This is a genomic window from Gordonia alkanivorans NBRC 16433, assembly GCF_000225505.1.
In the GTDB taxonomy this organism is placed as follows: domain Bacteria; phylum Actinomycetota; class Actinomycetes; order Mycobacteriales; family Mycobacteriaceae; genus Gordonia; species Gordonia alkanivorans.
The window spans coordinates 1-57,671 of record NZ_BACI01000017.1; the positions used below are offsets into that span (position 1 = coordinate 1).

At 67.8% G+C, this 57,671-nt stretch carries 55 protein-coding genes and 1 riboswitch (1 of these 56 running past the window's edge); of the genes, 40 read left to right on the forward strand and 15 right to left on the reverse strand.

The features are described 5' to 3' along the window. Positions 1 to 32: 32 nt before the first annotated feature. Entirely contained in the window at positions 33 to 524 is a 492-nt protein-coding gene (locus GOALK_RS02385) for a B-4DMT family transporter (protein WP_006866341.1), read from the reverse strand. 109 nt (positions 525 to 633) lie between these two features. Here GOALK_RS02385 and GOALK_RS02390 point away from each other — a divergent pair, with 109 nt between their 5' ends. The 18 genes from GOALK_RS02390 (at position 634) to GOALK_RS02475 (ending at position 20,581) form a co-directional block, all read left to right on the forward strand. Beyond that, complete coding sequence (locus GOALK_RS02390; protein ID WP_006357193.1) at positions 634 to 1,749, forward strand: M24 family metallopeptidase; 1,116 nt, start codon at positions 634 to 636, stop codon at positions 1,747 to 1,749. Positions 1,750 to 1,770: 21 nt separating this feature from the next. Then, a complete protein-coding gene (gene efp / locus GOALK_RS02395) occupies positions 1,771 to 2,334 on the forward strand; it encodes an elongation factor P (RefSeq protein ID WP_006357194.1) in 564 nt (187 codons plus the stop codon). Between the two features lie 3 nt (positions 2,335 to 2,337). Continuing rightward, positions 2,338 to 2,811: a transcription antitermination factor NusB gene (gene nusB, locus GOALK_RS02400; protein WP_006357195.1), complete on the forward strand. Its 474-nt coding sequence runs from the start codon at positions 2,338 to 2,340 to the stop codon at positions 2,809 to 2,811. Between the two features lie 162 nt (positions 2,812 to 2,973). Beyond that, positions 2,974 to 3,558 (forward strand): bifunctional pyr operon transcriptional regulator/uracil phosphoribosyltransferase PyrR, encoded by a 585-nt coding sequence (gene pyrR, locus GOALK_RS02405; protein WP_006357196.1) that lies wholly within the window; start codon positions 2,974 to 2,976, stop codon positions 3,556 to 3,558. Continuing rightward, positions 3,558 to 4,508, forward strand: coding sequence for an aspartate carbamoyltransferase catalytic subunit (locus GOALK_RS02410; RefSeq protein ID WP_006357197.1), 951 nt, complete (start codon positions 3,558 to 3,560; stop codon positions 4,506 to 4,508). The genes pyrR and GOALK_RS02410 overlap by 1 nt, the downstream gene beginning before the upstream one ends. A gap of 40 nt (positions 4,509 to 4,548) precedes the next feature. Beyond that, entirely contained in the window at positions 4,549 to 5,859 is a 1,311-nt protein-coding gene (locus GOALK_RS02415; protein ID WP_006357198.1) for a dihydroorotase, read from the forward strand. Beyond that, on the forward strand, positions 5,856 to 6,476 hold the full coding sequence (locus tag GOALK_RS02420) for a PH-like domain-containing protein (protein WP_006357199.1): 621 nt from the start codon (positions 5,856 to 5,858) through the stop codon (positions 6,474 to 6,476). The genes GOALK_RS02415 and GOALK_RS02420 overlap by 4 nt, the downstream gene beginning before the upstream one ends. Then, positions 6,473 to 7,642, forward strand: coding sequence for a glutamine-hydrolyzing carbamoyl-phosphate synthase small subunit (gene carA / locus GOALK_RS02425; RefSeq protein ID WP_006357200.1), 1,170 nt, complete (start codon positions 6,473 to 6,475; stop codon positions 7,640 to 7,642). The genes GOALK_RS02420 and carA overlap by 4 nt, the downstream gene beginning before the upstream one ends. Next, a complete protein-coding gene (gene carB / locus GOALK_RS02430) occupies positions 7,642 to 10,977 on the forward strand; it encodes a carbamoyl-phosphate synthase large subunit (protein ID WP_006357201.1) in 3,336 nt (1,111 codons plus the stop codon). Before carA ends, carB begins: the two co-directional genes overlap by 1 nt. A 13-nt stretch (positions 10,978 to 10,990) precedes the next feature. After that, positions 10,991 to 11,821, forward strand: a complete 831-nt coding sequence (gene pyrF, locus GOALK_RS02435; protein WP_035751488.1) for an orotidine-5'-phosphate decarboxylase — start codon at positions 10,991 to 10,993, stop codon at positions 11,819 to 11,821. A 484-nt stretch (positions 11,822 to 12,305) separates the two neighbouring features. Continuing rightward, entirely contained in the window at positions 12,306 to 12,620 is a 315-nt protein-coding gene (gene mihF / locus GOALK_RS02440; protein ID WP_004021989.1) for an integration host factor, actinobacterial type, read from the forward strand. 40 nt (positions 12,621 to 12,660) lie between these two features. Continuing rightward, positions 12,661 to 13,290, forward strand: coding sequence for a guanylate kinase (gene gmk / locus GOALK_RS02445; RefSeq protein ID WP_006357203.1), 630 nt, complete (start codon positions 12,661 to 12,663; stop codon positions 13,288 to 13,290). A gap of 41 nt (positions 13,291 to 13,331) precedes the next feature. Beyond that, positions 13,332 to 13,631, forward strand: coding sequence for a DNA-directed RNA polymerase subunit omega (gene rpoZ, locus GOALK_RS02450; RefSeq protein WP_006357204.1), 300 nt, complete (start codon positions 13,332 to 13,334; stop codon positions 13,629 to 13,631). Positions 13,632 to 13,644: 13 nt separating this feature from the next. After that, entirely contained in the window at positions 13,645 to 14,904 is a 1,260-nt protein-coding gene (gene coaBC / locus GOALK_RS02455; RefSeq protein WP_006357205.1) for a bifunctional phosphopantothenoylcysteine decarboxylase/phosphopantothenate--cysteine ligase CoaBC, read from the forward strand. Between the two features lie 103 nt (positions 14,905 to 15,007). Continuing rightward, a complete protein-coding gene (metK, locus tag GOALK_RS02460; RefSeq protein ID WP_006357206.1) occupies positions 15,008 to 16,216 on the forward strand; it encodes a methionine adenosyltransferase in 1,209 nt (402 codons plus the stop codon). Positions 16,217 to 16,286: 70 nt separating this feature from the next. After that, complete coding sequence (locus tag GOALK_RS02465; RefSeq protein WP_006357207.1) at positions 16,287 to 18,245, forward strand: primosomal protein N'; 1,959 nt, start codon at positions 16,287 to 16,289, stop codon at positions 18,243 to 18,245. Continuing rightward, on the forward strand, positions 18,246 to 19,205 hold the full coding sequence (gene fmt, locus GOALK_RS02470) for a methionyl-tRNA formyltransferase (RefSeq protein ID WP_006357208.1): 960 nt from the start codon (positions 18,246 to 18,248) through the stop codon (positions 19,203 to 19,205). Then, positions 19,202 to 20,581 (forward strand): RsmB/NOP family class I SAM-dependent RNA methyltransferase, encoded by a 1,380-nt coding sequence (locus tag GOALK_RS02475; protein WP_006357209.1) that lies wholly within the window; start codon positions 19,202 to 19,204, stop codon positions 20,579 to 20,581. The genes fmt and GOALK_RS02475 overlap by 4 nt, the downstream gene beginning before the upstream one ends. 4 nt (positions 20,582 to 20,585) lie before the next feature. Here GOALK_RS02475 and GOALK_RS02480 read toward each other — a convergent pair whose 3' ends face one another. From GOALK_RS02480 to GOALK_RS02490, 3 genes are read right to left on the reverse strand one after another with little or no spacing between them, the layout of a single operon-like run. Then, positions 20,586 to 21,230 (reverse strand): dihydrofolate reductase family protein, encoded by a 645-nt coding sequence (locus tag GOALK_RS02480; protein ID WP_006357210.1) that lies wholly within the window; start codon positions 21,228 to 21,230, stop codon positions 20,586 to 20,588. Beyond that, positions 21,227 to 21,706 (reverse strand): SRPBCC domain-containing protein, encoded by a 480-nt coding sequence (locus GOALK_RS02485; protein ID WP_006357211.1) that lies wholly within the window; start codon positions 21,704 to 21,706, stop codon positions 21,227 to 21,229. The genes GOALK_RS02480 and GOALK_RS02485 overlap by 4 nt, the downstream gene beginning before the upstream one ends. Next, the gene (locus GOALK_RS02490) at positions 21,703 to 22,038 is read right to left on the reverse strand and encodes an ArsR/SmtB family transcription factor (RefSeq protein WP_006357212.1); all 336 of its coding nucleotides are present in this window, start codon (positions 22,036 to 22,038) and stop codon (positions 21,703 to 21,705) included. Before GOALK_RS02490 ends, GOALK_RS02485 begins: the two co-directional genes overlap by 4 nt. 111 nt (positions 22,039 to 22,149) lie before the next feature. On the opposite strand from GOALK_RS02490, the gene GOALK_RS02495 reads away from it, so the two are divergent. The 20 genes from GOALK_RS02495 to ppc all read left to right on the forward strand — a co-directional run bounded on the left by GOALK_RS02495 (position 22,150) and on the right by ppc (position 44,427). Beyond that, on the forward strand, positions 22,150 to 23,487 hold the full coding sequence (locus GOALK_RS02495) for a 13E12 repeat family protein (RefSeq protein WP_040003943.1): 1,338 nt from the start codon (positions 22,150 to 22,152) through the stop codon (positions 23,485 to 23,487). Between the two features lie 31 nt (positions 23,488 to 23,518). Further along, positions 23,519 to 24,109, forward strand: coding sequence for a GNAT family N-acetyltransferase (locus GOALK_RS02500; RefSeq protein ID WP_006357214.1), 591 nt, complete (start codon positions 23,519 to 23,521; stop codon positions 24,107 to 24,109). Between the two features lie 81 nt (positions 24,110 to 24,190). Continuing rightward, on the forward strand, positions 24,191 to 24,496 hold the full coding sequence (locus tag GOALK_RS02505; RefSeq protein WP_006357215.1) for a hypothetical protein: 306 nt from the start codon (positions 24,191 to 24,193) through the stop codon (positions 24,494 to 24,496). Continuing rightward, positions 24,496 to 27,015, forward strand: coding sequence for a TPR repeat domain-containing protein (locus GOALK_RS02510; protein WP_006357216.1), 2,520 nt, complete (start codon positions 24,496 to 24,498; stop codon positions 27,013 to 27,015). The genes GOALK_RS02505 and GOALK_RS02510 overlap by 1 nt, the downstream gene beginning before the upstream one ends. Beyond that, positions 26,996 to 27,790, forward strand: coding sequence for a hypothetical protein (locus tag GOALK_RS02515; protein WP_232283135.1), 795 nt, complete (start codon positions 26,996 to 26,998; stop codon positions 27,788 to 27,790). The genes GOALK_RS02510 and GOALK_RS02515 overlap by 20 nt, the downstream gene beginning before the upstream one ends. Before the next feature lie 53 nt (positions 27,791 to 27,843). Then, positions 27,844 to 28,548 carry a ribulose-phosphate 3-epimerase gene (gene rpe, locus GOALK_RS02520; protein ID WP_040003945.1) on the forward strand — a complete coding sequence of 235 codons (705 nt, stop codon included), beginning with the start codon at positions 27,844 to 27,846 and terminating at the stop codon, positions 28,546 to 28,548. Positions 28,549 to 28,556: 8 nt separating this feature from the next. After that, the gene (ribD, locus tag GOALK_RS02525) at positions 28,557 to 29,582 is read left to right on the forward strand and encodes a bifunctional diaminohydroxyphosphoribosylaminopyrimidine deaminase/5-amino-6-(5-phosphoribosylamino)uracil reductase RibD (protein WP_006357219.1); all 1,026 of its coding nucleotides are present in this window, start codon (positions 28,557 to 28,559) and stop codon (positions 29,580 to 29,582) included. Between the two features lie 94 nt (positions 29,583 to 29,676). Further along, a riboswitch (FMN riboswitch) is annotated at positions 29,677 to 29,833 on the forward strand. Positions 29,834 to 29,877: 44 nt separating this feature from the next. Continuing rightward, positions 29,878 to 30,519 (forward strand): riboflavin synthase, encoded by a 642-nt coding sequence (locus tag GOALK_RS02530; RefSeq protein WP_006357220.1) that lies wholly within the window; start codon positions 29,878 to 29,880, stop codon positions 30,517 to 30,519. Between the two features lie 38 nt (positions 30,520 to 30,557). Then, complete coding sequence (locus tag GOALK_RS02535) at positions 30,558 to 31,871, forward strand: bifunctional 3,4-dihydroxy-2-butanone-4-phosphate synthase/GTP cyclohydrolase II (RefSeq protein WP_006357221.1); 1,314 nt, start codon at positions 30,558 to 30,560, stop codon at positions 31,869 to 31,871. Next, complete coding sequence (gene ribH / locus GOALK_RS02540; protein WP_006357222.1) at positions 31,868 to 32,380, forward strand: 6,7-dimethyl-8-ribityllumazine synthase; 513 nt, start codon at positions 31,868 to 31,870, stop codon at positions 32,378 to 32,380. The genes GOALK_RS02535 and ribH overlap by 4 nt, the downstream gene beginning before the upstream one ends. Beyond that, on the forward strand, positions 32,377 to 32,841 hold the full coding sequence (locus GOALK_RS02545) for a PH domain-containing protein (protein ID WP_006357223.1): 465 nt from the start codon (positions 32,377 to 32,379) through the stop codon (positions 32,839 to 32,841). Before ribH ends, GOALK_RS02545 begins: the two co-directional genes overlap by 4 nt. 10 nt (positions 32,842 to 32,851) lie before the next feature. Next, a complete protein-coding gene (uvrC, locus tag GOALK_RS02550) occupies positions 32,852 to 34,903 on the forward strand; it encodes an excinuclease ABC subunit UvrC (RefSeq protein ID WP_006357224.1) in 2,052 nt (683 codons plus the stop codon). Continuing rightward, positions 34,875 to 35,846 carry an RNase adapter RapZ gene (gene rapZ, locus GOALK_RS02555; RefSeq protein WP_198136067.1) on the forward strand — a complete coding sequence of 324 codons (972 nt, stop codon included), beginning with the start codon at positions 34,875 to 34,877 and terminating at the stop codon, positions 35,844 to 35,846. The genes uvrC and rapZ overlap by 29 nt, the downstream gene beginning before the upstream one ends. Continuing rightward, positions 35,843 to 36,877: a gluconeogenesis factor YvcK family protein gene (locus GOALK_RS02560; protein WP_006357226.1), complete on the forward strand. Its 1,035-nt coding sequence runs from the start codon at positions 35,843 to 35,845 to the stop codon at positions 36,875 to 36,877. Before rapZ ends, GOALK_RS02560 begins: the two co-directional genes overlap by 4 nt. A 71-nt stretch (positions 36,878 to 36,948) precedes the next feature. Beyond that, positions 36,949 to 37,926 (forward strand): DNA-binding protein WhiA, encoded by a 978-nt coding sequence (gene whiA, locus GOALK_RS02565; RefSeq protein ID WP_006357227.1) that lies wholly within the window; start codon positions 36,949 to 36,951, stop codon positions 37,924 to 37,926. A 157-nt stretch (positions 37,927 to 38,083) separates the two neighbouring features. Next, positions 38,084 to 39,103 carry a type I glyceraldehyde-3-phosphate dehydrogenase gene (gene gap / locus GOALK_RS02570; RefSeq protein ID WP_006357228.1) on the forward strand — a complete coding sequence of 340 codons (1,020 nt, stop codon included), beginning with the start codon at positions 38,084 to 38,086 and terminating at the stop codon, positions 39,101 to 39,103. Between the two features lie 37 nt (positions 39,104 to 39,140). Continuing rightward, positions 39,141 to 40,352 carry a phosphoglycerate kinase gene (locus GOALK_RS02575; protein ID WP_006357229.1) on the forward strand — a complete coding sequence of 404 codons (1,212 nt, stop codon included), beginning with the start codon at positions 39,141 to 39,143 and terminating at the stop codon, positions 40,350 to 40,352. 3 nt (positions 40,353 to 40,355) lie between these two features. Continuing rightward, on the forward strand, positions 40,356 to 41,144 hold the full coding sequence (gene tpiA / locus GOALK_RS02580) for a triose-phosphate isomerase (protein ID WP_005194872.1): 789 nt from the start codon (positions 40,356 to 40,358) through the stop codon (positions 41,142 to 41,144). A gap of 110 nt (positions 41,145 to 41,254) precedes the next feature. Beyond that, a complete protein-coding gene (gene secG, locus GOALK_RS02585) occupies positions 41,255 to 41,488 on the forward strand; it encodes a preprotein translocase subunit SecG (RefSeq protein WP_006357231.1) in 234 nt (77 codons plus the stop codon). A gap of 98 nt (positions 41,489 to 41,586) precedes the next feature. Then, positions 41,587 to 44,427: a phosphoenolpyruvate carboxylase gene (gene ppc / locus GOALK_RS02590; RefSeq protein WP_040003946.1), complete on the forward strand. Its 2,841-nt coding sequence runs from the start codon at positions 41,587 to 41,589 to the stop codon at positions 44,425 to 44,427. A gap of 16 nt (positions 44,428 to 44,443) precedes the next feature. On the opposite strand, the gene ppnP is transcribed toward ppc, so the two are convergent. Genes ppnP through tkt form a run of 6 tightly spaced genes read right to left on the reverse strand, consistent with a single transcriptional unit; the run spans position 44,444 to position 51,330 of the window. Beyond that, positions 44,444 to 44,770, reverse strand: a complete 327-nt coding sequence (gene ppnP / locus GOALK_RS02595) for a pyrimidine/purine nucleoside phosphorylase (protein ID WP_006357233.1) — start codon at positions 44,768 to 44,770, stop codon at positions 44,444 to 44,446. A 22-nt stretch (positions 44,771 to 44,792) separates the two neighbouring features. Continuing rightward, positions 44,793 to 45,530: a 6-phosphogluconolactonase gene (gene pgl, locus GOALK_RS02600; protein ID WP_040003947.1), complete on the reverse strand. Its 738-nt coding sequence runs from the start codon at positions 45,528 to 45,530 to the stop codon at positions 44,793 to 44,795. A gap of 5 nt (positions 45,531 to 45,535) precedes the next feature. Further along, a complete protein-coding gene (locus GOALK_RS02605; protein WP_006357235.1) occupies positions 45,536 to 46,537 on the reverse strand; it encodes a glucose-6-phosphate dehydrogenase assembly protein OpcA in 1,002 nt (333 codons plus the stop codon). Continuing rightward, complete coding sequence (gene zwf / locus GOALK_RS02610) at positions 46,534 to 48,102, reverse strand: glucose-6-phosphate dehydrogenase (protein WP_006357236.1); 1,569 nt, start codon at positions 48,100 to 48,102, stop codon at positions 46,534 to 46,536. The genes GOALK_RS02605 and zwf overlap by 4 nt, the downstream gene beginning before the upstream one ends. A 7-nt stretch (positions 48,103 to 48,109) precedes the next feature. Next, complete coding sequence (gene tal / locus GOALK_RS02615; protein ID WP_006357237.1) at positions 48,110 to 49,231, reverse strand: transaldolase; 1,122 nt, start codon at positions 49,229 to 49,231, stop codon at positions 48,110 to 48,112. 20 nt (positions 49,232 to 49,251) lie between these two features. Continuing rightward, a complete protein-coding gene (tkt, locus tag GOALK_RS02620) occupies positions 49,252 to 51,330 on the reverse strand; it encodes a transketolase (protein ID WP_006357238.1) in 2,079 nt (692 codons plus the stop codon). 240 nt (positions 51,331 to 51,570) lie between these two features. Here tkt and GOALK_RS02625 point away from each other — a divergent pair, with 240 nt between their 5' ends. After that, the gene (locus GOALK_RS02625; protein ID WP_006357239.1) at positions 51,571 to 52,563 is read left to right on the forward strand and encodes a heme o synthase; all 993 of its coding nucleotides are present in this window, start codon (positions 51,571 to 51,573) and stop codon (positions 52,561 to 52,563) included. An 18-nt stretch (positions 52,564 to 52,581) separates the two neighbouring features. Here GOALK_RS02625 and GOALK_RS02630 read toward each other — a convergent pair whose 3' ends face one another. Further along, entirely contained in the window at positions 52,582 to 53,556 is a 975-nt protein-coding gene (locus GOALK_RS02630; RefSeq protein ID WP_006357240.1) for a quinone oxidoreductase family protein, read from the reverse strand. 75 nt (positions 53,557 to 53,631) lie between these two features. Here GOALK_RS02630 and GOALK_RS02635 point away from each other — a divergent pair, with 75 nt between their 5' ends. Next, positions 53,632 to 54,015: a hypothetical protein gene (locus tag GOALK_RS02635; protein ID WP_006357241.1), complete on the forward strand. Its 384-nt coding sequence runs from the start codon at positions 53,632 to 53,634 to the stop codon at positions 54,013 to 54,015. Positions 54,016 to 54,091: 76 nt separating this feature from the next. Here the strand turns inward: GOALK_RS02635 and GOALK_RS02640 are convergent, their stop codons facing one another. The 4 genes from GOALK_RS02640 to mptB all read right to left on the reverse strand — a co-directional run. Beyond that, positions 54,092 to 55,120 carry a COX15/CtaA family protein gene (locus tag GOALK_RS02640; RefSeq protein ID WP_035751522.1) on the reverse strand — a complete coding sequence of 343 codons (1,029 nt, stop codon included), beginning with the start codon at positions 55,118 to 55,120 and terminating at the stop codon, positions 54,092 to 54,094. Next, a complete protein-coding gene (locus GOALK_RS02645; RefSeq protein WP_006357243.1) occupies positions 55,117 to 55,920 on the reverse strand; it encodes an ABC transporter permease in 804 nt (267 codons plus the stop codon). The genes GOALK_RS02640 and GOALK_RS02645 overlap by 4 nt, the downstream gene beginning before the upstream one ends. Beyond that, the gene (locus tag GOALK_RS02650; protein ID WP_006357244.1) at positions 55,917 to 56,867 is read right to left on the reverse strand and encodes an ABC transporter ATP-binding protein; all 951 of its coding nucleotides are present in this window, start codon (positions 56,865 to 56,867) and stop codon (positions 55,917 to 55,919) included. Before GOALK_RS02650 ends, GOALK_RS02645 begins: the two co-directional genes overlap by 4 nt. Before the next feature lie 109 nt (positions 56,868 to 56,976). Next, on the reverse strand, positions 56,977 to 57,671 hold the end of the coding sequence (gene mptB, locus GOALK_RS02655; RefSeq protein ID WP_040003948.1) for a polyprenol phosphomannose-dependent alpha 1,6 mannosyltransferase MptB. 1,138 nt of this gene lie beyond the right edge of the window; only the last 695 of its 1,833 coding nucleotides appear in the window; the start codon falls outside the window, past its right edge; it ends in the stop codon at positions 56,977 to 56,979.

The window sequence follows — 57,671 nt, forward strand, 5'->3', positions numbered from 1 at the left end:
CCGCTACTCGGCCAGAAACGAGCGAACCGGCTCTACTGCGCGGTCGCGTCGGCGTGACGGTCCTCGTGGACCGACCAGTCGTCCTCGGGGGCGCCCTTGTTCTGGTCGCGGCGGATCAGCCAGCGGCCGATGGCCGCACCGACGAACGCCGGGACGAACACCAGCAGCGCGGTGAACGAGGCGCCGGCGATCAGCTCGACGAACAGGCCGGCCTGGCCGATGCCGGCGAGGACCGTGTTGCCGAGGATCCAGGAGATCAGTCCGGCGATCACACCGGCCATGACACCCGCCTTCAGCCAGCGGACGGTGAGGTCCTCGTAGTCGTCCGGATCGGGGTTGGCGCGGGCATCACGGATGCCGTCGAAACCGCCCCAGACCAAGGCGATGAGGACGACCGCCGCGATGGTGACGGTGCGCCACACGGTGGAGTTCAGCGGGGCCTCGACCACCGCGACACCGAGCAGGATCCGGGCGAGGACGTGAACGGCGGTCATCGTCAGACCGCGTACCAACCACGAAGACATGCGCGTCATACTACGCATCTGTGCCGTGATCGCCGACACACCCGGTCGATCCGGCCGGTCCAGCGTGCCGGGTTCGCACTGTGCGTCGTCCCGCCGTAGCGTTGCCCGGGTGCCGATCATCCACGACACAGCAGCCCGGCGAGACCGGCTGCGGAGCCAGTTACGTGAGCGTCCCGACGCCGAGCAGGTGTCGGCGTTCGTGGTCTCCGACCTCGTCAACGTCCGCTATCTGACCGGCTTCACGGGGTCCAACGCGGCGGTTCTCATCGACGTGTCCGATCCCGCGGGGGACCGGATCGCCACCGACGGCCGCTACCTCACCCAGGTCGCCGCGCAGGTGCCGGACGTCGAGTCCGTCATCGAACGGGCCTGCGTGCCGGCGCTGGTCGTCCACGCGCGAACCGCGGGTGCGTCGCGGATCGGCTTCGAGGCCGACGCCGAGACCGTCGCAGGCCACCGTGCCCTGACCGCATCGACCGAGGACTCCGGTGTCGAACTGGTCGGCCTCACCGGCGTCGTGCAGGCGCTGCGTTCGGTCAAGGACGCGGGGGAGATCGCGCTGCTGCGTGCCGCCTGCGCGATCGGAGACGCCGCACTCGCCCAGATCATCGCCGACGGCGTCCTGCGTGCCGGCACCACCGAACGTCAGGCCGCCCGTGCGCTGGAGTTCGAGATGTACCGCCTCGGCGCCGACGGCATCGCGTTCGAGACCATCGTGGCCGCCGGTGCGCATTCGGCGATCCCGCATCACCGGCCCACGCACACCGCACTGGCCGACGGCGATCTCGTGAAGATCGACTTCGGTGCAGTCGTCGGCGGGTACCACTCCGACATGACCCGCACCTTCGTGTTGCGTCGCGCTGCGGACTGGCAACGCGACATCTACGACCTCGTCGCCGCCGCGCAGGCCGCCGGACGGGCGGCTCTGCGCCCGGGTGCGGATCTACGGCAGGTGGACGCCGCCGCGCGCGACGTCATCGACGAGGCGGGGCACGGCGACCACTACGTGCACGGCCTCGGCCACGGCGTGGGCCTCGAGATCCACGAAGCGCCGGGAATCGGCAAACTCGCTGCGGGTACACTGCCATGCGGTGCTGCGGTCACCGTGGAGCCCGGTGTGTACCTACCCGGATGGGGTGGGGTCAGGATCGAGGACACCCTGGTCGTCACACAAGGCGACCCGGAACTGTTGACCACCACCGACAAGACATTCACCGTCATCTGACTGCAAGGGAAGAAACACCACATGGCGACCACCGCCGATTTCAAGAACGGCCTCGTGCTGCGCATGGACGACCAGCTCTGGCAGATCCAGGAGTTCCAGCACGTCAAGCCGGGCAAGGGCCCCGCGTTCGTGCGCACCAAGATCAAGAACGTGCTGAGCGGCAAGACCGTCGACAAGACCTTCAACGCCGGCGTCAAGGTCGAGACCGCCACCGTCGACCGTCGGGACATGACCTTCCTGTACAACGACGGCACCGACTACGTCTTCATGGACGCACAGGACTACGAGCAGTTCTCGCTGCCGCCGGCCGTCGTCGGCGACGGCGCACGCTTCCTGCTCGAGAACATGACCGTCCAGGTCTCGCTCAACGAGGGCAACCCGCTGTTCGTCGAACTCCCGGTCACCGTCGAGCTCGTCGTCGCCCAGACCGACCCGGGTCTGCAGGGTGACCGCTCCACCGGCGGCACCAAGCCCGCCACGCTGGAGACCGGTGCCGAGATCCAGGTGCCCCTGTTCATCAACACCGGTGACAAGCTCAAGGTCGACTCGCGTGACGGCAGCTACCTCGGCCGCGTCAACTCCTGACCTGTGAAACAACCCGGAACCCGACACAAGGCGCGGCGGCGCGCGGTCGACCTTCTCTTCGAGGCCGAGGCCAAGAAGGTCAGCCCCGCGCAGCTCGTCGCCGAACGCCGTGAGTACGTCCGCAGCGACGAGAGCGTCGGCTCGATCCACGACTACACCGCCACGGTGATCAACGGTCTCGCCGACGATCAGGACCAGATCGACGCGGTCATCTCCTCCCATCTGCGGGAGTGGACGCTGGAGCGTCTGCCCGCCGTCGACCGCGCCATCATGCGCCTGGCGACCTGGGAGCTGTTCAACTCGCTCGACGTCGACACCATCGTGGTGGTCGACGAGGCGGTGGAGCTCGCCAAGGAGCTGTCCACCGATGATTCGCCGGCCTTCGTCAACGGTGTGCTCGCCAAGATCGCCGAGCTCGCGCCGCAGGTCCGTGCCGCCGCGTCGGCCGAGCCGCGGCCGTCGGGTGACGCCGAGTAGTACCGAAGATCTCATGTCATCGGTCCCGGTCGTGTTCGCGACCGGGACCGCTTGCTGTGGCGCAGGTCGCGGGAATTCGTCTGTCTCGCCAGGCGGTGTAAAGTGTCGCGAGACAGACATCCTTTAACGATCCGTCCTGCGAGGCGGAGAAGGAGGTCGGCTTTGGCCAGCCCCGCCCCCAGGGTGCTGCTCGATGCCGCTGACGTGTCGCGCACGATTGCTCGTGTCGCACACCAGGTTATCGAGAAGACAGCACTGGACTCGCCCGACGCCCCGCGCGTCGTTCTCATTGGAATTCCCACTCGCGGAACGTCTCTCGCAACCCGCCTGGGTTCCAAGATCGGCGAGTTCGCCAATGTCGAGGTGCCGGTCGGCTACCTCGACATCACTCTCTACCGCGACGATCTGCGCGGTAAGCCCCATCGCCCACTCGAACGGACAATGGTCCCGGCCGGTGGCGTCGACGGCGCGATCGTGATCCTCGTCGACGACGTGCTCTACTCCGGACGCACGGTCCGCGCCGCGCTCGACGCGCTGCGTGATCTCGGTCGCCCCGCCGCGGTTCAGCTCGCGGTGCTGGTGGATCGCGGCCACCGCGAATTGCCGCTGCGCGCCGACTATGTCGGCAAGAACATCCCCACCGCTCGAGACGAGCAGGTGTCGGTTCACCTCACCGAACACGACGGGATCGACCAGGTCGTCCTGAGTTCCGGCGCCGATGTCGTTGCCGCCGAGGGTGATTCGTGATGCGGCATCTGCTCTCCACGCAGGATCTCAGCCGCGACGAGGCCACCGCGCTCCTCGATGACGCCGAGCGCTTCGAGCAGGCACTGACGGGCCGCGAGGTCCGCAAGCTCCCGACGCTGCGCGGCCGGACCGTCATGACGGTGTTCTACGAGAACTCGACCCGCACCCGCGTCTCCTTCGAGGTCGCCGGCAAGTGGATGAGCGCCGACGTCATCAACGTCAGCGCGTCGAGTTCCTCGGTGGGCAAAGGCGAATCGCTGCGGGACACGGTCAAGACCCTGCACGCCGCCGGCGCCGACGCGCTGATCGTCCGCCACCCCGCCTCGGGTGCGCCCGCCCAGATCGCCGACTGGACCACCGATTCCGACGGTGAGGGCCCGGCGATCATCAATGCCGGTGATGGCACGCACGAACATCCGACGCAGGCCCTGCTCGACGCGCTCACCCTGCGCCAGCGGCTCGGGTCGCTGGACGGGCGTCGCATCGCGATCGTCGGCGACGTCGTGCACTCGCGCGTCGCGCGGTCCAACGCGCACCTGCTGTCGACCCTCGGTGCCGAGGTCGTCCTCGTCGCCCCGCCGACCCTGCTCCCGGCGGGAGTGGGCGAGTGGCCGGTCACCGTCTCGGGCAACCTCGACGCCGAACTGCCCGCCGTCGACGCGGTGATGATGCTGCGCGTGCAGGCCGAGCGGATGAACGGCGGGTTCTTCCCGAGCCCCCGCGAGTACGCGGTTCGCTTCGGTCTCAACGACCGCCGCCTGGCGATGCTCTCCGACGACGCGGTGGTCCTGCACCCCGGCCCGATGCTGCGCGGCATGGAGATCGGCTGGTCGGTCGCCGACTCGCCGAAGGCCACCGTCCTCGACCAGGTCCGCAACGGCGTGCACGTCCGCATGGCGGTGCTCTTCCGCCTCCTCGTCGGCTCCGATTCGGCGGGAGCCCAGCTGTGACACCGAGTACGCCCACCCCCAGCACGTCAGGAGTTCGCAAGTGACCGCCCCGGCAACCGGAACCGTCCTGCTCGGTGATGTTCGCCCCTACGGCGAAGGTGAGCCGGTCGACGTTCTCGTCGTCGACGGCGTGATCACCGAGATCGGCCCCGAACTGTCCGCACCCGCGGGCGCCGAGCGAATCGAGGGCAAGGGCGGGGTGCTGCTGCCCGGTTTCGTCGACCTCCACACGCATCTGCGCGAACCCGGCCGCGAGGACACCGAGACCATCCGGTCCGGCTCCGAGGCCGCCGCCCTGGGCGGGTACACCGCGGTCTTCGCGATGGCCAACACCAGCCCGGTCGCCGACAACTCGACCGTCACCGACAACGTATGGCGCTCCGGCCGCGAGGTCGGCCTCGTCGACGTCTACCCGGTGGGTGCGGTCACCGTCGGACTCGAGGGCCGCCAGCTCGCCGAGATGGGCATGATGAACGCCGGCGCCGCGGGCGTCCGGATGTTCAGCGACGACGGCAAATGCGTCGACGACCCGCTGCTCATGCGCCGCGCCCTGGAGTACGCGACCGGTCTGGGCGTGCTCATCGCGCAGCACGCCGAGGAGCCGCGCCTGACCGTCGGTGCCGTCGCCAACGAGGGCCCCACCGCATCCCGCCTGGGCCTCGCCGGCTGGCCACGCGCCGCCGAGGAGTCGATCGTCATCCGCGACGCGCTGCTCGCCCGCGACGCCGGCGCCCGCATCCACATCTGCCACGCCTCGACCGAGGGCACCGTCGAGCTGCTGCGCTGGGCCAAGGACCAGGGGATCGCGATCACCGCCGAGGTGACCCCGCATCACCTGCTCCTCGACGACTCGAGACTCGAAACCTACGACCCGGTCAACAAGGTCAATCCGCCGCTGCGCGAGGTTCGCGACACCGAAGCCCTGCGTCGGGCGTTGGCCGATGGGATCGTCGACTGTGTGGCCACCGACCATGCGCCGCACGCCGCGCAGGAGAAGTGCTGCGAGTTCGCCCAGGCCAAGCCGGGCATGCTCGGGCTGCAGACCGCCCTGCCGATCGTCGTCGAGACCCTGGTCAAGCCGGGACTCCTCGACTGGCGCGGCGTCGCACGGGTGATGAGCGAACGGCCCGCGCAGATCGTCGAGTTGGCCGATCAGGGCCGCCCGATCGAGGTCGGTGAGCCGGCCAACCTCACCGTCGTCGACCCGGACTCCTCGTGGGTGGTCCGCGGCGACGAACTGGCCAGCCTGTCGCGCAACACCCCGTTCGAGGAGATGACGATGCCGGCGAGCATCACCGCCACCGTCCTGCGCGGCGTGGTCACCACCCGCGAGGGCCGGGTGACCCGATGAACCTCCGGGCCCGACGCGGCCTCATCCCCGGCATCCTCGTGCTCGTCGTGGTCGCCTCGGTGATCGGCACCGTGCTCGGCTACGGCAGGTTCGTGTTCAACGCGTGGTTCATCGGCGTGTGCGTGCTCATCGTGCTCGGCCTGCTGTCGATGTTCTACCTGCTGATCACCGGCAACAAGAAGAAGCAGGCGGCGCAGGCCGAGCTGATCGGCGAACTTCCGCCCACCCCGGCCGATCTCGGGGCGGAGCAGCGCGGCCCCGACACCGGCCTCTACCTCGGTTCCACGATGGCACCGAGTTGGCAGAACCGCGTCGCCGTCGGGGACATCTCCGATCGCGCGTCGGCGACGATCGCCGAGTTCGCCGCGGGCATCCTGATCACCCGTCAGGGTGCAAGCGACATCTGGATTCCGCGTGAGGCGATCACGGCGGTCCGCACCGAGCGCGGCATCGCGGGCAAGGTCATGAGCGCCGACGGTGTCCTGGTGATCCGGTGGGTCCTGCCCAGCGGCACCGAGATCGACTCGGGAATCCGCGCAGACGACAAATCGATCTATCCCGGTTGGGTGAATGCCTTTGCCGGGCAGCATGACAGTGGACAGGGGACACAGGAATGAACACAGCGGTCTTGGTGCTGGAGAACGGCCAGGTGTTCACCGGCCGGAGCTTCGGCGCAGTGGGCGAGACCCTCGGTGAAGCGGTGTTCTGCACCGCGATGACCGGCTACCAGGAGACCCTGACCGACCCGAGTTACCACCGGCAGATCGTCGTGGCCACCGCGCCGCAGATCGGCAACACCGGCTGGAACACCGAGGACGGCGAGAGCACCGGCAGCGCGGGCAGCACCGGGGTCGACGGCGACTCCGGCAAGATCTGGGTGGCCGGATACGCGGTGCGCAATCCCACGCGTCGCGTCTCGAACTGGCGCGCCACCACCTCCCTCGAGGACGAACTCGTCAAACAGGGGATCGTCGGCATCGGCGGGATCGACACCCGCACCGTGGTCCGCATCCTCCGCGACCACGGCTCGATGAAGGCCGGCATCTTCTCCGGACCGGCACTGGCCGACACCGACGAACTCGTCGGCCGGGTGCGCAACCAGCCGGACATGAAGGGCGCCAAGCTCGCCGACGAGGTCACCACCACCGACGGCTACATCGTCGAGCCGGTCGGCCAGCACCGGTTCACCGTCGCGGCCATCGACCTCGGGATCAAGACCAACACCCCGCGCATGTTCGCCGAGCGCGGCGTCCGCACCCATGTGCTGCCGGCGAACGTCGCCCTCGACGCGATCGCCGACCTCAAGCCAGACGGTGTCTTCCTGTCGAACGGGCCCGGTGACCCGGCGACCGCCGACGACGTCGTCGAGCTCACCCGCGGCGTTCTCGGCCGGGATCTGCCGCTGTTCGGCATCTGCTTCGGCAACCAGATCCTGGGCCGGGCCCTCGGCCGGTCCACCTACAAGATGAAGTTCGGGCACCGGGGCATCAACATCCCGGTTGTCGACCACGCCACCGGCAAGGTCTCGATCACCTCGCAGAACCACGGCTTCGCACTCGAGGGTGAGGCGGGGGAGGAGTTCGACTCCGACTTCGGCCGCGCGCGGGTCAGCCACGTCTGCGCCAACGACGGCACCGTGGAGGGTCTCGAGCTGCTCTCCGGCCGCGCCTTCTCCGTGCAGTACCACCCGGAGGCGGCCGCCGGGCCCCACGACGCCGCGAATCTGTTCGACAAATTCGTCACCCTGCTCGAGGGTGACCGTGCGCAAGGAGCGAGTGCCTGATGCCGCGCCGCGAAGACATCAACCACGTCCTGGTCATCGGCTCCGGCCCGATCGTCATCGGCCAGGCCTGTGAATTCGACTACTCGGGCACCCAGGCCTGTCGCGTGCTCAAGGCCGAGGGCCTGCGCGTCAGCCTGGTGAACTCCAACCCGGCGACGATCATGACCGACCCGGAGTTCGCCGACGCCACCTACATCGAGCCCATCACCGCCGAGTTCGTCGAGAAGGTGATCGAGGCCGAGCGCGACGCCGGTCATCCCATCGACGCGGTGCTCGCCACCCTCGGCGGGCAGACCGCGCTGAACACCGCGGTCGCACTGCACGATCGCGGCTCGCTGGAGAAGTACGGCATCGAGCTGATCGGCGCCGACTTCGACGCCATCCAGCGCGGCGAGGACCGCCAGATGTTCAAGGACATCGTGGAGAAGGTCGGCGGCGAGAGCGCCCGCTCCCGCGTCTGCCACACCATGGACGAGGTCCGCGAGACCGTCGCCGAGCTCGGCTTCCCGGTCGTCGTGCGCCCGTCGTTCACCATGGGCGGCCTCGGTTCGGGCATGGCCTACAACGACGAGGACCTCGACCGCATCGCCGGTGGCGGACTCGCCGCCTCGCCGACCGCCAACGTCCTCATCGAGGAGTCGATCCTCGGCTGGAAGGAATACGAACTCGAGCTGATGCGCGACAACCGCGACAACGTCGTGGTCGTCTGCTCCATCGAGAACCTCGACCCGGTCGGCGTGCACACCGGCGACTCGGTGACCGTCGCCCCGGCGATGACCCTCACCGACCGCGAGTACCAGATCATGCGCGACCTCTCGATCGACATCCTGCGCGAGGTCGGCGTCGACACCGGCGGCTGCAACATCCAGTTCGCCCAGGACCCGCGCGACGGCCGCCTCGTCGTGATCGAGATGAACCCGCGTGTGTCGCGGTCGTCGGCCCTGGCGTCGAAGGCGACCGGCTTCCCGATCGCCAAGATCGCCGCGAAGCTGGCCATCGGCTACAGCCTCGACGAGATCGTCAACGACATCACCAAGGAGACCCCGGCCTGTTTCGAGCCCACGCTCGACTACGTCGTGGTCAAGGCGCCGCGGTTCGCGTTCGAGAAGTTCCCGGGCGCCGACGACACGCTGACCACCACGATGAAGTCGGTGGGCGAGGCCATGAGTCTCGGCCGCAGTTTCGCCGAGGCGCTCGGCAAGGTCATGCGTTCGCTGGAGACCAAGGCCGGTGGCTTCTGGGTGGAGGCCGACCGGCCCGACCCCAAGACCGTCGATCTGCCCGCGCTGCTCGAGGAGATCAGGACGCCGAAGGACGGGCGTCTGTACAAGCTGATGCTGGCCTTCGACGCCGGCGCCACGATCGAGGAGCTCTACGAGGCCACCGCGATCGACCCGTGGTTCCTGGCCGAGATCGGCGGCATCGCCGCGCTCGGAGCGGAGATCCGCGACGCCGACACCCTCGACGAGGCGCTGCTGCGCGAGGCGAAGTCGAACGGCTTCTCCGACCGTCAGATCGCTGCCCTCCGTCCGGAGTTCGAGGACGAGGCCGCCGTGCGCGCGCATCGTCTGTCGCTCGGTGTGCGCCCGGTCTTCAAGACCGTCGACACCTGTGCGGCCGAGTTCGAGGCGAAGACGCCGTACCACTACTCGACCTATGAGCTCGATCCCGCGGCGACCAGCGAGATCGCACCGCAGCCGGATCGGCCGAAGGTGCTCATCCTCGGTTCGGGCCCCAACCGCATCGGTCAGGGCATCGAGTTCGACTACTCGTGTGTCCACGCCGCGCTCACCCTGAGCGAGGCCGGGTACGAGACCGTGATGGTCAACTGCAACCCGGAGACCGTCTCGACCGACTACGACACCGCGGATCGTCTGTACTTCGAGCCGCTGACCTTCGAGGACGTGCTCGAGGTCTACTACGCCGAATCCCAGTCGGGCACCGTGGCCGGCGTCATCGTGCAGCTCGGCGGCCAGACCCCGCTGGGTCTCGCACGCCGCCTCGAGGAGGCGGGTGTCCCGATCGTCGGCACCAGCCCGGCCGCCATCGACCTCGCCGAGGATCGTGGCGAGTTCGGCAAGGTGCTCACCGGGGCCGGCCTGCCGGCCCCGGCATTCGGTACCGCGACCAGCTTCGCCGAAGCCCGCGACACCGCCGCCCGCATCGGCTACCCGGTGCTGGTGCGTCCGTCGTACGTCCTGGGCGGCCGCGGCATGGAGATCGTGTACGACGAGAAGTCCCTGGAGGACTACATCTCTCGTGCCACCGAACTGACCCCCGACCACCCGGTGCTGGTCGACCGCTTCCTCGAGGACGCGGTGGAGATCGACGTCGACGCCCTGTGTGACGGCGACGAGGTCTACATCGGCGGCGTGATGGAGCACATCGAGGAGGCCGGTATCCACTCCGGCGACTCCGCGTGTGCGCTGCCGCCGGTCACCCTCGGCCGCGCCGACCTGGAGATGGTCCGCACCTCCACCGAGGCGCTCGCCAAGGGCATCGGCGTGAAGGGTCTGCTCAATGTGCAGTACGCGCTCAAGGACGACGTCCTCTATGTGCTGGAGGCGAATCCGCGCGCGAGCCGGACGGTCCCGTTCGTCTCCAAGGCGACCGCGGTGCCGCTGGCCAAGGCCTGTGCCCGCGTGATGCTCGGCTCGTCGATCGCCGAACTGCGCGAGCAGGGCATCCTGCCGAAGACCGGAGACGGCGGCGAGGCTCCCGCGACCGCGCCGATCTCGGTGAAGGAAGCGGTCCTGCCGTTCAACCGGTTCCGTCGCCACGACGGCAGCGGTGTCGACAACCTGCTCAGCCCCGAGATGAAGTCGACCGGTGAGGTCATGGGCATCGACGCCGACTTCGGTCGCGCGTTCGCGAAGTCGCAGACCGCCGCGTACGGTTCGCTGCCGACCAGCGGCAAGATCTTCGTCTCGGTTGCCAACAAGGACAAGCGCGCGCTGATCTTCCCGGTCAAGCATCTCGCCGACCTCGGCTTCGAGATCCTGGCGACCGAGGGCACCGCGGATGTGCTGCGCCGCAACGGCATCAAGTGTGAGACCGTGCTCAAGCACTTCGAGGCCGCCGAGGGACAGCGCACGGTTGTGGACATCATCCGCGCCGGTGAGGTCACCATGGTGATCAACACCCCGTACGGCAACTCCGGCCCGCGCGTCGACGGGTACGAGATCCGCAGTGCGGCAGTCTCGGTCAACATCCCGTGCATCACCACGGTGCAGGGTGCCAGCGCCGCGGTCCAGGGCATCGAGGCCGCGATCAACGGCGACGTCGCGGTGCGCTCGATCCAGCGACGCCACGCGGACATGGCCGGCCGGTCATGACGGTGGTGTCGGCATGATGGGGGCGTCCGGTTTCGGCGCCCGCTACCGGCAGGTGACGGCCGAACGCGGACGCCTGTGCGCGGGCATCGACCCGCACGCGGCGCTGCTGACCGACTGGGGTCTGGACGTGTCCGTCGACGGGTTGTCGCGCTTCGCCGACATCTGCGTCGAGGCGCTGGCCCCGTCGGCGGCGGTGATCAAGCCGCAGGTGGCCTTCTTCGAGCCGTTCGGCGCCGCGGGTTTCGCGGTGCTCGAACGGGTCGTCGCGGGTTGCCGCGAGGCGGGTGCCCTGGTGATCGCCGACGCCAAGCGCGGTGACATCGGCTCGACCATGTCTGCCTACGCGCAGGCCTGGTTGGCCGACGCCTCGCCGCTCTGCGCCGACTCGGTGACCGCCTCGCCCTACCTCGGGTACGAATCACTGCGTCCAGCACTGGATCTGGCTCGTGCGGGGCAGCGCGGCGTGTTCGTCCTGGCACGAACCTCGAACCCGGAGGGCGGCGACGTGCAGAAGGCGATGGCAGGGGAGCGGACGGTAGCCCAGTCCATCGTCGACGCCGCTGCGGCCGAGAACGCCGACGGCACGGCCACCGTGGGTCTCGTCGTGGGCGCGACCCGCGAACACGGACTCGACCTCGCCGGCCTGAACGGCCCCATCCTGGCACCCGGCCTGGGTGCTCAGGGCGCCACCGCCGAGGACCTGAAGGTGGTCTTCGACGATGCCGACCCGGCCTGGGTGTTGCCGGCGAGCTCGCGTGGCGTGCTGCGGGCGGGTCCCGACGTCGCCGCTCTACGGGACGCGTTCATGCAGGCGCGCGACGAGGTCGAGGCCGCGCTGGGCTGAGACGACGCAGGCCCGGCGCTACGCCGGGGAAGCGCGCGACACGCTCGAAACGCGATCGAATTCCGGACGAATCTGGTCACATCACTCCAGTCACATCCGTCTCAGCAAGTGAATCACGCGATCGCGTGTCTTTCGCATTGCTACCGACCTGCGCGGATGGCGTCATCGCCGTGACCTGCAGGTTCCTGGTAAAACCCGTAGTCAGAGCGCTGCAACACTGAGTGAAGGGTTGAAGGGCCGGAGCGGACTGCTGCAGTGCACTACAACATGAGAAAACACCGCGAAAACGGGGGGTCGCGCTCGCAAATGCCTGCTCACGTCGGTACGGTCGCATTCGCCGCCAACAATCGGTGGTGCCGGACGGGTACCCCACCCGACCGCATCGTTGCGAAGACGACGCAGCGCCGCCAGTGTGGCAACAGCCGTCGGACGCCTCAGGGCGGACGATGACAGTCCCAATCAAGAACGAAAGACGGAGGAACCCGTGGCCCTTCCCCAGTTGACTGACGAGCAGCGCGCCGCTGCGTTGGAGAAGGCAGCTGCCGCTCGTCGCGTCCGCGCGGAGCTCAAGGAGCGCCTGAAGCGCGGTGGCACCGATCTCCAGCAGGTGCTCAAGGATGCCGAGAACGACGAGATCCTGGGCAAGATGAAGGTCTCGGCACTGCTCGAGGCCCTTCCCAAGGTCGGCAAGGTCAAGGCTCAGGAGATCATGACCGAGCTGGAGATCGCCCCGACCCGCCGCCTGCGCGGTCTCGGCGACCGTCAGCGCAAGGCTCTGCTCGAGAAGTTCAGCTCCTGAGCGTGAGCATCGCAACCGAACACGGCAGCGTGATGAGCTCGTGGGACCGGCGGTGACCAACCGGCCGGATACCGCGGGAGCCGCACGCACGAGGGGTCGACTGATTGTCTTGGTCGGCCCCTCGGCCGTCGGCAAGTCCACCGTGGTCGCCAAGGTGCGCGCCGCGTTGCCCGACCTGTACTTCAGCGTCTCGGCGACCACCCGCGCACCGCGCCCCGGTGAGGTCGACGGCCGCGACTACTACTTCGTGTCCGCCGAGGACTTCGACAAGATGATCGCCGGTGACGAGCTCCTGGAGTGGGCTGAGATCCACGGTGGCCTGCAGCGATCGGGTACACCGCTCGCGCCCGTCCTCGCGGCTCTGGAGGCCGGCAAGCCCGTTCTGGTGGAGGTCGACCTCGTCGGTGCGCGCAACGTCGTCACCCGACTGCCCGAGGCGACCACCGTCTTCCTCGCGCCGCCGAGCTGGGACGAACTGGTCGCCCGGCTGACCGGCCGCGGCACCGAGAGTCCCGAGGCGATCGAGCGCCGGCTGGCCACCGCGAAGGTCGAGATGGCCGCCAAAGACGAGTTCGACCACGTCATCGTGAACAGCGAAGTCGACCGAGCGGCCTCCGACTTGGTATCCTTGCTGGTCGGACCTGAGCAGGCCACCGCGCCCGCGACCTGACCAGCCTCTCTGACATCCCAGACCTCGACGCAGGAGTTTGTGTGACCACCCCGACCAATTTCGACATCACCGAGATCGCCGACGCACCGGCATACGACACGCCGCTGGGTATCACCAATCCGCCGATCGACGATCTCCTCGAGCGCGCCTCGTCGAAGTACGCCCTCGTCATCTACGCGGCCAAGCGTGCCCGCCAGATCAACGACTACTACAACCAGCTCGGCGACGGCATCCTCGAGTACGTCGGTCCGCTGGTCGAGCCGGGCCTCCAGGAGAAGCCGCTGTCGATCGCGATGCGCGAGATCCACTCCGACCTGCTCGAGCACACCGAGGGCGAATAGTCTCGACGTCGGGATGACCACACCGACCAAGCCGCGACGCCGAATCCTCATCGGCGTCGGTGGAGGTATCGCCGCATACAAGGTGTGCTCGGTGATCCGCCACTTCACCGAGTCCGGGCACGAGGTCCGCGTCGTGCCGACCCCCGCCGCACTCAAGTTCGTCGGCAAGGCGACCTTCGAGGCACTCAGCGGTAACCCGGTCAGCACCACCGTCTTCGACGACGTCGACGAGGTCGCGCACGTGCGTCTGGGCCAGGGCGCCGACCTCGTGATCATCGCCCCGGCGACCGCGGACCTCATGGCCCGCGCCGCCCAGGGCCGCGCCGACGATCTGCTCACCGCATCGCTGCTCACCGTGCGGTGCCCGGTGCTGTTCGTGCCGGCCATGCACACCGAGATGTGGGAGCACCCGGCCACTCAGGCCAACATCGCGACGCTGCGCGAGCAGGGCTCGACGGTCATGACCCCGGCGTCGGGTCGGCTCACCGGCACCGACTCCGGCCGCGGCCGTCTACCGGACCCGCAGGAGATCGCGCTCACCGGCGAGCTTCTCCTCGATCGCGCCGACGCCCTGCCCTACGATCTCGCCGGTGTCCGCGTGCTCATCAGCGCCGGCGGCACCCGCGAACCTCTCGATCCCGTGCGTTACCTGGGCAATCACAGCTCCGGCAAGCAGGGATTCGCGCTGGCCCGTGCGGCCGCGCAGCGCGGTGCGAGCGTCACCGTCGTCGCCGGTTCGACCGCTGATCCGGGCGATCCCGCCGGCGTGCAGATCGTGCGGATCTCGACGGCTCAGGAACTCTCCGAGGAGATGACCAAGCGCGCGGCCGACGCCGACGTCGTCATCATGGCCGCCGCCGTCGCCGACTTCCGGCCGATCGCGGTGGCCGACGCGAAGATCAAGAAGGGCGATCAGGGTCCGGCCCCGATCGAGCTCACCACCAACCCCGACATCCTCCGCGGCCTGGTCGAGGCGCGGGACGACGGTCGGATTCCGTCCGAGACCGTCATCGTCGGCTTCGCGGCCGAGACCGGGGACGAGACCGGCGGGGTCCTCGACCACGGTCGCGCCAAGCTCGCCCGCAAGGGTTGCGACCTGCTCGTGGTGAACGCCGTCGGTGACGGCAAGGCGTTCGGCACCGAGGACAACACCGGGTGGCTGCTTTCCGCCAAAGGTGACGAGACCGCTCTGCCCTTCGGATCGAAAACACTCATGTCGAGTCGGATACTTGACGAAGTGCGACAACTGGTGCCTGATGGTCGGGGGGCCTGAGCGGCACCGTAGTTTTGAAAGTGACTCCACCGGCCACACCGACCGGCCGACACCTGCCAAACGGCGCCGGACACATCCGCGCGCGAGATCTCGAGAGGATCTGATGACCACCTCGTCACGCCTGTTCACGAGCGAATCCGTCACCGAGGGACATCCCGACAAGATCTGTGACGCGATCAGCGACTCGATCCTCGACGCCATCCTCACCGACGACCCGAACGCGCGGGTCGCGGTCGAGACGCTGGTGACCACCGGCCAGGTCCACGTCGCGGGTGAGGTCACCACCACCGCCTACGCCGACATCCCCAAGATCGTCCGGGACAAGGTCCTCGAGATCGGTTACGACTCCTCGACCAAGGGCTTCGACGGCGCGTCGTGCGGCGTCAACGTCGCCATCGGTGCGCAGTCCCCGGACATCGCCGGTGGCGTCTTCGACTCGCACGAGAGCCGCAGTGGCATCTCCGAGGACGAGATCGACAAGCAGGGTGCGGGCGACCAGGGCCTGATGTTCGGTTACGCCACCAACGAGACCCCGGAGCTCATGCCGGTGCCGATCGCCCTCGCGCACCGGCTGTCGCGACGACTCACCGAGGTCCGCAAGAACGGCACGCTGCCGTACCTGCGCCCCGACGGCAAGACGCAGGTCACCATCGAATACGACGGCGACACCCCGGTCCGGCTCGACACCGTGGTGCTCTCGACCCAGCACGCCGCCGACATCGACCTCGACAACCTCCTCGCCCCCGACATCAAGAAGCACGTCGTCGACGCGGTGCTCGCCGAGATCGGCCTGCCGTCCCTCGACACCTCCGATTACCGTCTGCTGGTCAACCCGACGGGCAAGTTCGTCCTCGGCGGCCCGATGGGCGATGCCGGACTGACCGGCCGCAAGATCATCGTCGACACCTACGGCGGCATGGCCCGCCACGGCGGCGGCGCCTTCTCCGGCAAGGACCCGTCGAAGGTCGACCGCAGCGCCGCGTATGCGATGCGCTGGGTCGCCAAGAATGCGGTGGCGGCAGGCCTGGCCGACCGCATCGAGGTCCAGGTGGCCTACGCGATCGGCAAGGCCGCACCGGTCGGCCTGTTCGTCGAGACCTTCGGCACCGAGCACGTCGACCCGGCGGTCATCGAGCGCGTCATCAAGGAGAACTTCGACCTGCGTCCGCTCGCGATCATCCGCGACCTGGACCTGCTGCGTCCGATCTACGGTCCGACCGCCGCGTACGGCCACTTCGGCCGCACCGACGTCGATCTCCCGTGGGAGCGGACCGACCGCGCGGACAAGCTGCGCGCGGCCGCCGGTCTCTGACCGGCGAAGGGCGCAGTCCCTGCCCCCGAAAGGCGCACGGGTCCCGGCTGATTCGCTGCCGGTGGCACGTGTGCTGCCCATTCTCGGACTCGCACACCTCGACCGACCGTTCGACTACCTGATCGACTCCGATCAGGATGCGACGGCGGTCCCGGGGGTGCGGGTCCGCGTTCGGTTCGCCGGTCGGCTGATCGACGGGTTCCTGCTCGACCGCATCGAGAAGAGCGATCACCCCGGCAAGCTGGGTTGGCTCGATCGTGTCGTCTCGGCCGAGCCTGTCCTGTCGCCGGAACTGGCATCGCTGTGCCGCGCCGTCGCCGATCGCTATGCGGGCACCATGGGAGATGTTGTCCGGCTGGCCATCCCGCCCCGGCATGCGCGGACCGAGAAGGAGACGACGCCGGAACCGACGACCGTCGTCGAGGCCCCGGACCTCGAGGCGTGGCGACGCTATCCGCTGGCCGAGTCGTTCTTCGAGGCGATCGCCGACGGTGGCCACCCGCGTGCGGCGTGGCAGGCGCTGCCGGGGGAGGACTGGCCCCGCCGGCTCGCCGAACTCGCCGCGACGACCCTGGCGGCCGGCCGCGGCTGCATCATCATCGTGCCCGACCAACGCGACCTCGACCGGGTCTGGGCGGAATGCGAACCACTCATCGGCGATCAGGGGGTGGCGCTGGCGGCCGGACTCGGACCCACCGCCCGGTACCGGCGCTGGCTCGCCGCACGACGCGGTGCGGCGAAACTCGTGATCGGCACGCGCAGTGCGGTGTTCGCCCCCGTTCGCGACCTCGGTCTCGTCGTCGTCTGGGACGACGGCGACGACAGCATGGCCGATCCGCGCGCGCCGTACCCGCACCCGCGCGAGGTCGCGGTACTGCGGTCGCATCAGGAACGCTGCGCACTGGTCCTCGGCGGCTTCGCCCGAACCGCGGAGGCTCAGGCGCTCGTCGCATCGGGGTGGGCACACGACCTCGTCGCCGATCGTCCGCTCGTTCGTCACCGCAGCCCGCGCGTGCAGGCCATCTCCGACGACGACCGGCAGATCGCCCGCGATCCGATGGCGAGGTCCGCGCGAATCCCCGAGGTCGCCTTCGACGCTGCCCGTTCGGCGTTCGCCGCCGACCAACCGGTGGTGTTCAGCGTGCCGCGTCGCGGCTACGTGCCGTCGCTGGCGTGTACCCGGTGTCGCGAGCATGCTCGGTGTCGCGGCTGCAACGGACCGCTGCAGATGGACGGGAACCAGCGTCTGAGTTGCCGGTGGTGTGGTCGCCCGGAGCCGACCTTCCGCTGTCCCGAGTGTGGCAACACGAAAGTGCGGGCCACGGTCACCGGCGCTCGACGCACCGCCGAGGAACTGGGGCGCGCCTTCGCCGGTGTGCCGGTCCACACCAGCGGTGGCGACTCCATCATCGACGAGATCGAACCGGGCGCACGGCTCGTCGTCGCCACACCGGGTGCCGAACCGGTCGCACCCGACGGCTACGGCGCAGCGATCGTCGTCGACACCTGGGCACAACTCGACCGCGCCGACCTGCGCGCGGAGGAACACGCCGTCCGACGCTGGATGGCCCTGGCCGGCATGGTCCGGCCCCACGGCGAGGGCGGCCGCGTGGTGATCGTCGCCGACTCGACTCTCGCGCCGGTTCAGGCGCTGATCCGTTGGGACCCCGTCGGATTCGCCTCCATTCAGTTGAGTGAACGCGTGGAACTGGGTTTCCCGCCGGCGGTCACGATGGCCTCGGTCGACGGTCCCACGCAGGTCATCACCGACTTCGTCGAACACCTCGAGCTGCCCGAGGGCTCGGACGTTCTCGGACCGGTGCCGCTTCCGCCGGGGGTGCGGCCGCCCGCCGGTAGCGCCGAATGGGAGGCCGCTGCGGACGACGAGATGGACCGCATCCTGGTGCGGTTGCCGCGCAAGCACGGACGACTCCTCGCGCAGGCTCTCGCCGCCGGGCAGGCGCGGCGCAACACACACCGGCAGACCGGGCCGATCAGGGTTCAGGTGGACCCGCCTACGATCGGATGAATGCGCATCGTTTTCGCCGGCACCCCAGAGGTGGCCGTGCCGTCGTTGCAGGCCCTGCTCGACTCGCCGTCGCATGAGGTCGTCGGCGTCATCACCCGGCCCGACGCGGTGTCGGGGCGCGGCCGCAAGGTCGTGCGGTCACCGATCGGCGTCCTCGCCGACGAGCACGGCCTCGAGGTGATCACCCCGCGCCGCATGTCCGAACCCGACGTCGCCGAGACGTTGCGACGCTGGGCGCCGGACTGTGCGGCCGTGGTCGCCTACGGAGGCCTCGTGCCCGAGGATCTGCTGGCGCTCCCGACCCATGGCTGGATCAACCTGCACTTCTCGGTGTTGCCCGCGTGGCGTGGGGCGGCGCCGGTGCAGGCCGCGATCGCCGCGGGCGACGAGGTGACCGGTGCCAGCACCTTCCGGCTGGAGAAGGGGCTCGACACCGGACCGGTGTTCGGCATCCTGACCGAGACCATCCGGCCCACCGACACCAGCGGCGACCTGCTCGCACGTCTCGCCGACGCCGGGTCCGGCCTGCTCGTCAACACGCTCGACGGCATCGAGGCCGGGGAACTCACCCCCGAACCGCAACCCTCGACCGGCGTCAGCCACGCGCCGAAGGTCGAGGTCGAGGATGCGCGCATCCGCTGGGATCTGCCCGCGCACATCATCGATCGCCTCATCCGCGCCTACACGCCGGCGCCGGGTTCGTGGACGAGTCTCGACGACGCACGGATCAAGGTGGGCCCGGTGCGGCCCGTCGCCGAGGACGACGCGTCATTGCCGGACTCGGTTCGGGCCGAACCGCTGGCCCCGGGTGCGATCGCGGTGACCAAGAAAGCGGTGCTCGTCGGGACCGGTTCCACGCCGGTGAAATTCGGCACGGTACAACCGCCGGGGAAGAAGCCGATGCCTGCCGCGGACTGGGCCCGTGGCGCACGACTGACCGATGGGACGGTACTGGGATGAGTGGGGATCGAAAGTTACGGCAGAAGGACCTCGACCCGGCGCGCGTCGCGGCGCGGGACACGCTGCGCGCGGTTCGTGAGCGGGACGCCTACGCGAACCTGGTTCTCCCGAAGATGCTGCGGGATCGCAAGATCGAGGGTCGCGACGCCGCATTCGCGACCGAACTCGCCTACGGCACGGCGCGTGCCCAGGGGCTGCTGGATGCCGTGATCGCCGCAGCGGCCAAGCGTCCCGTCGAGGAGATCGACGGTCCCGTACTCGACGTGCTGCGGCTCGGGGCGTACCAGTTGCTGCGCACGCGCGTGGGTTCACATGCCGCGGTGTCGACGTCGGTGGATCTCGTGCGTTCCGAGAACGGGATGGGCCCTTCGGGTTTCGCGAATGCCGTGCTGCGCAAGGTGTCGCAGAAGACCGAGGAGATGTGGGTCGACGAGCTCGCGCCGTCGCCCGCCGAGGATCTCGTCGGCTATCTCGCGTTCCAGTACGCGCACCCGCGCTGGATCGCGGGGGTGTTCCGGGATGCGCTCGGGGGGTCGGCCGGCCAGCTGCAGGCGGCGCTCGCCGCCGACGACGAGCGGCCACCGGTGCACCTGGTTGCCCGCCCCGGCTACATCACCGCCGAGGAGCTGGCGCTGACCAGCGGGGGAGAGGAAGGCGACTACTCGCCGTACTGCGTGTACCTGCCCGGCGGTGATCCCGGCGACGTGGAGGCGATCCGCGAGGGCTACGCGGGTGTGCAGGACGAGGGCAGCCAGCTGATCGCGCGGGCGGTCACGGTCGCCGAGGTCGCCGACGACTCCGGCCGCTGGCTCGACATGTGTGCCGGGCCCGGCGGAAAGGCCGCGCTGATCGGTGCGCTCGCCGAGATCGATGCTGCCTGCCTCGACGCGATCGAGGTGTCGAAGCATCGCGCGGAGCTGATCCGGAAGGTCGTGAACGATCTGCCGGTGACCATCCACGTCGCCGATGCACGATCGAGTGGCCTCGAACCGGGATACGACCGCATCCTGCTCGACGCTCCGTGTTCCGGTCTGGGCTCGCTGCGTCGTCGCCCCGAATCCCGTTGGCGCCGAACCGCTGCAGACGTCGAGGAGCTCGTCGTGCTGCAGAAGGAGTTGCTGACCGAGGCGTTGAGGTTGGTCAAACCCGGTGGCGTGGTGGCGTATTCGACGTGCTCGCCGCATCCCGCCGAGACCACCGCGGTGGTCGCCGACGTGCTGGCATCGGTGGACGGGGCCCGTCAGCTCGATGCCCGCCCACTGGTGACCGTCGGCAAGCTCGGGCCGGAGCTGCTCGGCGACGGCCCACACGTGCAGCTGTGGCCGCACATCCACGGCACGGACGCGATGTTTCTGGCGGCGCTCACTCGGGATTAGACGTTCAGTTCTCGTGTGAGCCTGTAACTGCCGCCGCCACGCCTTCGTAGTCCGCGACCGCCGCTCGGCCGTTCGGCTCGTACTCGAGGATCAGGAGTCCTGCGGGCGTCGCGGTGTGGTGTCTCAGTCGGAAGCCCAGGTCGGTTGTGTTGCGACCGAACAACTGTCGGCCCGTGCCAAGTGCGGTCGGGGCCACGACCAAGCGCAGTGTGTCTACGAGACCTGCTTCGAGGAGCGACGCGGCGAGGGTGTTGCTGCCGTGGATCTGTAGTTCGCGTCCCGGCTGCGAGCGCAGGGCGGACACCTCCTCTACCGGCTCGCCGCAGAGGAGGGTCGCGGGCTGCCAGGGCAGTTCGGTGAGGGTGCTGCTTACCACGTACTTGGGGAGGCCGTTCATCCGCCCTGTGAACGGGTCGTCGGGGTCGGTGATCTGCGGCCAGTCGCGGGCGAAGGCCTCGTAAGTTCGACGCCCGAGGAGGAGTCCGCCGGCGAGGTCGAGCCACTCCGACGCCTGCCGGATGAAGGTCTCATCCATGTGCGGCACGAGCCATCCGCCGGCGGTGAAGCCGTCGGAGGTGTCCTCGTCGGCCGACCCGGGGCCCTGCGTGACGCCGTCGAGGGTGATGAATTCGGTGACGGTGATCTTCATTGCCGGGCTTCACTTTCCACCAGTTCGGCGAGCGCCGCGGTCACCGAACCCCAACCGTCGTAGAAGCCGAGGTTGTCGTGACGGTTGCGGTCGGACGGATTGCCATGGCGCACAACGACGTTGTATTCGGTCCCGTCCGCGTGGTCGGTGAGGGTGATCTCCGCGGTCATGGGGACGGGCGCGGGTACGGCCGGACGCCAGGAGCTGTCGATGGCGTTGGTGAACACAAGGCGCTCGTTGGGTTCGGCGACGAGGAAGGCGGCGTCCATGTGCGGGACGAAGGTCGTGCCGTCGTCGCTCATCTGGGTGACCAACGCGCCGCCGGGGCGCGGTTCGAGCCGGTCGACGCGGGTGATCGTCGGGGATGGCGTCCACCACTTCGCGAACTGTTCGGGTTGCGTCCAGGCATCCCAGATCCGTTGGCGCGGTGCGCGGATGATGCGGTGCAGGGTGAGATCCAGTTCGGGGTCGATCATGATGTCTCCTCGGGTTCGGTGACGAAGGCTTCGAGTCGGTCGGTGCGTTCGGTCCAGACGGTGCGCTGGTGTTCGAGCCAGGTCTGCAGTCGTCGCAGGCGTCGGCGGTCGAGCGTGCACATGCGGGTGCGCCCGGTCTTCTTGGTCATGACCAGTCCGCTGTCCTCGAGGACCTTCAGATGCTTCATGAACGACGGAAGGGTCATGGGGAAGGGGTCGGCGAGTTCGCCGACGCTCGCGGGTCCCCGCCCGAGACGTTCGACGACGGCGCGGCGGGTCGGGTCCGACAATGCGCCGAAGATCTCGTCGAGAGTCGCCGTATGGTTTGCCATGTGGCTATGTGTCGTACGGCTCGTCACTTAACTCAATGGTTAAGTGAAGGATCGTCTTCGGGTTGTGGAAAACTTCGGCGGAGCTGGCGATATCGGCGTACTATCGAATGTATGTACGAATCACCCTCGGGCGGAACATCGGGTCTGTCGACGGACGGTCTACGTGCCCTCCAAGGCCTCCTCGCCGGGATGCCTGCAGGCGTCGACGAGGCCGAGTCGGTGCGGCGGCTGACGCTGCTCGAGGAGATCAAGTCGGCCTGCACTGCGGTCCAGGTGCGTGAGACCGCGAATCTCGACCGGCTACGTGCCGACGATGAGGCTGCACGGAATGTTCCGCAGAAGCGGCGGGGCCGGGGACTCGCCGCCGAAGTCGGGCTGGCACGGAAGGTCTCACCGAAGAAGGGGAGTCAGTACCTCGGGTTCGCTCGTGCTCTGGCACACGAGATGCCGCATACGATGGCAGCACTCACAGACGGTGTACTGACCGAATGGCGTGCCACCATTCTCGTTCGCGAAACCGCTTTTCTGACTCGCGAATCGCGCGAGGAGATCGATCGGCGGGTGTGCGGTGACCGTGCGGAACTGGTGGGTGTGTCCGACCGCGAGATCGAATCGACGGCGAAGCGTCACGCCTACGAACTCGAGCCGGCGGCAGTGGTCGCGCGAAAGGCCAAGGCCGAGAAGGATCGGCGGGTTAGCGTGCGGCCGGCGCCGGATCTGATGACCCAACTCTCGGCGTTGTTGCCGATGACACAGGGAATCTCCGTATATGCCTCGCTCAAGAAGCACGCTGACTCCATACTCGGTGCCGACGATCGCACGCATGCGCAGATCATGGCCGACACGCTGGTCGAACGTGTCACCGGCCGATCCGCAGCGGAACCGGTTCCGGTGTCGGTAGACATGATCATGTCCGACGAGTGCCTGTTCGGGCTCAACGATTCGGCGGCCGAAGTGAAGGGGTACGGACCGATTCCGGCAGCAGTGGCACGGGAACTCGTCGCCGCGTCGGTGTCGCCCGATGGTGAGACCGCCTCGACGATGCGTCGTATCTATGCACGTCCGTCGGATGGCGCACTGGTGGCGATGGAGTCGAAATCGCGAACCTTCCCGGCCGCGCTCGCACACTTCGTCCGACTCCGAGACCAACGCTGCCGAACTCCGTACTGCGGTGCGCCCATCGCGGAGATCGACCACGCGAAACCACATCGCCACGATGGCCCGACCAGCGAGGCCAACGCCGACGGCATCTGTGTCACCCACAATCGGGCCAAAGAGGCTGACGGCTGGGGATATTCGGTTCGTATGGCCGGTGACATCCGGGTCATCGACGTCATCACCCCGACCGGTGGACGTCATCGGAGCACCGCACCACCGGCGATCGGGCACCAAAGTCCTGACCGCAGCGTCGTCGAGACGAAGCTGCTGCAGCTGCTCGCGGTCGCCTGAGCGGTGCCGGCGCCGGGTAACGTCCAACGGCGTGACGATCCGCCCTTTGATTCGGCCGGCGACTCCGGCTGACGTCGACGCTGCCGCAGATACTCTCGGCCAGGCCTTCGCCGACTACCCGTTCACCCGGCACACAGTCGACTCGCATGATCATGGCGACCGAGTGCGGTCGTTGCAGCGGCTGTTCCTCGCCGAGATCGGCATGCGGTGCGGACGTGTTTGGGTATCGGACGACCTTGCCGCCGTGGCGGTGTGGATCACACCGTCCTCGAGTGGCCTTGACGAGGCGTTCGGCGACATCGCATCTCGAGTCGTCGACCTCTACGGCGACAGAGCGGAGATCGCAGCGCGGGCCGACGAGGCAACTGCCGGTCTTCGGCCGGCCGAACCTGTCTGGCATCTGGCCACGGTGGGGGTCGCGCCGCATTCACAGGGGCGAGGGCTCGGTGCAGCTGTGCTCGAGCCGCTAGCGGCCGCGCAGTTGGAAGGGCACGTCGCCTACCTGGAGACCTCGTCCCCGGCGAACGTCTCGTTCTATGAACGACTCGGGTTCGAGGTGGCCGGGAAGGTGTCTTTGCCCGACGACGGCCCGGAGGTGTGGGCGATGACTTGTGGAAGGTGAATCCCGCATCTCCTTGTCTCGTACTAAGTTGTCCGAGGGGAGTGGTGTCAGGACGCTGGCGCCGGGAACGGGGGACTCACAGTGACTTATCGCCTGGAAGCCGAGAAGTGTGTGATCGAGGGCGTCGGCAAGACGTTGGCCGGGTGTTCGGACGCCACGCGGGCGCTCTGGTCGGGCAGCGCGGGATTCGCTGACGCAGCTGCCGCGATGCCTGGATCAGCGTTCAGCGCCGCTTGTGCCGGCAAGGACGACGTCATTCGTACCCTTCTTGGACGCGCGGCCGCTCGCATGGACGCGGTGTCGCAGACGTGCTATCAGGTTGCCACCGAGTTCGCCGATACCGATGGAGAGTTGGCGAGCGGTTTCCGAGCCATTTCCGTGTTCTGATGAGCCGACCGACTCGATCGACGGTCAACAGCTGGGATGTGATGGTCCTGCTCCAGTCCGCGAGCTCGCTGGAGACAACAGCTGAGAACCTACGAACCCAGACCAAGACGATGGCCGACGCACCGATGAACGTGACGGGCTGGTCGGGCGAATCCAGGCGCGCGTGCGAAGACCGTACGACGTCTGACCGAGACGAGATCAACAAGCTCGGCACCGAACTCAGCGCGGCCGCAAGGGTGCTGCACGACACCGCCGCCGCGATCAGCCCCAATCGCAGCACTGCGCTGACGAAAGCGCTCGGCCTTGAACTCGACAAGTTCAGCGTCTCGGACGACTGGACCGTGCGCGACGCTCGTGACTACGCGTCAGAGTTGGGCGGAGTGGAGGCCGGAAGCGCGGCCGAACAGTCGATCCTGAATGATCAGGCCACACGTGCAGAAGAGGCGAAGACAGCGACGCTGTCGCTACAGTCGCTCGCGGACGAGATCGGGGAAGACGACCGGAACGGTGCACGCGCGCTGAATGTGGTCTTCGGCAATGCAGAGATCAATGCTCCGCTCAGCTCGAGCTTTTCCGCAGGACAAGCAAGCCGCGATGTCCAGGCGATCATGAGGGGGAACGCGACGCCTGATCAGAAGGAGCGGTTCTACCGAGCGACCAGCCTGACACCTGAGCAGCGCGCGGCACTGGCGAGGGGTGACGATGCTGTCATCCCGAAAGAGCAGTTCGATTATCTAAAGGCCACCTACACCCCCATCTGGGGACAGAATGCGGATGGGTCCGCGCCCTATTCTCTCGACGCGTTGAAGCGTTTCGGAGACGAATACAGTGGTGCGGAACGGCTGAAGCTCAAGAACGCGCTCGGTGACGGTATCTACATGCTCGGCAACCCGAGTCTGCGGACGGACCAGCAGGTCGAGCCGGCGTTCCTTGCTGGGCCGCTGCAGCAGATGGGATTGGCGCCGGGGCCGAAGTTCGTAGGCGGCGGGATACATCAGCTATCCACGCCTGTCCGTGAGGTGTTGACCAGTCCTGCATCGAGCAAAGGTCAACTTAGCCTGCCCGATGCCTCCGCGCATTCAGGCGGCGACAAGCTGATCAATGATCTGAAGACTTACAAGGATCTCAAGTCCTTGATGGACATCATTGAAAATAGGTCCGACGACGGCGAAGGCACCTACGGTTCGAAGTCGGTGCAACTGGGCAGCGACGTCGATCGAGCGCTGATAGCTCGCGCTGGTGAGATCGCCAGTGGTACACAGGAAATGTACGTCACCGACCTCAGGACTATGGGGCACAGCAACATTTCGAAGCATGAGGTCGAAGATCTCCTCATACGAATGCTGGACGTTAGCGGGTCTGACCATATTGCGGTGCATGATGCGGTAATGGCTTCCACTGGGAAGGCTGCTGGCGGACCAGCATTGCTCGCGTACGACATCGATGGCAATCAGGGTTCTCTGAAAGATGCGGAAACGCTGAAGAATCTCATGACCTTCGATTGGACAGACGGCGCTGGTCATAAGGACGCGGGCGTCAATCGGCTGTTCAACTGGATGCCCGGCGCTGCTTATGGCGACGAGGCATCGTCTGTGGAGCAGTTGATGGATAACGAGCGTGCTGGAAAGATTGCTACAGAGCTAACCAAGTACTTTGGTGCGAACAAGGATTCGTTGATCGATATCAGTGCTGATGACAAGCGGGCATTGGGTGAACTGAACCCAGAGCTTGCACGGACACTCGCTGCCGCTATCGGTCCGCACACGGCGGTGATGGGCGGTGCGGACGCGGGTCTCTTTGGATCGTCGGGTGTATCGGAGGTAACCGGAGCAGAACTGAAGGCAATGTTCCAGATTCTAAATTCAGACGCTGAGGCTGGAAAAATAGTGAATTCGCTGACCGCGCTTCAGGTCGACATCCTTCAGGAAGAGTTTGGTAGAGACCACAATGACTACGGTCTTGGTGAGATCGCCGGCCGCATAGAGGGGGCGATGATCGGTGGGCTGGATTCACACATCCAAGAGACATTCGAAGATAAACGCTATGAAGCAGCTAAGGATGCTGCTCGGGCGGGAGCGCTCTTCGAGAGCGCTACGGCCCTCCTGAAGGTGACCGGCTTGAATCCGGTGGTCAGCGCACTGATCGACGGGACCGCGGCGGAAGTCAAGTTGGAACTCTTCGGACTACCCAAAGATCCCGACACGATAATCACCGACGAAGATACTGCAAAACTACGCCATGATGTCTATAACTCGGAGATTCAGCCCAACGCCAAGTATGTGCAGGTCCTTGAAGGGTATTTCAGGACCCACACGGATCTGGTCGATCAACCTGAATTTCGGAAATTGTTTGTCGGGCAGGAGGTCGATTTCGAAGAGATGAGACGAACCGGAGAAATGCCACCAGTGTCTCACGATAGCGCCGCAGCTACGTACATCCAGCAGTTACTTGAGTCTGACATGAGTTCCTTCGTGAACCGTCATAATGAGAATCACCACCATGCATACGGTCAGAAGTAGTCTGGTGCTTAAAGGCCACGGTTTTCTGACTGGGGTGTTGTGTACTCTGCTCACGCTTTGTGTCGCGTGCGGACCATCTCCGAACACCGGTGGTGATTCGACAAGTTCGTCGCAGCCGTCGGTGGCGGATCGGTTGCCTCCGAGGCTGCAGACCTCGTATCGATGGTTCGAAACTGATGTCCTTGACCTGGCGAGTTCGGAAGGAACGTTTGTACGCGCTTACACGGAGTCGTTCGAGTTGTCTTTTGAGGGCCAGTCTCCGCAATGGGGCTATCCCGGATTTGTCGAGGCCTCGCCGTCAGACATCGACGAGAAGGTCACATTCGTGCCCAGTGAGAGTTCGCACAATGATGTGGTGAGCACTTTGTTCTTCCGTCCACTGCGCCGAGTGGACGATGGTCCGAATGTGCGCATTGTGTTGTGCCGTAGTGAGATCTTCTCGATCGCTCCCAGTGCCCGGGGCGGTTCGCAGGAGTGGCGAAACGTGCACGCGCAATGGGGATTTCCTGTCACGATCGATCTCACGAAGTCCGGTGACGTTCTGCCACCCGCAGACCAAGCGGGCCCGGCGCCGGCGCCGGGCCGTTCGGTGTTCGGCAGTTGGAAGGTGACGGATTTCGACAGGCTCGGAGTCCGGCCGGAGAACTCTGCAGACATTGTCGCGTGCGACGCGTTGCCTGACAATCCTGACATTCCACGGATCGACATGTACTCCGGTCCAGACCCGGTGCCGACGCTTCCGTCTTACCCCGGGTGGCCGGCCAACGGAGTCTGAGACACCCGGACGCTTTCGTCCGCACCGACCCTCTCGCCCTACACTTGTCCACCATGTGCACCGCTGGTAACGCGCCGATGATCGCCCCGTCCATCTTGTCCGCGGACTTCGCGAATCTCGCCGACGAGGCGGCTGCTGTTGCCAAGCCCGGTGCCACCCGCGCCGACTGGCTGCACGTCGACGTCATGGACAACCACTTCGTGCCGAACCTGACGCTGGGTCTGCCGATTGTGGAGAGCCTGCTGAAGGCGACCGACATCCCGCTCGACTGTCACCTGATGATCGACAACCCCGACCGCTGGGCGCCGCCGTACGCCGAGGCCGGCGCCCACAACGTCACGTTCCATGCGGAGGCCACCGAGAATCCGATAGCCGTGGCCCGCGACATCCGTGCTGCCGGCGCGAAGGCCGGTCTGTCGATCAAGCCGGGCACCGCGCTCAAGCCCTACCTGGAGATCCTCCGCGACTTCGACACCCTGCTGATCATGAGCGTCGAGCCGGGCTTCGGTGGCCAGAAGTTCATGCCCGAGGTCCTCGAGAAGGCCCGCGCCATCCGCAAGTTCATCGACGCCGAGGACTTGACGCTGCTCGTCGAGATCGACGGCGGCATCAACGCCGACACCATCGAAGGGGCCGCCGAGGCCGGAATCGACTGCTTCGTCGCCGGATCGGCCGTCTACGGTGCCGCCGACCCCGGTCAGGCCGTCGCCGCCCTGCGGGAGTCCGCCGCAACCGCACGCGCCCACAGCGACATCTGACCCGCCACATGGACATCGTCGCCGCCATGGACATTGCCGTCGAGGCGTCGTTTGCGGCCATGGGTGTCAGCTCGCCCAATCCGCCTGTCGGAGCGGTGATCCTGACCGCCGACGGCGCCGTCGCCGGTGTCGGCGCGACCCAGCCGGCGGGCGGCCCGCACGCCGAGGTCATGGCCTTGCGGGCGGCGGGTGAGGCCGCCCGGGGCGGTACCGCGATCGTCACGCTCGAACCCTGCAACCACACCGGACGTACCGGGCCGTGCTCGCAGGCGCTCATCGAGGCCGGCGTCGCCGAGGTCCACTACGCGGTCAGCGATCGCAACCCCGTCGCCGCGGGTGGCGCCGACACTCTTCGGGCCGCCGGCATCCGGGTGACCGGGGGAGTCGCGGTCGACGCCGTGGAGAACGGTCCGCTGCGTCCGTGGCTCACCCGTCAGCGGCTCGGGCGGCCGATGGTCACCGCCAAGATCGCGGCCGGCATCGACGGCCGGATCGCCGCACCCGACGGCACCAGCCAGTGGATCACCGGGCCGGCGGCCCGCGACCACGCCCACCAGCAGCGCTCACGCCTCGACGCCATCGTCATCGGCACCGGCACGGCCCTCGCCGACAACCCGACCCTCACCGCCCGCACCGCCGATGGCGGGCTGTACCCGCATCAGCCGGCACGCGTGGTGCTCGGGCACCGCGACCTGCCTGCCGATGCCAACCTCCGCGGCGACACCGGAGGACCGCTGGTCTGCGTCGACTCCCACCACCCGGCCGACGTCCTCTCCGCCCTGCCCGACGCGCTCTGGGTCCTGGTGGAGGGCGGCCCGCACATCCTCGGCGCCTTCTTCGCCGCCGACCTCGTCGACGAGGTCCACGCCTACGTCGCGCCGATGGTCCTGGGCGCCGGACGCAGTTCCGTCGAGATCCCGGGAGTCACCACTCTGGACGACGCCAGACGGTTCGAAACCCGCGAGGTCACGACGCTCGGAAGTGACATCTTGATCGCACTCGACCGCTCATCGCGGGCATCGGCGCAGGACTGAGCGGGGCGAGATGCACGACACACCGGCGGCGATCTGTTTCGCTCAGCGAAATTCCAATGCGACTCCGTTCTCGCGTCGTGCTAGCGTCGATACCACCAGTTCTCGGGGCGGGGTGAGATTCCCCACCGGCGGTGATGAGGGTGCTACGGACATGCACCTTCCAGCCCGCGAGCGCCTGTCGGAAGACAGGGACAGCAGATTCGGTGAGAATCCGAAGCCGACGGTCATAGTCCGGATGCGAGAGAACAGGCGACACAGTGCCGCCCTGTCTGCTCCGAGCGAGCAGGAGGAGTGCGTGTTCACCGGAATCGTGGAGGAACTCGGCGTCATCGCCGACCGCGAGGATCTCTCTGATGCAGCCCGCTTCACCGTGCGGGGACCCATCGTCACCGCCGATGCCGGCCACGGCGACTCCATCGCGGTCAACGGCGTGTGTCTGACCGTCGTCGACCTCCGACCGGGCGAGTTCACCGTCGACGTGATGGGCGAGACGCTTCGTCGCAGCTCCCTGTCCGACCTCGCCGCGGGCAGCACCGTCAATCTCGAACGCGCCATGCCCGCGAACGGGCGTTTCGGCGGCCACATCGTGCAGGGCCACGTCGACGGGACCGGTCGCGTCCTGTCCGTGAGCCCCTCGGAGAACTGGACCGTCGTGCGCATCGGCGTGCCGGCGAAGCTCACCCGGTACCTCGTCGAGAAGGGTTCGATCACCGTCGACGGTGTGTCGCTGACCGTCTCGTCCGTCGGCGGATCGGGTGACGACTCGTGGTTCGAGATCTCCCTGATCCCCACCACCCTCAACGAGACCAACCTCGGTGCCACCAAGCCCGGCACCGTGGTCAACCTCGAGGTCGACGTGATCGCGAAGTACGTCGAACGTCTGCACCTCGGAAACACCCAAGATGTCCCTGCGCTTGATGTGACCGGGACGAAATGAGGACAGCGGGCGAAATGAGCACAACGAGTGAGGTTCTGATGAGCGAATCGCCGCGTGATGGTGACGACGCGGCCACCGACGAACGAGTCCAGCTCGACTCGATCGAACGGGCCATCGCCGACATCGCCGCCGGCAAGGCGGTCGTCGTCGTCGACGACGAGGACCGGGAGAACGAGGGCGACCTGATCTTCGCGGCCGAGAAGGCCACCCCGGAGCTCGTCGCCTTCATGGTCCGCTACACCTCGGGCTACCTGTGCGTCCCGCTCGACGGCGACGCCTGCGACCGCCTCGGTCTGCCCCCGATGTACTCGATGAACCAGGACAAGCACGGCACTGCCTACACCGTGACCGTCGACGCCCGTGAGGGCATCGGCACCGGCATCAGCGCCTCGGACCGCGCCACCACCATGCGTCTGCTCGCCGACCCGGAGGCCACCGCCGGTGACTTCACGCGTCCCGGCCACGTCGTCCCGTTGCGCGCCAAGGAGGGCGGCGTGCTGCGTCGTCCCGGCCACACCGAGGCCGCCGTCGACCTGGCCCGGCTCGCCGATCTCGCGCCGGCCGGCGTCATATGCGAGATCGTCAGCCAGAAGGACGTGGGCTCGATGGCCCGCTCCGACGAGCTGCGCGTCTTCGCCGACGAGCACGACCTCGCCATGATCTCGATCGCCGACCTCATCGCGTGGCGTCGTCGCCACGAGAAGCACGTCGTTCGCGTCGCCGATGCCCGGATTCCCACCCGTCACGGCGACTTCCGCGCAGTCGGCTACTCCAGCGTCTACGACGACGTCGAGCACGTCGCCCTGGTGAAGGGCGACGTCTCCAGCGACGACGGACACGACGTCCTCGTCCGCGTGCACTCGGAGTGCCTGACCGGCGACGTCTTCGGCTCGCTGCGCTGCGACTGCGGTCCGCAGCTCGACGCCGCGATGGAGATGGTGGCCGAAGAAGGCCGCGGCATCATCCTGTACATGCGCGGCCATGAGGGTCGCGGCATCGGCCTGCTGCACAAGCTGCAGGCCTACCAGCTGCAGGACGCCGGCGCCGACACCGTCGACGCCAACCTGGAACTGGGTCTGCCCGCCGACTCCCGCGACTACGGTCTCGGCGCCCAGATCCTCGTCGATCTCGGGGTGTCGTCGATGCGTCTGCTGACCAACAACCCGGCCAAGCGCGTCGGCCTCGACGGTTACGGCCTCCACATCGTCGACCGGGTGCCGATGCCGGTGCGCGCCAACGCCGAGAACCTGCGCTACCTTCGCACCAAGCGCGACCGGATGGGACACGACCTCGTGGGTCTCGACGATCACGCACATACCGGCGACGACGCATCTGAAGGAGCCCCTGCATGAGTGGTCACGGAGAACCGACCCTCGAACTCGCCGATGCCGGCAAGCTCCGGCTGGCGATCGTGTCGTCGCAGTGGCACGAGAAGATCTGTGGCGCACTGCTCGACGGCGCGGTCCGCGCGGCCCACGAGAACGGTGTCACCGAGCCGACCATCGTGCAGGTCGCGGGCGCCATCGAGTTGCCGGTCATCGTGCAGGCGCTGGCCCGCACCCACGACGCCGTCGTCGCGCTCGGCGTCGTGATCAAGGGTGAGACACCGCATTTCGATTACGTGTGCGACGCGGTGACCGCGGGTCTGACCCGCGTCTCGCTCGACGAGTCGACCCCGGTCGGCAACGGTGTGCTGACCACGCTCACCGAGGAGCAGGCCATCGCCCGCGCGGGCTTACCCGGTTCGACCGAGGACAAGGGCGCGCAGGCGACCGTCGCCGCACTGGCGTCGGCCCTGACCCTACGCGCGCTGGCACGCGGTGAGGCCCTGCCGAGCACGGTCGGAGGAGCATCGGCGTGACCTCCCCTCGATGGGACCTGGTCTATCGGCCGCGCAAGCTGCCCCGCTGGGCGATCGTCGCGGCCGTGATCGTGATGGCCATCCACATCACCTTCGGGCTGCTGCTGACGATCGAGGACGTCGGGGTCCGCAACCTCGGCAGCTCCGACCAGGTCGCGATCATCCTCATCGGTGTTCTCTTCACCGGCGCCATCCTGCTGTTGACCCGTCCGCGGCTGCGGGTGGGCGCCGAGGGTGTCGAGGTGCGCAACCTGGTGCCCACTCGACTCTTCACCTGGGACCAGGTACTCGGACTGACCTACCCGGAAAAAGGCTTCGGCGCCTGGCTGCTGTTCCCGTCCGACGAACACATCACCGTGCTGGCTGTGCAGGCGAACGACGGGCCGCAGGCCGTCGAGGCGATGGCCCGGTTCCGCGAGCTCGAAGAGCGCTATCGCGGGACCGTCCGACCCGCCAACTAGCCTGGAACACGTGGCCGACCCGACTACCTACCGTCCTGCTCCCGGAACCATCCCGACCGATCCCGGGGTGTACAAGTTCCGTGACGAGCACGGTCGTGTCATCTACGTGGGCAAGGCCAAGAACCTCCGGTCGCGTCTGACGTCGTACTTCGCCGACATCGCCTCGCTGCACCCGCGCACCCGTCAGATGGTGACGACGGCGGCGTCGGTGGAGTGGACCGTCGTGGGCACCGAGGTCGAGGCACTTCAGCTCGAATACAACTGGATCAAGGAATTCGATCCGCGGTTCAACGTCCGCTATCGCGACGACAAGAGCTACCCGATGCTCGCCGTGACCCTCAACGAGGAGTACCCGCGGCTGTTCGTCTACCGCGGACCCCGCCGCCGTGGCGTGCGCTACTTCGGGCCGTACGCGCATGCGTGGGCGATCCGCGAGACCGTCGACCTGCTGACGCGGGTGTTCCCGGCGCGCACCTGCTCGGCGGGCGTGTTCAAGCGGCACCGCCAGATCGACCGGCCGTGTCTGCTCGGCTACATCGACAAGTGCTCCGCGCCCTGTATCGGCCGGGTCGACGCCGAGGAACACCGCGAGATCGTCGAGGACTTCTGCGACTTCCTCGCCGGCCGCACCGACCTGCTGATCCGCAAGCTCGAACGCGACATGTCCGCTGCGGCCGAGGATCTCGACTTCGAACGCGCGGCCCGCCTGCGCGACGACATCGGCGCCCTCCGACGCGCCATGGAGAAGCAGGCCGTGGTTCTCGGCGACGGCACCACCGCCGACGTCGTCGCGATCGCCGGAGACGACCTCGAGGTGTCGGTACAGGTCTTCCACGTGCGCGACGGGCGCGTCCGCGGTCAGCGCGGCTGGGTCGTCGAACGCAGCGACAACGGCACCGACGGCGACGTCATCGGCGAGTTCATCACCCAGTTCTACGGTGCGCAGGTCGATTTCGACGCCACCGTCGACGTCGGTGCGGACCGCGCACACGGCGAGTCCGTTCCGCGCGAGGTCCTGGTCCCCGAATTGCCGGCCGACACAGCCGAACTCGAGGAGTGGCTGAGCGGGCTGCGGGGGAGCAGGGTCACCTTGCGGGTGCCCCAGCGCGGCGACAAGAAGGCGCTGTTCGAGACCGTCGCCCGGAACGCGGGGGAGGCGCTCACCCAGCACAAGCTCCGACGCGCCGGTGACCTCACCACCCGCTCGGCCGCCCTCACCGAGCTGCAGGAGAACCTGATGCTCGATCAGGCGCCGCTGCGTATCGAGTGTGTGGACATCTCGCACGTGCAGGGCACCGACGTCGTCGCCTCCCTCGTCGTCTTCGAGGACGGCCTGCCGCGCAAGTCCGACTACCGGCACTACGCGATCCGTCATGCCGCCGGCGACGGCCACTCCGACGACGTCGCGTCGATCGCCGAGGTCACCCGCCGCCGCTTCCTCCGGCACCGTGCCGACCGCGACGCACCACCGCCCGAGTCGGGGGAGGTCGACGCCGGGCCCGAGACCTCAGCGCAGCCGCGGAAATTCGCGTACCCGCCGAACCTGTTCGTCGTCGACGGTGGTGCACCGCAGGTGCATGCGGCCGCGGCGGTCCTCGACGAACTCGGGGTCACCGACGTCTCGGTGATCGGACTCGCCAAACGCCTCGAGGAGGTGTGGGTGCCCGGCGAAGACGATCCGATGATCCTGCCGCGAAGCAGCCAGGCGCTGTTCCTGCTGCAGCGTGTGCGCGACGAGGCACACCGGTTCGCCATCACCTTCCACCGCAGCAAGCGCAGCAAGAGGATGACCGCCTCGGCGCTCGACGGCATCCCGGGTCTGGGGAAGACACGACGCACCGCGCTGGTGACCCACTTCGGGTCGGTTGCGCGCCTGCGTGAGGCATCCTTGGAGGAGATCGCCCAGGTGCCGGGGATCGGACTGACCACGGCGCGTGCGGTGCAGGACGCGCTCGGCGGTGGCACTGTTGCGGAGACGGTGTCGCCGGTACCGGGCGAGACGGTGAACGAGGCGGAGATGACGGTGGTGACCGGTGACGCGGGACGGGGTGTCGATGAATGAGCGGGCCGAGGCCGGACACGACGAGCAGCTGACCGGAGGCGTCCGGAACGGTGAGGTGCCGAACGAACTCACCGTCCTGTTCGTCACCGGCATGTCCGGTGCGGGCCGGTCCACAGCGGCCAACGTGCTGGAGGACGACGGCTGGTACGTCGCGGACAACGTTCCGCCGTCGCTGATCTCGACGATGGTCGGGATGGTGCGGGAGAGCGACCCGACGATCACCCGTCTCGCGATGGTGTTGCGCGCATCCGGCCCCGACCTCGCCCACGAACTCGAACAGCTGCGGGACAACCTCGAGGAGTCGGGGATTCGTACCCGGCTGCTGTACCTCGACGCGAGCGAGGAGGCGCTGGTCCGTCGCTTCGAGCAGGTGCGTCGCCGACACCCGTTGCAGGGCAAGGAAACTCTCATCGAGGGCATCGCCCGGGAACGCGCGATCCTGGCGCCGATCAAGAACGTCGCCGACCTCGTCGTGGAGACCTCGGCGCTGACCGCGGCCAAGCTCCGCTCCGTGGTGGAGGGTGTGTCGCCGGGAGACACCGAACCGCGGCTGAGCATCGCGGTGCAGTCCTTCGGCTTCAAGTACGGACTGCCCATCGACTCCGATCTCGTCGCCGACGTGCGGTTCCTGCCCAACCCCCACTGGATCGACGAGCTGCGCGACCACAACGGGCAGGAGGCGCCGGTCCGCGACTACGTCCTCGGCCAGCCCGACGCCGGTGACTTCCTCGACCTGTACACCGACCTGGTGTCCATCGTCGGTCGTGGCTACCTGCGAGAAGGTAAGCGCTACATGACGATCAGCGTCGGCTGCACCGGCGGTAAACATCGAAGTGTCGCCATCTCCGAGGAGCTCGCACGGCGTCTCCGCAAGGCCGTCGACGACTCCGGCGTGGCCACCTACGACGTGCGCGTGATGCACCGCGATCTGGGGCGCGAATGACCCAGGAGATCGTCGACCCCAAGATCGTCGCGCTGGGTGGCGGCCACGGCCTGTACGCGACGCTGACCGCGATGCGTTACCTGAGTACCGACATCACCGCGGTGGTGACGGTCGCCGACGACGGGGGATCGTCGGGCCGCCTGCGTGCCGAACTCGGCCTCATCCCGCCGGGAGACCTGCGAATGGCCCTGGCCGCGTTGATGTCCGCGCCCAAGGCGCTCGAGGACTTCCAGACCGCGGGTGACCCCGACACCCGTCGACGCCACGAACTGTGGGCCGAGGTGCTGCAGCACCGCTTCGGCGGTCGCGGCGCGCTCGCCGGACACCCCATCGGCAATCTGATGCTCGCGGGGCTCACCGAGGTCCTCGGTGACGCGGTGGCCGCGCTGCAGGAACTCCGGTCGATGTTCGGGATCGTCGGGCAGGTGCTGCCCATGTCGACCGTCCCGCTCGACATCGAGGCCGACGTGTCAGGACTCGAGGCGGACCCGCGCATCAGCCGGGAGATCCGCGGACAGGTCGCGGTGGCGACGACGCCCGGCAAGGTGCGTCGCGTGCGGCTGATCCCCGAGGAACCGCCCGCCTGCGAGAGTGCCGTCGGGGCAATCGAATCCGCCGATCTGGTGATGCTCGGACCCGGCTCCTGGTTCTCCAGCGTGATCCCGCACGTGCTGGTGCCCGAGCAACTCAAGGCGTTGCAGCGCACCGCCGCCCGCAAGGTGCTGGTGGTCAACCTCGCACCCGAACCGGGGGAGACCCCGGGGTTCTCGGTGGAGCGGCATCTGCACGTCCTGCACGCCCACGCCGACACCTTCCGCGTCGACAACGTCCTGGTCGACGCGTCGTCGGTGCCCGCCGGACGCGAACGCGAGCATCTCGTGCGCGCGGCCGGACTCTTCGGCGCCGAACTGAACGTCGGCGATGTCGCGGTACCCGGCCGCCAGGTCCATGACCCGGCGAAAGTCGCCGCCGTGGTGAACGAACTGTGCGAAGGTGAATCGAACCGTTACGCTGACCGGGCCGACGCCTGACCCAGGCGATGATTCGGCGTTTTCTTTCAGGGACGTGTGGGCAGTTGACAGGAGGACAGGGACCGGTGGCGATGACGGCAGCGGTGAAAGACGAGCTGAGTCGCCTGACGGTGACCCAGGTGAGTTGCCGGAGAGCCGAGGTGTCGGCCCTGCTGCGTTTCGCCGGCGGCCTGCACATCGTGGCGGGCCGCGTCGTCGTGGAGGCCGAGGTCGACATGGGCAATGTCGCGCGGCGCCTACGACGCGAGATCCACGACCTGTTCGGCTACGGCTCCGACGTCCACGTCCTGCGAAGCGGCGGCCTGCGCAAGTCGGCCCGCTACATCGTGCGCATCACCAAGGACGGCGAGGGACTCGCCCGGCAGACCGGCTTGCTCGATCTGCGTGGCCGGCCGGTGCGCGGCCTCCCGGCCCAGGTGGTCGGCGGTAGCGTCGCCGACGCCGAAGCCGCTTGGCGCGGTGCGTTTCTCGCCCACGGTTCGTTGACCGAACCAGGACGCTCGTCGGCGCTCGAGGTCAGCTGCCCCGGACCCGAGGCCGCGTTGGCGCTCGTCGGCGCCGCCCGTCGCCTCGGTGTGACCGCGAAGGCGCGCGAGGTCCGCGGCGCCGACCGCGTCGTCATCCGCGACGGCGAGGCCATCGGCGCGCTGCTCACCCGGATGGGCGCCCACGACACCCGCCTGGTCTGGGAGGAACGCCGCATGCGCCGCGAGGTGCGCGCGACCGCGAACCGCCTCGCCAACTTCGACGACGCCAACCTCCGGCGCTCGGCCCGCGCGGCAGTGGCTGCGGCCGCCCGCGTCGAACGCGCCCTGGAGATCCTCGGTGACGAGGTCCCCGACCATCTCATCGCGGCCGGACAGCTGCGCATCACCCATCGGCAGGCCTCTCTGGAGGAGCTCGGCCAGCTCGCCGACCCGCCGATGACCAAGGACGCCGTCGCCGGACGCATCCGCCGGCTGTTGTCGATGGCTGACAAGAAAGCTCGCCAGGACGGCATCCCGGACACCGAATCGGCGGTCACCTCAGAGCTGCTCGACGAGGCCTAGGGACCTGCGGTGTGCCGGACCGAACCCGGCCTACTAGGCTGAAGTCGACGTGTGCGGACCGGGGGTCACCCCTGTGTGCCATCGGTGACCGCTCACGGCGCGGCCAGCAGGGCTTGACCCACAGGCCTGACCATGAATACCGCTAAGGAGCACAACTGTGACTGTTCGGGTAGGCGTCAACGGATTCGGCCGGATCGGCCGCAACTTCTTCCGTGCCGTCGAAGCGCAAAAGGCTTTGGGCACCACTGACATCGAGATCGTCGCGGTCAACGACCTCACCGACAACGCGACTCTCGCGCACCTGCTGAAGTTCGACTCGATCCTCGGCCGTCTGCCCGAAGACGTCAGCCTCGAAGGCGACGACACCATCGTGGTGGGCGACAAGAAGATCAAGGCGCTCGAGGTCAAGGAAGGCCCCGCAGCCATCCCGTGGGGCGACCTGGGCGTGGACGTCGTCGTCGAGTCGACCGGCATCTTCACCGCACGCGCCAAGGCCCAGGGCCACCTGGACGCCGGCGCCAAGAAGGTCATCATCTCGGCCCCCGCCTCGGATGAGGACATCACCATCGTCATGGGCGTCAACGACGACAAGTACGACGGCAGCCAGAACATCATCTCCAACGCCTCGTGCACCACGAACTGCCTCGGCCCGCTGGCCAAGGTCCTCAACGACGAGTTCGGCATCGTCAAGGGCCTCATGACCACGATCCACGCCTACACCCAGGATCAGAACCTGCAGGACGGCCCGCACAAGGACCTGCGCCGCGCACGTGGTGCCGCGATCAACATCGTGCCGACCTCGACCGGTGCCGCCAAGGCCATCGGCCTGGTCCTCCCGGAGCTGAAGGGCAAGCTCGACGGTTACGCCCTGCGCGTGCCGATCCCCACCGGCTCGGTCACCGACCTCACCGCGCAGCTGGCCAAGCAGGCCACCGCCGAGGAGATCAACGCCGCGCTCAAGGCCGCCGCCGAGGGTCCGCTCAAGGGCATCCTCAAGTACTACGACGCCCCGATCGTCTCCTCCGACATCGTCACCGACCCGCACAGCTCGCTGTTCGACGCCGGCCTGACCAAGGTCATCGACGATCAGGCCAAGGTCGTGTCCTGGTACGACAACGAGTGGGGCTACTCGAACCGCCTCGTCGACCTCATCGGACTCGTCAGCAAGTCTCTCTAGTCCACTCGTCGTACAACGAAAGAGGAGTCAACGCCTCATGGGTGTTCCCACTCTGAAGAACCTTCTGGAAGAGGGTGTTTCGGGTCGCGGAGTGCTGGTCCGTTCGGATTTCAACGTCCCGCTCGACGGGTCGACGATCACCGATCCGGGTCGCATCCTCGCCTCGCTGCCCACCCTCAACGCGCTGATCGACGCCGGCGCCAAGGTGATCATCACCGCCCACCTGGGTCGGCCGAAGGGCGAGCCGGATCCGAAGTTCTCGCTCGCGCCCGTCGCGGCGCGGCTCGGCGAAGAACTCGGTCGCAACGTGCAGCTCGCCGGTGACGTCGTCGGCACCGACGCGCTCGCCCGCGCCGAGGGTCTCACCGACGGTGACGTCCTGCTCCTGGAGAACATCCGCTTCGATCCGCGGGAGACCTCCAAGGACGACGCCGAGCGCGAGAAGCTGGCCAAGGCCCTCGTCGAACTCGTCGGCGAGGACGGCGCGTTCGTCTCGGACGGCTTCGGAGTGGTCCACCGCAAGCAGGCATCGGTCTACGACGTCGCCAAGCTGCTCCCGCACTACGCGGGAGAGCTGGTGGCGGCCGAGGTCGACGTCCTGTCGAAGCTCACCGAAGAGGTGACCCGTCCCTACGCGGTCGTCCTCGGTGGCTCGAAGGTCTCCGACAAGCTCGGGGTCATCGAGGCGTTGGCTCCCAAGGTCGACACGCTCGTCATCGGTGGCGGCATGGCCTTCACCTTCCTGGCCGCACAGGGCCATTCGGTGGGCACCTCGCTGCTGCAGGAAGACCAGATCGACGTCTGCAAGAGCCTGCTCGAGCGCTTCGGCGACGTCATCCACCTGCCGGTCGACGTCGTGGTGGCCGACAAGTTCGCCGCCGACGCGGAGGCGAAGACCGTCGCCGCCGACGCCATCCCGGACGGCTGGATGGGTCTCGACATCGGACCGGAGTCGGTGAAGCGATTCACCGCGGTCCTCTCGGGCGCCCAGACGATCTTCTGGAACGGTCCGTCCGGCGTCTTCGAGTTCGAGAAATTCTCGGCCGGCACCCGCGGTGTCGCCGAGGCCATCGCCGGTGCGACCGACAACGGTGCGTTCACCGTGGTCGGTGGCGGCGACTCGGCTGCCGCGGTGCGGACCCTGGGTCTGCCCGACTCGGACTTCTCGCACATCTCCACCGGAGGTGGCGCATCGCTGGAGTACCTCGAAGGCAAGGAACTCCCCGGACTGAAGGTGCTGGAGAGCTGAGCCATGGCAACTCGTAAACCGCTCATCGCGGGCAACTGGAAGATGAACCTGAACCACCTCGAGGCCATCGCGCTGGTTCAGAAGATCGCCTTCGCCCTGCCGGCGAAGTACTTCGACAAGGTCGACGTGACGGTGATCCCGCCGTTCACCGACATCCGCAGCGTGCAGACCGTCGTCGACGGCGACAAGCTGCTGCTCACCTACGGTGCGCAGGATCTGTCGCAGCACGACTCGGGTGCCTACACCGGGGAGATCAGCGGCGCCTTCCTCGCGAAGCTCGGCTGTACCTTCGTCGTCGTCGGCCACTCGGAGCGACGCACCCTGCACGGTGAGACCGACGAGATCGTGCTGGCCAAGACCAAGGCCGCGCTCAAGCACGAACTCACCCCGATCGTCTGCATCGGCGAGGGTCTCGAGATCCGCGAGGCCGGCGAGCACGTCGCGTACAACGTGGCGCAGCTCAAGGGTTCGCTGGCGGGCCTGTCGGCCGCCGAGATCGCCAAGACCGTCATCGCCTACGAGCCGGTCTGGGCCATCGGCACCGGTCGCGTGGCCAGTGCCGCCGACGCCCAGGAGGTCTGCAAGGCCATCCGCGAGACCCTCGCGGAGATCGCCGACGCGGAGACCGCGGCCTCGGTCCGCATCCTCTACGGCGGTTCGGTGAACGCCAAGAACGTCGGCGACATCGTCGGCCAGACCGACGTCGACGGAGCTCTCGTCGGCGGCGCGTCGTTGAAGTCCGACGAGTTCGCGACGCTGTCGGCGATCGCCGCGGGTGGCCCCTTGCCCTGACGGGTCACACCCACGCGTACACTGTGGCAGGTTGGTGTCGATTTGCGTCGGCACCACCTGCCACAGCTGTTTCTCCAGGTGTTTACGGAAGGGCGTTTCGACTCGTGACTGTGCAAGGTGCACTCGACATCGGATTGATCGTGACCAGCGTTCTGCTGATCGTGCTCGTCCTGCTGCACCGCGGCAAGGGTGGCGGTCTGTCGTCCCTGTTCGGCGGCGGTGTCCAGTCCAGCCTGTCGGGTTCGAGCGTCGTCGAACGCAACCTCGACCGGTTGACCATCTTCGTCGGCCTCATCTGGGTGATCTTCATCGTCGGCGTGGGCGTCGACATCAAACTTTCCTGAGTTGGTTTCTGCTCTGGACCTCGGGCGACGCGTGATACGCGTCGCCCGTCGCTTTCCCCGGGATGCCGGACTCCCCTGATCTCGGGATACTTGACGGCATGAGTGAAACCGCCCCCGCCAAGGGAGCCCCGGCCTCGCGTCCGTCCATCTCGATCGTCGACCACATCGTCGTCGACGACGAGGGCCGTGCACTCACCGAACCATTACGCGAGGACATCCGTCTGCTCGGCGGCATCCTCGGCGAGGTCGTCGCCGAGCATTCCGGCACGGATGTCTTCGATCTCGTCGAGTCCGCCCGGGTCGCCGCTTTCGGCGTGCGCCGCAACGAGATCGACCGCAACGAGCTCGCCGACATGTTCGTCGACCTCGACGTCGCCACCGCGGTACCCGTCATCCGCGCCTTCAGCCATTTCGCGCTGCTGGCCAATCTGGCCGAGGACATCCACCGCGAACGCCGCCGCGCCATCCACGTGCGGGCCGGTGACCCGCCGCAGAAGTCCAGCCTGGCCGCCACCTACCGTCAGCTCGCCGACGCCGGACTCGGCGACGAGGAGGTCGGCAAGGCACTCGCCGACGCCAACGTCGTCCCGGTCATCACCGCCCACCCGACCGAGACGCGGCGTCGCACGGTGTTCGAGGCGCAGAACCGCATCACCGAGCTCATGCGCTTCCGCGGTCGCACCGAACTGACCCCCGACGAGGACGCCGAGGTCACCGAGGCGATCCGGCGCCAGATCCTCACGCTGTGGCAGACCGCTCTCATCCGTCTCGAGCGGCTGACCATCCAGGACGAGATCCGTTCGGGCCTGCGCTACTACGACGCCTCGTTCTTCGAGGTGGTGCCGGCGATCAACACCTCGGTGCGAGCCGCGCTGCGGTCGGCGTACCCGGACGCGGGTCTCGCCGACGAGCCGATGATCCGCATGGGGTCCTGGATCGGCGGCGACCGGGACGGCAACCCGTTCGTCACCGCCGAGGTCGTCACCCTGGCCACCACGCTGGCCGCCGCGACCGCAGTCGGGCACCACCTCGCCGAACTCGAGAACCTCGCGCAGGAACTGAGTATGTCGGCGCGACTGATCACCGGCACCGAGCCGCTGCTGGCACTCGCCGGCGCCGATGCCGACGACCCCGGTGTCGACGAGCCGTTCCGGCTCGCGCTGCGGCACATCAGGTCCCGTCTGGCGGCGACGGCGAGGGGCATGTTCGACGACGACTTCCTCTCATCGAGCGACCTCTTCCTCGTCGACGGCAAGTCGCCGTATCACGACGCATCGGAACTCCTCGCCGACCTGGACGTCATCGACGCCGCGCTGCGGGTCAACAACGACGCCACCATCGCCGACGACCGCCTCTTGTCCCTCCGGGAGTCGGTGCGTACCTTCGGTTTCCATCTGTCCGGACTCGACCTGCGGCAGAACTCCGACATGCACGAGGAGGTCGTCGCCGAACTCCTGGCGTGGGCCGGCGTGCACGCCGACTACGCCTCGCTGGGGGAGGAGGAGCGCGTCGAGATCCTGTCCGCCGAGCTGCAACGCCGTCGTCCGCTGACCAGTCCCGACGCGGAACTGAGCGAACTGGCGACCAAGGAACTCGGGATCGTGCGGGCTGCTGCGAAGGCGGTCGCGACGTTCGGACCGGAAGCGGTGCCGAACTACATCATCAGCATGTGCACCTCGGTGAGTGACATGCTCGAGGCCCTGATCCTGCTGAAGGAGGCCGGTCTCTACGATCCTGGTGCGGCGGGGGAGAACGCGCCGCGCTCGACCGTCCGCGTCGTACCGCTGTTCGAGACGATCGAGGATCTGCAGCAGGGCGCCACAACGCTGCTCGCCGTTCTCGACGTGCCGTTCTACCGGGCGCTCGTGGAGTCCCAGCACGGCATGCAGGAGATCATGCTCGGCTACTCCGACTCCAACAAGGACGGCGGTTACATGGCCGCCAACTGGGCGCTGTACCGCGCCGAACTCGACCTCGTCGAGGCGGCGTCTCGGTCGGGAATCCGGTTGCGGCTCTTCCACGGTCGCGGTGGCACCGTCGGTCGCGGTGGAGGTCCCAGCTACGATGCGATCCTCGCCCAGCCGCCGGGTGCGGTCCGGGGATCGTTGCGGATCACCGAGCAGGGCGAGATCATCGCCGCCAAGTACGCCGAACCGGTGACCGCCCGCCGCAACCTGGAGACGCTGCTGGCCGCGACCATCGAGTCGTCGTTGCTCGACGTCGAAGGTCTCGGCGACGAATCGGAGTCGGCCTACGAGATCATGGACGACATCGCGGCCAGGGCACGTGCGGCGTACAGCCGTCTGGTGCACGAGACACCGGGATTCGTCGAGTACTTCACCACGTCGACGCCGCTGTCGGAGATCGGCGCCCTCAACATCGGCAGCCGCCCGGCGTCACGCAAGCAGACCGAGAAGATCTCGGATCTCCGAGCGATCCCGTGGGTGCTGTCGTGGACGCAATCACGCGTGATGCTGCCGGGCTGGTACGGCACCGGGTCCGCGTTCGAGGAGTGGGTCGGCGACGATCCCACCCGCCTCGAGGCCCTGCAGCGCTACTACGAGAAGTGGCCGTTCTTCCGCACCGTCATGTCCAACATGGCGCAGGTGCTGGCCAAGTCCGACATGGGTCTTGCCGAGCGCTACGCACAGCTGGTTCCCGACGAGCAACTGCGCGACAAGGTGTTCGGCATGATCGTCGACGAGCACGAGCGCACGATCGCCATGTGCGCCGAGATCACCGGCACCGACGACCTGTTGCACGACAACGCAGCCCTGAAACGTTCGGTCTACAACCGTTTTCCGTATCTCGAGCCCCTCAACCTGCTGCAGGTGGAGCTGCTTCGCCGGTTCCGTGCGGGGGAGGACACTCCGCTGGTGCGCCGCGGTATCCAGCTCACCATGAACGGTCTGGCGACGGCGCTGCGGAACTCGGGTTAGCCCGGAGCGGCTGGGCTCAGCCGTAGTGGCAGACGTAGCTGACGGGGTCGGTGACCTCGATGTCGAACGAGGAGTTGCCGGGCACCGAGAACGAGTCGCCTGCGCCGTAGGAGGTCCAGTCCTCGCTGCCGGCGAGCCGCACCCGGCAGGCGCCGCTGTGGAGTTCCATGATCTCGGGTGCGCCGGTGCCGAAGTTCAGTGTCGCGGGCAGGATCACACCGGCCGACTTACGGGTGCCGTCGGCGAGGTGGAACGTGTGGCTCACGCACTTGCCGTCGAAGTAGACGTTGGCGCGAGGGTCGAGGGTCACGTTCGCGTAGGTCGAGGTATCGGTCACGAGCATCGAGCCTAGCGTGAGCCCGGAATCACTTGAGCCGGGAGGCCGCGTCCTCGTCGAGGAACCAGATGGTCTCCTCGGTGCCGTGGGCGCCGGCGCAGGGCCAGTCCGCGGGGTCGGCACCGTTGTGGGCAGCGACGACGGCCTCGGCCTTGTCGGCGCCGGCGACGAGGAACCAGACGTTGCGCGACCGGTTGACCACGGGCAGTGTCAAGGTGAGCCGACGCGGCGGCGGCTTGGGCGAATCCTCCACGGCGACAACCGACTTCTCGGTTTCCGCGGTGGCCGCGGTGTGCGGGAAGAGTGAGTTGATGTGGCCTTCGCCGCCCATTCCCAGAAGGTGAAGATCGAACTCCGGGGCAATGCCGTCAGAGGAGCGGCCGGCCAGGGTTGCCGCGTAATCGGCTGCCGCGGCGTCGATGTCGTCGCCGAACGGGCCGTCGGACGGGGCCATCGGGAAGACCCGCGACGGGTCGACCGGCACCTTGTCGAGCAGGGCTTCGCGGGCCTGTCCGGAGTTGCGTTCCGGGTCGTCGGCCGGTACGAATCGGTCGTCGCCCCAGTACAGGTCGACTCGCGACCAGTCGATCGTGCCGCTGTCGGCGGCCAGGGCCGACAGAATGCCGATCCCGTTGCTGCCGCCGGTCAGGACGATGCTCGCGACGTCGCGTTCGGCCTGTGCGCGGGTCACCAGGTCGATGAAGCGAGCGGCCGCGGTCACGACCAGTTCCTGCTTGGACTCGAAGACCAGCGTCTCGTTGGCCACGTCTTTCACTCTTTTCCGTCGGATGCGGCTGAATCGCTCTGCTGTGCGGCGTGTTCGACAGCGGCTCGCATGTCGGCGCGGAGGAGTGCCTCCTGCTCCGGTGAGATCCGCTCCACGTCGGCGACACCGGCCAACGCCGAGGCGTACACCTCGTCGACGTCGAGACGGCGCAACTCCTCGGCGATGCACACCGGCAGCGAGCGCGGCGTCATCGCGATCTTCCCGTCCGGCTTGCCGGGTGCGGTCAGGACGGCGTTGTTGCTCTCGTCGACGGCCAGCACGGTGTCGCCGTCGGTCCGGACGAGTCGAACCTCGAAGCTGCCGGTGAACCTGCGCGTGGGGACGCCCAGCGCGGACCGCAGCCAGCCGGCGAGCAGGTCGATGGCCGGACTGCGATCGGGTCCGGTCACATCGATCTCGAGGACCGGGGTGAACGGAGGACGATCGAGTGCCGAAGCGAGGATCGCCCGCCACGGGGTGAGCTGGGTCCAGGCGATGTCGGTGTCACCGGGCGAGTACCCGGCGAGACGACGTTTGAGGACGGTGTTCAGGCCGGGGTCGCGATTGGCGTCCATGATCCGGCGGCGGCCCAGCGTGCCGAGCGGATCGGATGCCGGCCGCGCGGGACCGATACTCGGCCACCAGGTGACCACCGGGGTGTCCGGCAGCAGGAAGGGGATCACCACTGCGTGTGCGTGGTCGGCCATGTCGCCGGCCAGAGACAGCACGATGACCTCCGACGCGCCGGCATCGCCGCCGACGCGGATCTCGGCGTCCATCCGGGAACGCGCATGGCGCACACCGCGGGAGACGACGATGACGCGGCTGGGATGCTCGCGGCTCGCGGCGATCGCGGCCTCGATGGCGCCTTCGGTGGGTTCGTCGTGTTCGGCACAGACGACCAGCGTGAGCACGCGACCGCTGTTGACCGAACCCTCGGTCTCGTGGAGCGTGACCAGTCGCTTGGCGACTTCCCGGCTCGACGTGTCGGGCAGGTTGACGATCATGGACGCCTCCACTGTCGGCCATGGCGTGCGAGCATCTCGTCTGCGGACGCCGGACCCCAGGTTCCTGCCTCGTACGCTTCCGGCCGGCCGTTCTGGGCCCAGTGGTCGAGCACCGGATCGAGGATCTTCCAGGACAATTCGACTTCCTCGTTGACGGGGAAGAGTGACGGTTCCCCGAGCAGCACGTCGAGGATCAACCGTTCGTAGGCCTCCGGGGACGCCTCGGTGAACGCGGTGCCGTAACTGAAGTCCATGTTCACGTCGCGGACTTCCATGCTCGATGCGGGCACCTTGGAGCCGAACCGGAGCGTCATCCCCTCGTCGGGCTGAACGCGGATCACCAGCACGTTCTGGCTGAGTTCCTCGGTCATCGTCTGATCGAAGGGCAGATGCGGCGCCCGTTTGAAGACCAGCGCGATCTCGGTGACGCGCCGGCCGAGGCGCTTGCCGGTACGCAGGTAGAAGGGGACACCCGCCCAGCGGCGGGAGTCGACCTCCAGGGCGATCGCGGCGAAGGTCTCGGTCGTGGAGTCCTTGGCGAAGCCGGACTCCTCTTTGAGGCCGCGAACCTTCTCGCTGCCCTGCCAGCCGGCGGTGTACTGACCCCGAGCCGTGTTCTCCGACAGCGGCTCGATGTTGCGGGTGGCGGCGAGAACCTTGGCCTTCTCGGCCTGTAACTGCTTGGGCTCGAAAGAGATCGGCTCTTCCATCGCCACCAGCGCCATCAGCTGCAGCAGATGGTTCTGGATGACGTCGCGCGCCGCCCCGATGCCGTCGTAGTAGCCGGCCCGGCCACCGAGACCGATGTCCTCGGCCATGGTGATCTGGACATGGTCGACGTAGTGCGAACTCCACAGCGGATCGAACAGCTGATTGGCGAAGCGCAGCGCCAGGATGTTCTGCACCGTCTCCTTGCCGAGGTAGTGGTCGATGCGGAACACCGACGACTCCGGGAAGACGTTGTTGACGATGGCGTTGAGTTCACGGGCCGAGCCGAGGTCGTGACCGAAGGGCTTCTCGATGACCACCCGGCGCCAGCTGTCGCCGGTCTGTGCTGCGAGCCCGCTGCGCTCGAGCTGTTCGCACACCGTCGGGAACGCCCCGGGCGGGATCGACAGGTAGAAGGCGTGATTGCCGTCCGTACCGCGTTCGTTGTCGAGCGACTTGAGGGTGTCGCGCAACTTGTCGAAGGCGGCGTCGTCGTCGAAATTGCCCTGCACGAAGCGGAAGCCCTCGGCGAGGCGCTCCCACACCTCCTCACGGAAGCCCGTGCGGGCGTGTTCCCGCACGGCGTCGTGCACGACCGCCCCGAAATCCTCGTCGGTCCAGTCCCGCCGGGCGAACCCGACGAGAGCGAACGACGGGGGGAGGAGGCCGCGGTTGGCGAGGTCGTAGACCGCAGGCATCAACTTCTTGCGTGCCAGGTCTCCGGTTACGCCGAAGATGACCAGACTGCACGGTCCCGCGATACGCGGGAGCCGCTTGTCCCGTGGGTCACGGAGCGGATTGGTCCAGGAGTCGGGTCCTACAGCACCGGGTCCCACTGAATCCCCGCCGACGGCCACTGTGGGATCAGCCCTTGATCGCCGCGGACAACTGCTCGGCGGTCGCGTTGAGCAGATCGTTCCACGCGTCCTCGAACTTGCTCACGCCCTCGTCCTCGAGGACCTTGAAGACATCGACCGTGTCGACGCCGAGCGCCGCGATCTTGTCGAAGACCTCCTGCGACTCCTGCGCGAGACCGATGATCGAGCCGGTGTTCACCCAACCGTGGTCGGCGAAGGCGTCCATCGTCTTGCCCGGCATGGTGTTGACCGTGTTGGGTGCGACGAGCTCGCTGACGTACAGGGTGTCGGGGTAGTCCGGGTTCTTCACGCCGGTCGACGCCCAGAGCGCGCGCTGCGGACGGGCGCCGTGGGCGAGCAGATCGGGGAAGCGCGACTCGACCTCGAACACCTGCTGGTAGGCCGAGTAGGCCAGGCGGGCGTTGGCCAGTGCCGCCTTGCCCTTGAGCTCCATCGCCTCCGGGGTGCCGATGGCGTCGAGACGCTTGTCGATCTCGGTGTCGACGCGCGAGACGAAGAACGACGCCACCGAGTGGATGTTCGACAGGTCGTGGCCGGCTTCCGCGGCGGCGTCGAGGCCGTCGAGGTAGGCGTCCATGACGTCCTTGTAGCGCTCCACCGAGAAGATCAGCGTCACGTTGACGCTGATGCCCTCGGCGATGACCTTGGTGATCGCCGGGAGCCCGGCCGTGGTGGCCGGGATCTTGATCAGCAGGTTCGGGCGGTCGACGATCTTCCACAGCTCGATCGCCTGGGCGACCGTGCCGTCGGTGTCGTGGGCCAGGCGCGGGTCGACCTCGATCGACACCCGGCCGTCGACGCCGTCGGACTCCTCGTACACCGGTGCGAGCACGTCGCAGGCGTTGCGGACGTCGTCGGTGGTCACCGTGCGGATGGTGCCGTCGACATCGGCGCCACGCGCGGCCAGTTCGGTGACCTGCGCGTTGTAGGCGGTGCCCTTCGACAGCGCCGCTTGGAAGATCGACGGGTTGGTGGTCACACCGACCACCGACTTGGTCGAGATCAGTTCGGCGAGTTCGCCGGAGCCGATCAGGTCACGGGACAGGTCGTCCAGCCACACCGAGACTCCGGCGGCGGACAGTTCGGCGAGCTTCTCGTTCTGGGTCACGATCTCTCTCCTTGGGTTGGTCAGCCGGCGACGACGCGCTCGGCGGCCGACGTGACGGCCTCTGCGGTGATCCCGAACTTGGTGAAGAGCACCTTGTAGTCGGCCGAGGCACCGAAGTGCTCGATGCTGACGATCTCGCCACCGGCGCCGACGATGCGGTACCACGGCATCGCGATGCCGGCCTCGACGGCGACACGCGGAACCGACGGCGGGAGCACGTGGTCCTGGTACCCCTTGGGCTGCTCGTCGAACCACTCGACACAGGGCATGGACACGACGCGGGCCTTGATTCCCTTGTCGGCCAGCGCCTTCTGTGCTTCGACGGCCAGGTACACCTCGGAGCCCGTGCCGATCAGCACGACCTGCGGATCGCCCTCGGAATCGCTGAGGATGTAGCCGCCGTTGGCGACGCCCTGCGCCGAGGTGCCCTCGAGGATCGGGAGGTTCTGCCGGGTGAGCGCCAGGCCGACCGGGTGGTTGCGCCGGGTCAGCAGGTGCGCCCACGCGTAGGCGGTCTCGTTCGCGTCGGCGGGACGCACGACGTCGAGATTAGGGATCGCCCGCAACGCCGCCAGGTGCTCGATCGGCTGGTGGGTCGGGCCGTCCTCGCCGAGACCGATCGAGTCATGGGTCCAGACGTAGATCGGGTCGATCTCCATCAGCGCCGCCAGACGGACGGCCGGACGCATGTAATCGGCGAACTGCAGGAAGGTGCCGCCGTAGGCGCGGGTCGGTCCGTGCAGGGCGATGCCCGACAGGATCGAACCCATCGCGTGCTCGCGGACACCGAAGTGCAGGGTGCGGCCGTACGGGTTGGCCGACCACTTCTTGGTGCTGATCGACGTCGGGCCGAACGAGGGCTCGCCGTCCATCGTGGTGTTGTTCGAGCCGGCGAGGTCGGCAGAACCGCCCCACAGCTCGGGCAGCACGGGCGCGAGGGCGCCGAGCACCTTGCCCGAGGCGCTGCGCGTCGCCACGTCCTTGTCGCCGACGTTCCAGCTCGGCAGGTTCTCGGTCCAGCCCTCGGGGAGCTCGTGGGCGGTCAGGCGATCGAACAGCGCCTTCTGCTCGGGGTTCTTCTCAGCCCATGCGTCGAAGGACGCCGTCCAGGCCTTGCGCTGCTCGGCGCCGCGCTCGACGAGCTTGCGGGTGTGCGCGATGACCTCGTCGGTGACCTCGAAGTTCTTCTCCGGGTCGAAGCCGAGAATCTTCTTGGTCGCGGCGATCTCCTCGTCACCGAGCGCCGCGCCGTGGGCAGCGCCGGTGTTCATGAGGTTGGGTGCCGGGAAGCCGATGATGGTGCGCAGGCAGATGATCGACGGACGGTCGACGACCTCCTGGGCGGCCTTGATCGCGGCCTCGATGGCCACGACGTCCTCGCCGCCTTCGACGGTCTGCACGTGCCAGCCGTAGGCCTCGTAGCGCTTGGCGACGTCCTCGGACAGGGCGATGTCGGTGTCGTCCTCGATCGAGATCTGGTTCTGGTCGTAGAACACGATCAGGTTGCCGAGCTGCTGGGTGCCGGCGAGCGAGCTGGCCTCAGAGGTCACGCCCTCCTCGATGTCACCGTCGGAGGCGACCACGTAGATGTAGTGGTCGAACGGGCTCTCGCCGACGCCGGCATCCGGGTCGAACAGGCCGCGCTCGCGGCGGGCGGCCATCGCCATGCCGACCGATGAGGCGAGACCCTGGCCCAGCGGGCCGGTGGTGATCTCCACACCGCGGGTGTGGCGGAACTCCGGGTGACCGGGGGTCAGCGAATCCCAGGTCCGCAGCGCCTCGATGTCGGAGAGCTCGAGGCCGAAGCCACCCAGGTAGAGCTGGATGTAGAGGGTCAGGCTCGAATGCCCGCAGGACAGCACGAAGCGGTCGCGGCCGGCCCAGTCGGTGTCGGTGGGGTCGTGACGCATCACGCGCTGGAACAGCGTGTAGGCCAACGGTGCGAGGCTCATGGCGGTACCCGGATGACCACTGCCACACTTCTGCACCGCGTCGGCGGCCAGCAGGCGGGCCGTGTCGACGGCACGCGTGTCGAGGTCGGTCCAGTCGTCCGGATGGCGGGGGGTGGTCAGTGCGCGGATCTCGTCTGTGTCGGCCACGATGGTGATTGTCTCCTGTGCCTGCTCGGGTTTTCGGCGCGTTCGGGTCCAGAGTAATCGGCCAGGAGCACGGCCTGCGCGCCGACCGAAAGTTACCGGTCGGTTCGTCGATCGGTGCCGGTCACGGGTCCGGCCACGAGGCGATTACGGTTCGCGAAGGCAAACGTCTACCATGCTCTGTAGTAGCCCGCGGCGATCTGTGCGGGCAGACGAGGAGTGTTCGTGAGGATAGGGGAGCGTGTGAGCGGAGACCGTCCCGCCGCATCCCACTCGACCGACACCGCATCACAGCAGGTTTCGACCGAGCCGGTCATGCCGGCGGATCTGACGTGGGCCGGACGTGTGCGCGCGACGGTGCTTGCGTATGTCGCGCTGACCAAGCCGCGGGTCATCGAGCTGCTGCTGGTCGCGACGATCCCGGTGATGCTGCAGGCCGATCGCGGTCACGTCGACATCGCTGTCATCGCCTTCACCCTGATCGGTGGATGGCTCGGTGCCGGCAGCGCGAACACCCTCAACATGGTGGTCGACGCCGACATCGACAAGAAGATGAAGCGCACCGAACGGCGGCCCCTGGCCCGTCGGGCGGTCGCCACGCGCAGTGCGCTGATCTTCGGCCTGGTGCTCTGGGCCGCGTCGTTCGCGGTGCTGTACTTCGCCGCGAACCTGCTGTCGTCTCTGCTCGTCTCGGCGACGATCATCTTCTACGTCGGCGTCTACACGATGATCCTCAAGCGCCGCACCTGGCAGAACGTGGTGTGGGGCGGCGCCGCCGGCTGCATGCCGACGCTGGTCGGCTGGGCGGCCGTCACCGGCTCGATCAGCTGGCAGCCGATCGTGCTGTTCCTGGTCATCTTCTTCTGGACTCCGCCGCACACCTGGGCGCTCGCGATGCGCTACAAGGAGGACTACAAGGCGGCCGGCGTGCCGATGCTCCCGGTCATCGCGACCGAGGAACGCGTCACGCGTCAGATGCTGATCTACACCTGGCTGACCGTCATCAGCTCCCTCGCACTGATCCCGGCCACCAGCTGGATCTACACGGTGATCGCCCTCCTCGCCGGCGCCTGGTTCCTCGAGCGGGTCACCAAGCTCTACCGCGACACCAAGCGCGGCGCCGAGGTGAAGCCCCTCAAGGTGTTCCTGCAGTCCAACGAGTACCTGGCGATCGTCTTCTGCGGCCTCGCGATCGACGCGGTCGTAGGCATGCAGACGATCTCCTCGTACTTCTGATCCGGTCGTTCAGATCCCTCAGGAATCCGCCGGCAGCAGCACGGTCGCACCCGTGGTCTTGCGTGCCTCCAGGTCCGCGTGGGCCTGCGCGGCGTCGGCCAGCCGGTATCGCTGACCCACCCGCACGTCCACGTCGCCGTCTCCGATCGCCTCGAAGTACTCGCTTGCCCGCCAGTTCAGTTCCTCCGGCGTCGCGGTGAAATGCGCGAGGGTGGGTCGGGTCACCGACAACGAACCGGCCGGGTTGAGGCGCTGCAGATCGAACGGCGGCACCGGTCCGCTGGAGGCACCGAACAGCACGATGATGCCGCGGACGGCCGTGGCGGCCAGCGACTGCTCGAAGGTGTCGGCGCCGACCCCGTCGTAGACCACCGCAACACCGCGACCGTCGGTCATCTCCCGGACGCGCGCGGCGAGGTCGTCCCCGTAGCGCAGGACGTGGTCGGCCCCGGCCTCCCGGGACAACTGCTCCTTCTCCTCCGAGGACACCGTCGTGATGACCCGCAGACCGTGGCGCTTGGCCATCTGGGTCAGGATCAGCCCGACCCCGCCGGCCCCGGCGTGGATCAGCACCGTGTCCTCCGGATGCGGGTGTGCGCTGCCGTCGAGCAGGTAGTGCGCGGTGAGCCCGCGGAGCAGCGACGATCCGGCGACCGCGTCGTCGATGCCGTCGGGGACGACGACCGCCTGCGCGGCGGGCACCGCCACGAGTTCGGCATACGACGCGGGCGCCGCACACCATGCGACCCGCTGACCCACTTCGAGGGCGGACACGTCGGAGCCCAGGGAGACGATCTCGCCGGCCCCCTCGGTGCCCGGGATGTACGGCGGGGTCGAAGGATAGAGACCGCGGCGGAGGTAGGTGTCGATGTAGTTGACGCCCACCGCCGAGGTTCGGACGATCACCTCGTCGGCGGCCGGGATCGGGTCGTCGACGGTTCCGAAGGTCAGGACGTCCGGACCGCCGTGGCGGGTCACCTGTATCGCACGCACGACACCCGTTGTACACGGGGAACGCGCCGGACGTGACGCCCATCCCGGTATCGGGATCGGCCGAGGCCCACCGGTATGCTGAGCGTCATGACTGACAGTGCCGCCACCGACACCACAGCCACGCCGACCGTCCAGGCACCGGGCGATGTCGTCGCCTCGGTGAAGAAGTTCGTCGCGCGCGAGGGCGGGAGCGCCAAGGTCGTCCTGCAGGCGATCGGTGCGGCCGGCGTCCGGATCACGCTCGTCGGTGACGCCGGAGGCGTCCTCGGTGACCGCGTCGTCGCCGACCTCGCGACCGCGCAGGCAGTCGTCGACGCCGTCGACGGACTCGAGATCGCCGAGTGGGATCGTGATCTCACCTCCGAGACCACCGTCAAGCCGTCGCATTACCGCAAGATGGCCGGCTGGGTGGCCCGCCAGAAGCGCTTCCCGAAGGCGCGCAACCGCGCGATCCTCTGACGCGACGGTCCGACCCGCGAACCAGAGACGACCCCCGGCGCGATCGCCGGGGGTCGTCGTCGTTCGTGACGCGTGGTCAGGCCGCGTCGACGTGCGGCTGATCGGTCGCCCGGGCGACCAGCACCTGCCAGGTCGCGCCGATGAGGAGCAGCGCACTGCCGAACATGTGCGCGATGACCAGCGCGACGGGCAGATCGGTGAAGAACTGGACGAAGCCGATCACACCCTGCAGGACGAGCAGGCCCACGAAGACCAGTGCCGAGCGCTGCTGGGGACGCGCGAAGACGCGGGCGTAGATGAGTGCGGCCAGACCCAGGCCGACGAGTACGAACACCGCATCTGCGTGGAGCTGGGTGGCGTTGTCGGGGTCGAGTCCGTTGCGGGGGGCGTCGGCGTCGCCGGCGTGGGGGCCGGAACCCGTCACCACTGTGCCGAGGTAGATGGTCACCCAGGTGACCGCGTACAGCAGCCACGCCAGGTAGACGCCCAGTCGCCGGGTCGCCATCCCCGGGGTGTCGGTGTCGGCGGGTGCGGGTTCGGCCGGGGTCGGATACGGGCGCATCCGGAAGACCAGGACGGTCGCCGCCGACACCAGGATCATCGACAGGATGAAGTGCAGCGCCACGACCCACGGATTGAGGTCGGTGAGGACGGTGATGCCGCCGATCACGCCCTGGAACGGGATACCGAGAGCGATCAGGGTCACGAGCCACTTGTCGCGGCGGGCCGATCCGGCGTAGCGGAGCACGGCGATCCAGGCGGCGATCGCGATGATGATGAGGACCCATGTCAGCATCCGGTTGCCGAACTCGATCGCGCCGTGGATGCCGAGTTCGCCGTGCGGGACGAAGGAATCGTCGGTGCAGCGCGGCCAGGTGGGACAACCGAGTCCCGAACCCGTCACGCGGACGGCGCCGCCGGTGGCGACGATCCCGACGTTGGAGACCAGCAGCGCCATCGCCCAGCGGTGTACGAAGCGGATCGTCGGTCGGCCGAATCCCGGGATGGACCGCCAGAAACCGCCCACCTGTCGATTGCCCCCCTCGGTAGTCGCCCTGTCGGGGTCCGCCCCGTCGGGTCGTGTCGAAGTCTGCGACGTCGTCATCGGAATCGGAACCACCTCACTGCCAAGGTGCCGGCCACTGCGGCCCACACCAGCAAGACGCCCACCCCGAAGGCGTCGAACGAACCACGTGCGGCCATTTCCAGGGCCTCACTGAGCGCACCCGAGGGGATACACCGTGCGAAGGTGTGCACGGCGCCGGGAACGTTGGAATCGACGACCACGAGGCTGCCGAGTCCGATGAACGCGAACCAGAGCAGGTTCGCCAGGGCCAGGACGACCTCCGCCTTGAGCGTGCCGCCGAGGAGCAGCCCGAGGGCCGCGAAGCAGGCGGTGCCGACGATGATCACCAGCGCGCCGATGAGCAGTCCGACCGCGTCGGGCCGCCACCCGAAGGCGAGTCCGATGGCGCCGAGGATGACCGACTGCAGGGCCACCACGATCAGCACTGCGACCGACTTGCCGATGATGATGCCCCACCGGGGAATCGGTGTGGCGCCCAGTCTTTTCAGGGCCCCGTACCGGCGGTCGAAACCGACGGCGATGGCCTGGCCGGTGAAGGCGGTCGACATCACGGCGACCGTCAGGATCGCGGGGACGAAGAGCGTGGCGCGCTCGGCCGGGCCGTCGCCGAAGGTCGTGTTGATCGGCAGCAGGCACAGCCCGATGAGCAGCGTGATCGGGATGAACATGGTGAGCAACAACTGTTCACCGTTGCGGAGCAGGAGCTTGAGCTCGAGGGTCGACTGCGCGGTGATCATCGCCGGCAGGGACGCCGGACGCGGCGCCGGACGGAACATGCCCTCGGGGAAGAGTCCCGTGCCGGGAGCGGGGGAGTTCACTGTCGTAGGGCCCGTCCGGTCAGGTCGAGGAAGACGTCTTCGAGACTGCGGGTCTCGACACGGAGATCGGTGGCGAGGACGTTGATCTTCGCGCACCAGGCGGTCACCGTCGCGAGAACCTGCGGCGTCATCGGGCCGATGACGAGGTACGAGCCGGGGTTCGCCTCGGTGCAGTGATAGCCCTCGGGAAGTGCGAGCGTGAGCATCGACAGGTCGAGCCCGCGGGGCGCGGTGAACCGCAACTCGTTCTCGGCGCCGGTGCTCGTGAGGTCGGCGGGGGTCCCGGCGGCGACCGCGCGGCCGTGATCGATGATCACGACCTGGTCGGCGAGTTCCTCCGCCTCGTCCATCAGATGCGTGGTGAGCAGGACGGCCACGCCGTCGGCGCGGAGGCGGTCGACGAGTTCCCACACGACGAGACGCGCGTGGGCGTCGAGGCCGGCGGTCGGCTCGTCGAGGAACACCAGTTCAGGACGGCCGACGATCGCGCAGGCGAGCGCGAGGCGCTGCTGTTGTCCGCCGGAGAGGCGTCGGTACGACGTGCGGCGGACGTCGTCGAGACCGAGTGCGTCGATGAGGAATTCGGGGTCGATCGGGTCGGCCGAGTAGGCGGCGACGAGCCGCAACATCTCCTCGGCGCGGGCGCCCGGGTAGGCGCCGCCGCCCTGCAGCATCACACCGACGCGGCGTCGGAGGGCGTCGTTGTCGACGATCGGATCGAGCCCGAGAACCCGGACGGTGCCGGCGTCGGGGGCGGTGAAGCCCTCGCAGATCTCGACGGTCGTGGTCTTGCCCGCACCGTTCGGTCCGAGGAGGGCGAGGATCTGTCCGCGCTCCACGGTCAGATCGAGCCGATCGACGGCGGTACGGTCACCGAAGGTCTTGACCAGCCCGCGTACCTCGACCGCTGGGGATGCGACGGGGTCGCTCGGCGGACGATCGTTCATTCGATCGTCATCGCTGATCTGCCGAGGGGTCGTGCTGCGCACACAGGTCAGACTAGGCGCTCGGACCCCGCGGACGAAAAACGCCGTTCGCGGGTGCGGTGGGGGATCGTCATGGCGTCGGGGCGTTCTCGGCCGGTTCCGGGGACTCCTCCGGTGCCCCGGTTCTGCGACGACGCCATCGGCGCGGCGAACGGTCCTCGAAGAAGAGTGCGGTGAGTGCTGCGACCATGATCACACCGGCCAGAAGCCCCTGTGCGAGAACGACTCCGCTGGTGTTGGAGCTCGTGGGCATCACGACGATGGCGATGATCGCGGATGCCGCGATGGTCGAGATCCGGAACCACGCTCCCGTCGCCCACGCCGCGAGCGGGATCACCGCCCAGAGGAGATACCAGGCCTGGACGAACGGGAAGAACAGGATGAATGTGGCCATTGACACACCGAGTGCGCCGAGGGGGTGCAGGCGTCCGCCAAGGGTCGCGAGCATCCACCGGATGATGAACAGACCCGCGACGAGCTGACCGATCGGGCGTGCGACGTCGAGGATCGCCTGGGTGTGCTCTCCAAGTCCGAGCGTCACACCGATCCGACCCGTCGTCACCCCGAGCAGCGTCGGCATCGACATCCACGACCGGACGATCTCGCCGGTGGAGAGCGTGCCCGTCCAGCCGAATCCGAGCCCGGTGGCCAGCGAGATACCAACCATCACGATGCCCAGGACGACCACGTAGAACGCCGCGGAGACTCCGAGGGCGTACACGGACCATTTCGATCGGGTCCACCATTCGCGGATCGGCGCGTGCC

Coding starts and splice junctions, on each gene's coding strand:
- rpe (WP_040003945.1), top strand. CDS start 27,844: ATGTGCACCGCTGGTAACGCGCCGATGATCGCCCCGTCCATCTTGTCC.
- GOALK_RS02485 (WP_006357211.1), bottom strand. CDS start 21,706: ATGATCGACCCCGAACTGGATCTCACCCTGCACCGCATCATCCGCGCA.
- GOALK_RS02515 (WP_232283135.1), top strand. CDS start 26,996: ATGCATACGGTCAGAAGTAGTCTGGTGCTTAAAGGCCACGGTTTTCTG.
- tpiA (WP_005194872.1), top strand. CDS start 40,356: ATGGCAACTCGTAAACCGCTCATCGCGGGCAACTGGAAGATGAACCTG.
- GOALK_RS02495 (WP_040003943.1), top strand. CDS start 22,150: ATGTACGAATCACCCTCGGGCGGAACATCGGGTCTGTCGACGGACGGT.
- ribH (WP_006357222.1), top strand. CDS start 31,868: ATGAGTGGTCACGGAGAACCGACCCTCGAACTCGCCGATGCCGGCAAG.
- pyrF (WP_035751488.1), top strand. CDS start 10,991: ATGATGGGGGCGTCCGGTTTCGGCGCCCGCTACCGGCAGGTGACGGCC.
- GOALK_RS02575 (WP_006357229.1), top strand. CDS start 39,141: ATGGGTGTTCCCACTCTGAAGAACCTTCTGGAAGAGGGTGTTTCGGGT.
- carA (WP_006357200.1), top strand. CDS start 6,473: ATGAACACAGCGGTCTTGGTGCTGGAGAACGGCCAGGTGTTCACCGGC.
- GOALK_RS02420 (WP_006357199.1), top strand. CDS start 5,856: ATGAACCTCCGGGCCCGACGCGGCCTCATCCCCGGCATCCTCGTGCTC.
- GOALK_RS02640 (WP_035751522.1), bottom strand. CDS start 55,120: ATGACGACGTCGCAGACTTCGACACGACCCGACGGGGCGGACCCCGAC.
- GOALK_RS02480 (WP_006357210.1), bottom strand. CDS start 21,230: ATGAAGATCACCGTCACCGAATTCATCACCCTCGACGGCGTCACGCAG.
- GOALK_RS02635 (WP_006357241.1), top strand. CDS start 53,632: ATGCTGAGCGTCATGACTGACAGTGCCGCCACCGACACCACAGCCACG.
- ribD (WP_006357219.1), top strand. CDS start 28,557: ATGGACATCGTCGCCGCCATGGACATTGCCGTCGAGGCGTCGTTTGCG.
- GOALK_RS02475 (WP_006357209.1), top strand. CDS start 19,202: ATGAGTGGGGATCGAAAGTTACGGCAGAAGGACCTCGACCCGGCGCGC.
- ppnP (WP_006357233.1), bottom strand. CDS start 44,770: ATGCTCGTGACCGATACCTCGACCTACGCGAACGTGACCCTCGACCCT.
- GOALK_RS02650 (WP_006357244.1), bottom strand. CDS start 56,867: ATGAACGATCGTCCGCCGAGCGACCCCGTCGCATCCCCAGCGGTCGAG.
- GOALK_RS02510 (WP_006357216.1), top strand. CDS start 24,496: ATGAGCCGACCGACTCGATCGACGGTCAACAGCTGGGATGTGATGGTC.
- GOALK_RS02385 (WP_006866341.1), bottom strand. CDS start 524: ATGTCTTCGTGGTTGGTACGCGGTCTGACGATGACCGCCGTTCACGTC.
- GOALK_RS02535 (WP_006357221.1), top strand. CDS start 30,558: ATGAGCGAATCGCCGCGTGATGGTGACGACGCGGCCACCGACGAACGA.
- GOALK_RS02410 (WP_006357197.1), top strand. CDS start 3,558: ATGCGGCATCTGCTCTCCACGCAGGATCTCAGCCGCGACGAGGCCACC.
- ppc (WP_040003946.1), top strand. CDS start 41,587: ATGAGTGAAACCGCCCCCGCCAAGGGAGCCCCGGCCTCGCGTCCGTCC.
- whiA (WP_006357227.1), top strand. CDS start 36,949: ATGACGGCAGCGGTGAAAGACGAGCTGAGTCGCCTGACGGTGACCCAG.
- GOALK_RS02490 (WP_006357212.1), bottom strand. CDS start 22,038: ATGGCAAACCATACGGCGACTCTCGACGAGATCTTCGGCGCATTGTCG.
- fmt (WP_006357208.1), top strand. CDS start 18,246: ATGCGCATCGTTTTCGCCGGCACCCCAGAGGTGGCCGTGCCGTCGTTG.
- metK (WP_006357206.1), top strand. CDS start 15,008: ATGACCACCTCGTCACGCCTGTTCACGAGCGAATCCGTCACCGAGGGA.
- coaBC (WP_006357205.1), top strand. CDS start 13,645: ATGACCACACCGACCAAGCCGCGACGCCGAATCCTCATCGGCGTCGGT.
- efp (WP_006357194.1), top strand. CDS start 1,771: ATGGCGACCACCGCCGATTTCAAGAACGGCCTCGTGCTGCGCATGGAC.
- GOALK_RS02605 (WP_006357235.1), bottom strand. CDS start 46,537: ATGATCGTCAACCTGCCCGACACGTCGAGCCGGGAAGTCGCCAAGCGA.
- carB (WP_006357201.1), top strand. CDS start 7,642: ATGCCGCGCCGCGAAGACATCAACCACGTCCTGGTCATCGGCTCCGGC.
- GOALK_RS02560 (WP_006357226.1), top strand. CDS start 35,843: ATGACCCAGGAGATCGTCGACCCCAAGATCGTCGCGCTGGGTGGCGGC.